Origin of the sequence: Nocardioides furvisabuli (genome assembly GCF_021083185.1) — a bacterium.
Classification (GTDB): Bacteria; Actinomycetota; Actinomycetes; order Propionibacteriales; family Nocardioidaceae; genus Nocardioides; species Nocardioides furvisabuli.
Map to the genome: position 1 here is coordinate 113059 of NZ_JAIGQB010000008.1, position 56874 is coordinate 169932.

49 protein-coding genes and 4 tRNA genes (2 of these 53 cut by a window edge) are annotated in these 56874 nt (G+C 71.5%); 24 read left to right on the forward strand and 29 right to left on the reverse strand.

From position 1 onward, the window contains the following. The 3 genes in view from K4G59_RS15520 to K4G59_RS15530 are tightly spaced (at most 2 nt apart) and all read right to left on the reverse strand, a layout consistent with a single transcriptional unit that may run on beyond the window. Window positions 1-1004, reverse strand: partial view of an MmpA family trehalose lipid delivery protein gene (locus K4G59_RS15520; RefSeq protein WP_231251972.1) — the 5' portion only. It extends 757 nt beyond the left edge of the window; the window shows 1004 of its 1761 coding nt (coding positions 1-1004); it begins with the start codon at window positions 1002-1004; its stop codon lies off the left edge, out of view. Window positions 1005-1006: 2 nt separating this feature from the next. Then, window positions 1007-2869: a hypothetical protein gene (locus K4G59_RS15525; RefSeq protein WP_231251973.1), complete on the reverse strand. Its 1863-nt coding sequence runs from the start codon at window positions 2867-2869 to the stop codon at window positions 1007-1009. Then, on the reverse strand, window positions 2866-6882 hold the full coding sequence (locus K4G59_RS15530) for an alpha-(1->3)-arabinofuranosyltransferase domain-containing protein (protein WP_231252044.1): 4017 nt from the start codon (window positions 6880-6882) through the stop codon (window positions 2866-2868). The genes K4G59_RS15525 and K4G59_RS15530 overlap by 4 nt, the downstream gene beginning before the upstream one ends. A 140-nt stretch (window positions 6883-7022) precedes the next feature. On the opposite strand from K4G59_RS15530, the gene K4G59_RS15535 reads away from it, so the two are divergent. After that, window positions 7023-8873 carry a hypothetical protein gene (locus K4G59_RS15535; protein ID WP_231251974.1) on the forward strand — a complete coding sequence of 617 codons (1851 nt, stop codon included), beginning with the start codon at window positions 7023-7025 and terminating at the stop codon, window positions 8871-8873. 65 nt (window positions 8874-8938) lie between these two features. Then, window positions 8939-10183, forward strand: coding sequence for a lipopolysaccharide biosynthesis protein (locus tag K4G59_RS15540; protein ID WP_231251975.1), 1245 nt, complete (start codon window positions 8939-8941; stop codon window positions 10181-10183). Between the two features lie 120 nt (window positions 10184-10303). Here K4G59_RS15540 and K4G59_RS15545 read toward each other — a convergent pair whose 3' ends face one another. Next, on the reverse strand, window positions 10304-10447 hold the full coding sequence (locus K4G59_RS15545) for a hypothetical protein (protein WP_231251976.1): 144 nt from the start codon (window positions 10445-10447) through the stop codon (window positions 10304-10306). Further along, window positions 10447-13149, reverse strand: a complete 2703-nt coding sequence (gene polA / locus K4G59_RS15550) for a DNA polymerase I (protein ID WP_231251977.1) — start codon at window positions 13147-13149, stop codon at window positions 10447-10449. The genes K4G59_RS15545 and polA overlap by 1 nt, the downstream gene beginning before the upstream one ends. 42 nt (window positions 13150-13191) lie before the next feature. On the opposite strand from polA, the gene K4G59_RS15555 reads away from it, so the two are divergent. Next, window positions 13192-13632: a hotdog fold thioesterase gene (locus tag K4G59_RS15555; RefSeq protein WP_231251978.1), complete on the forward strand. Its 441-nt coding sequence runs from the start codon at window positions 13192-13194 to the stop codon at window positions 13630-13632. 13 nt (window positions 13633-13645) lie between these two features. Here K4G59_RS15555 and K4G59_RS15560 read toward each other — a convergent pair whose 3' ends face one another. After that, window positions 13646-14221 carry a GNAT family N-acetyltransferase gene (locus K4G59_RS15560; protein WP_231251979.1) on the reverse strand — a complete coding sequence of 192 codons (576 nt, stop codon included), beginning with the start codon at window positions 14219-14221 and terminating at the stop codon, window positions 13646-13648. Window positions 14222-14521: 300 nt separating this feature from the next. Between K4G59_RS15560 and K4G59_RS15565 the strand changes: the two genes are divergently transcribed. Next, window positions 14522-15823 carry an ABC transporter substrate-binding protein gene (locus K4G59_RS15565; RefSeq protein WP_231251980.1) on the forward strand — a complete coding sequence of 434 codons (1302 nt, stop codon included), beginning with the start codon at window positions 14522-14524 and terminating at the stop codon, window positions 15821-15823. A gap of 150 nt (window positions 15824-15973) precedes the next feature. Here K4G59_RS15565 and K4G59_RS15570 read toward each other — a convergent pair whose 3' ends face one another. From K4G59_RS15570 to K4G59_RS15590, 5 genes are all read right to left on the reverse strand, one after another. Continuing rightward, window positions 15974-16756, reverse strand: a complete 783-nt coding sequence (locus K4G59_RS15570) for an ABC transporter ATP-binding protein (RefSeq protein WP_231251981.1) — start codon at window positions 16754-16756, stop codon at window positions 15974-15976. Beyond that, window positions 16753-17712, reverse strand: coding sequence for an ABC transporter ATP-binding protein (locus tag K4G59_RS15575; protein WP_231251982.1), 960 nt, complete (start codon window positions 17710-17712; stop codon window positions 16753-16755). Before K4G59_RS15575 ends, K4G59_RS15570 begins: the two co-directional genes overlap by 4 nt. Further along, entirely contained in the window at window positions 17702-18988 is a 1287-nt protein-coding gene (locus K4G59_RS15580) for a branched-chain amino acid ABC transporter permease (protein ID WP_231251983.1), read from the reverse strand. Before K4G59_RS15580 ends, K4G59_RS15575 begins: the two co-directional genes overlap by 11 nt. A gap of 61 nt (window positions 18989-19049) precedes the next feature. Beyond that, a complete protein-coding gene (locus tag K4G59_RS15585; RefSeq protein ID WP_231251984.1) occupies window positions 19050-20408 on the reverse strand; it encodes a branched-chain amino acid ABC transporter permease in 1359 nt (452 codons plus the stop codon). 150 nt (window positions 20409-20558) lie between these two features. After that, window positions 20559-21185 carry an ANTAR domain-containing response regulator gene (locus tag K4G59_RS15590; protein ID WP_308189408.1) on the reverse strand — a complete coding sequence of 209 codons (627 nt, stop codon included), beginning with the start codon at window positions 21183-21185 and terminating at the stop codon, window positions 20559-20561. 36 nt (window positions 21186-21221) lie between these two features. Between K4G59_RS15590 and K4G59_RS15595 the strand changes: the two genes are divergently transcribed. Then, window positions 21222-21304, forward strand: a tRNA-Leu gene (locus K4G59_RS15595). 312 nt (window positions 21305-21616) lie between these two features. Here the strand turns inward: K4G59_RS15595 and pyk are convergent. From pyk to K4G59_RS15655, 12 genes are all read right to left on the reverse strand, one after another. Next, window positions 21617-23062 carry a pyruvate kinase gene (pyk, locus tag K4G59_RS15600; RefSeq protein ID WP_231251985.1) on the reverse strand — a complete coding sequence of 482 codons (1446 nt, stop codon included), beginning with the start codon at window positions 23060-23062 and terminating at the stop codon, window positions 21617-21619. Window positions 23063-23218: 156 nt separating this feature from the next. Further along, the gene (locus K4G59_RS15605; protein WP_231251986.1) at window positions 23219-24688 is read right to left on the reverse strand and encodes a glutamate synthase subunit beta; all 1470 of its coding nucleotides are present in this window, start codon (window positions 24686-24688) and stop codon (window positions 23219-23221) included. 44 nt (window positions 24689-24732) lie between these two features. Continuing rightward, on the reverse strand, window positions 24733-29205 hold the full coding sequence (gltB, locus tag K4G59_RS15610) for a glutamate synthase large subunit (protein ID WP_231252046.1): 4473 nt from the start codon (window positions 29203-29205) through the stop codon (window positions 24733-24735). A gap of 227 nt (window positions 29206-29432) precedes the next feature. Then, a complete protein-coding gene (lgt, locus tag K4G59_RS15615; protein WP_231251987.1) occupies window positions 29433-30350 on the reverse strand; it encodes a prolipoprotein diacylglyceryl transferase in 918 nt (305 codons plus the stop codon). An 8-nt stretch (window positions 30351-30358) separates the two neighbouring features. Further along, window positions 30359-30976 (reverse strand): SCO family protein, encoded by a 618-nt coding sequence (locus K4G59_RS15620; protein WP_231251988.1) that lies wholly within the window; start codon window positions 30974-30976, stop codon window positions 30359-30361. Further along, the gene (gene trpA / locus K4G59_RS15625) at window positions 30963-31781 is read right to left on the reverse strand and encodes a tryptophan synthase subunit alpha (protein ID WP_231251989.1); all 819 of its coding nucleotides are present in this window, start codon (window positions 31779-31781) and stop codon (window positions 30963-30965) included. Before trpA ends, K4G59_RS15620 begins: the two co-directional genes overlap by 14 nt. Continuing rightward, the gene (trpB, locus tag K4G59_RS15630) at window positions 31781-33061 is read right to left on the reverse strand and encodes a tryptophan synthase subunit beta (RefSeq protein WP_207085174.1); all 1281 of its coding nucleotides are present in this window, start codon (window positions 33059-33061) and stop codon (window positions 31781-31783) included. Before trpB ends, trpA begins: the two co-directional genes overlap by 1 nt. Further along, a complete protein-coding gene (gene trpC / locus K4G59_RS15635; protein WP_231251990.1) occupies window positions 33058-33855 on the reverse strand; it encodes an indole-3-glycerol phosphate synthase TrpC in 798 nt (265 codons plus the stop codon). Before trpC ends, trpB begins: the two co-directional genes overlap by 4 nt. 78 nt (window positions 33856-33933) lie before the next feature. Then, the gene (locus K4G59_RS15640; RefSeq protein WP_231251991.1) at window positions 33934-34134 is read right to left on the reverse strand and encodes an HGxxPAAW family protein; all 201 of its coding nucleotides are present in this window, start codon (window positions 34132-34134) and stop codon (window positions 33934-33936) included. Between the two features lie 42 nt (window positions 34135-34176). After that, window positions 34177-34782, reverse strand: a complete 606-nt coding sequence (locus K4G59_RS15645) for a Trp biosynthesis-associated membrane protein (RefSeq protein ID WP_231251992.1) — start codon at window positions 34780-34782, stop codon at window positions 34177-34179. Further along, a complete protein-coding gene (gene hisI / locus K4G59_RS15650; RefSeq protein WP_231251993.1) occupies window positions 34775-35137 on the reverse strand; it encodes a phosphoribosyl-AMP cyclohydrolase in 363 nt (120 codons plus the stop codon). The genes K4G59_RS15645 and hisI overlap by 8 nt, the downstream gene beginning before the upstream one ends. Next, a complete protein-coding gene (locus tag K4G59_RS15655; RefSeq protein ID WP_231251994.1) occupies window positions 35134-35961 on the reverse strand; it encodes an aminotransferase class IV in 828 nt (275 codons plus the stop codon). Before K4G59_RS15655 ends, hisI begins: the two co-directional genes overlap by 4 nt. A gap of 138 nt (window positions 35962-36099) precedes the next feature. Between K4G59_RS15655 and K4G59_RS15660 the strand changes: the two genes are divergently transcribed. The 4 genes from K4G59_RS15660 to K4G59_RS15675 all read left to right on the forward strand — a co-directional run bounded on the left by K4G59_RS15660 (window position 36100) and on the right by K4G59_RS15675 (window position 37174). Further along, a tRNA-Gly gene (locus K4G59_RS15660) sits at window positions 36100-36172 on the forward strand. Window positions 36173-36207: 35 nt separating this feature from the next. After that, window positions 36208-36278: transfer RNA gene (locus tag K4G59_RS15665), tRNA-Cys, on the forward strand. Between the two features lie 20 nt (window positions 36279-36298). Further along, window positions 36299-36373 (forward strand) — tRNA-Val (locus K4G59_RS15670). Between the two features lie 81 nt (window positions 36374-36454). Next, a complete protein-coding gene (locus K4G59_RS15675; protein WP_231251995.1) occupies window positions 36455-37174 on the forward strand; it encodes a Pr6Pr family membrane protein in 720 nt (239 codons plus the stop codon). Here K4G59_RS15675 and K4G59_RS15680 read toward each other — a convergent pair. Genes K4G59_RS15680 through K4G59_RS15690 form a run of 3 tightly spaced genes read right to left on the reverse strand, consistent with a single transcriptional unit; the run spans window position 37162 to window position 39852 of the window. Continuing rightward, entirely contained in the window at window positions 37162-37785 is a 624-nt protein-coding gene (locus K4G59_RS15680; RefSeq protein ID WP_231251996.1) for a hypothetical protein, read from the reverse strand. The genes K4G59_RS15675 and K4G59_RS15680 overlap by 13 nt on opposite strands. 10 nt (window positions 37786-37795) lie before the next feature. After that, entirely contained in the window at window positions 37796-38884 is a 1089-nt protein-coding gene (locus tag K4G59_RS15685) for a potassium channel family protein (RefSeq protein ID WP_231251997.1), read from the reverse strand. A 2-nt stretch (window positions 38885-38886) separates the two neighbouring features. Beyond that, window positions 38887-39852 (reverse strand): YihY/virulence factor BrkB family protein, encoded by a 966-nt coding sequence (locus K4G59_RS15690; protein WP_231251998.1) that lies wholly within the window; start codon window positions 39850-39852, stop codon window positions 38887-38889. Window positions 39853-39956: 104 nt separating this feature from the next. On the opposite strand from K4G59_RS15690, the gene K4G59_RS15695 reads away from it, so the two are divergent. From K4G59_RS15695 to K4G59_RS15705, 3 genes are all read left to right on the forward strand, one after another. Next, window positions 39957-41630 (forward strand): acyl-CoA dehydrogenase family protein, encoded by a 1674-nt coding sequence (locus tag K4G59_RS15695; RefSeq protein WP_231251999.1) that lies wholly within the window; start codon window positions 39957-39959, stop codon window positions 41628-41630. A gap of 83 nt (window positions 41631-41713) precedes the next feature. Next, entirely contained in the window at window positions 41714-42013 is a 300-nt protein-coding gene (locus tag K4G59_RS15700; protein WP_231252000.1) for a hypothetical protein, read from the forward strand. Window positions 42014-42136: 123 nt separating this feature from the next. Next, a complete protein-coding gene (locus tag K4G59_RS15705; RefSeq protein ID WP_231252001.1) occupies window positions 42137-42478 on the forward strand; it encodes a hypothetical protein in 342 nt (113 codons plus the stop codon). Here K4G59_RS15705 and pgm read toward each other — a convergent pair. Beyond that, window positions 42459-44102, reverse strand: a complete 1644-nt coding sequence (pgm, locus tag K4G59_RS15710) for a phosphoglucomutase (alpha-D-glucose-1,6-bisphosphate-dependent) (RefSeq protein ID WP_231252002.1) — start codon at window positions 44100-44102, stop codon at window positions 42459-42461. The genes K4G59_RS15705 and pgm overlap by 20 nt on opposite strands. 128 nt (window positions 44103-44230) lie before the next feature. Between pgm and K4G59_RS15715 the strand changes: the two genes are divergently transcribed. From K4G59_RS15715 to K4G59_RS15725, 3 genes are read left to right on the forward strand one after another with little or no spacing between them, the layout of a single operon-like run. Then, entirely contained in the window at window positions 44231-44593 is a 363-nt protein-coding gene (locus K4G59_RS15715; RefSeq protein ID WP_231252003.1) for a YciI family protein, read from the forward strand. Next, window positions 44590-44946, forward strand: a complete 357-nt coding sequence (locus K4G59_RS15720; RefSeq protein ID WP_231252004.1) for a YciI family protein — start codon at window positions 44590-44592, stop codon at window positions 44944-44946. Before K4G59_RS15715 ends, K4G59_RS15720 begins: the two co-directional genes overlap by 4 nt. A 26-nt stretch (window positions 44947-44972) precedes the next feature. Beyond that, window positions 44973-46187, forward strand: coding sequence for an RNA polymerase sigma factor (locus K4G59_RS15725; protein WP_231252005.1), 1215 nt, complete (start codon window positions 44973-44975; stop codon window positions 46185-46187). Here K4G59_RS15725 and glgC read toward each other — a convergent pair. Further along, entirely contained in the window at window positions 46184-47431 is a 1248-nt protein-coding gene (glgC, locus tag K4G59_RS15730) for a glucose-1-phosphate adenylyltransferase (protein WP_231252048.1), read from the reverse strand. The two genes, K4G59_RS15725 and glgC, sit on opposite strands and share 4 nt — an antisense overlap. 67 nt (window positions 47432-47498) lie before the next feature. Here glgC and glgA point away from each other — a divergent pair, with 67 nt between their 5' ends. The 3 genes from glgA (at window position 47499) to K4G59_RS15745 (ending at window position 50067) form a co-directional block, all read left to right on the forward strand. Then, window positions 47499-48686 carry a glycogen synthase gene (gene glgA, locus K4G59_RS15735; protein ID WP_231252006.1) on the forward strand — a complete coding sequence of 396 codons (1188 nt, stop codon included), beginning with the start codon at window positions 47499-47501 and terminating at the stop codon, window positions 48684-48686. A gap of 142 nt (window positions 48687-48828) precedes the next feature. Next, the gene (locus tag K4G59_RS15740; RefSeq protein ID WP_231252007.1) at window positions 48829-49716 is read left to right on the forward strand and encodes a PDDEXK family nuclease; all 888 of its coding nucleotides are present in this window, start codon (window positions 48829-48831) and stop codon (window positions 49714-49716) included. A gap of 75 nt (window positions 49717-49791) precedes the next feature. Next, complete coding sequence (locus K4G59_RS15745) at window positions 49792-50067, forward strand: helix-turn-helix domain-containing protein (RefSeq protein ID WP_231252008.1); 276 nt, start codon at window positions 49792-49794, stop codon at window positions 50065-50067. On the opposite strand, the gene K4G59_RS15750 is transcribed toward K4G59_RS15745, so the two are convergent. After that, window positions 50060-51496, reverse strand: a complete 1437-nt coding sequence (locus K4G59_RS15750; protein ID WP_231252009.1) for a glycine hydroxymethyltransferase — start codon at window positions 51494-51496, stop codon at window positions 50060-50062. The genes K4G59_RS15745 and K4G59_RS15750 overlap by 8 nt on opposite strands. 102 nt (window positions 51497-51598) lie before the next feature. On the opposite strand from K4G59_RS15750, the gene K4G59_RS15755 reads away from it, so the two are divergent. The 6 genes from K4G59_RS15755 to K4G59_RS15775 all read left to right on the forward strand — a co-directional run. After that, complete coding sequence (locus tag K4G59_RS15755) at window positions 51599-53746, forward strand: arylsulfotransferase family protein (RefSeq protein WP_231252010.1); 2148 nt, start codon at window positions 51599-51601, stop codon at window positions 53744-53746. Window positions 53747-53878: 132 nt separating this feature from the next. Beyond that, the gene (locus K4G59_RS20685) at window positions 53879-53968 is read left to right on the forward strand and encodes a putative leader peptide (protein ID WP_372461825.1); all 90 of its coding nucleotides are present in this window, start codon (window positions 53879-53881) and stop codon (window positions 53966-53968) included. A gap of 74 nt (window positions 53969-54042) precedes the next feature. Next, entirely contained in the window at window positions 54043-55755 is a 1713-nt protein-coding gene (locus tag K4G59_RS15760) for a nitrite/sulfite reductase (protein ID WP_231252011.1), read from the forward strand. After that, on the forward strand, window positions 55755-55910 hold the full coding sequence (locus tag K4G59_RS15765) for a hypothetical protein (RefSeq protein WP_231252012.1): 156 nt from the start codon (window positions 55755-55757) through the stop codon (window positions 55908-55910). Before K4G59_RS15760 ends, K4G59_RS15765 begins: the two co-directional genes overlap by 1 nt. After that, the gene (locus K4G59_RS15770; RefSeq protein WP_231252013.1) at window positions 55907-56650 is read left to right on the forward strand and encodes a phosphoadenylyl-sulfate reductase; all 744 of its coding nucleotides are present in this window, start codon (window positions 55907-55909) and stop codon (window positions 56648-56650) included. The genes K4G59_RS15765 and K4G59_RS15770 overlap by 4 nt, the downstream gene beginning before the upstream one ends. 106 nt (window positions 56651-56756) lie before the next feature. Next, on the forward strand, window positions 56757-56874 hold the 5' portion of the coding sequence (locus K4G59_RS15775) for a sirohydrochlorin chelatase (protein WP_207085151.1). Its footprint extends 626 nt past the window's final position; only the first 118 of its 744 coding nucleotides appear in the window; it begins with the start codon at window positions 56757-56759; the stop codon falls past the right edge of the window.

Below are 56874 nucleotides of genomic sequence, written 5' to 3' on the forward strand. Positions count from 1 at the left end.
GGCACCACGCGGGAGATGTCGGCGAGGCCGTCCGGCGCCCAGGCGGGCACGACCGCGAGCGCGACGGCGAGCCCGCCGGTCGCGAGCAGGGACCGCTTGAGACCCCTGTCGACGCGGGCACGGAGCAGGGCGAGCACCGCCACGACACTGAGGAGGAGCGCCGCCGCCACGACGAGCGCGGACGTCCGCTCGGCCGGCACCACGCTCTCCTTCCAGATGCCCCCGAGGGACAGCACGCTCGGCAGCACGCCCAGCGACGACTCGGCACGGGCACCGAACGACGCGAACCCGGCCGCACCGCCCAGGTCGACCCGGTCACCGAGCGTGAGCCCCGGCACCAGCCACGGGGCGTTGGCCACGCCGACGCTCGCCACCACGACCAGGACCGCACGCCACCGGGTGACCACGACGGCCAGGGCGACCAGGGCGGCCGTGAGCCCGCTCGAGGGGCTGCACACGGCGCTGAGCACGAGGGTCACCAGCAGCATCGGCCAGCGCGTCGCGTCGTCCCGCACCCGCCACGCGGCCAGGACCACCCACGGCAGCAGGGCGTAGCCGACGACGGTCGCCCACTGCCCGATCGAGAGCCGCTCGACGACCCACGGGTTCCACAGGTACGCCGCCACGGCGGCGACCGCGGCCCAGGAGGACCCGCCCACCACGCGGCGGACCAGGCGTCCGATGCCGGTTCCGGCCACCACGAACGACGACAGCAGGAGGATCTTCTGCAGCCACCCTCCCGGGACCACCTTCGTGGCGAGGGACACGAGCGCGTCCATCGGCACGGCCCGCGGCACGCTTCCGTCCAGACCGAGCCATGCGTCCTTCCACGGCTGGTGCGGCACGAAGACCATGTCGCCGCGCAGCACCGAGCCCGAAGCGAGCAGCGCCGGCCCGAGCACCACGAGGGCGATCACGACGCTCACGCCGGCGGTGAGCAGGTCGGGCGCGGCCGCGGCCACCCGCGTACGAGGGTGCGGCCGTGCGCCGTCCGACCCGTGCACGGTCAGGAGCCCTCCGCCACGCCTGCGACCAGACCGGCGATGCAGACCGTGCCGACCGGGTCCTCGCCGCCGGCGTCGCCGGAGCCGTCGGGCGGGCCGACCTGCTCGAACGTGAAGGTGCGCGAGACCAGCTGGTCCGGGACGACGACCCACACATCGTTCGGGCCGTCGAACGCGCGGAAGCGTGCCTCGTGGTCGCCGACGGTCACCGACATGTCGGTGGGGGTGTCGGTGAAGTAGCTGATGCGCGCCACGAAGCGTCCGGCGATCGCAGCCTGCAGCCTGACCTTGCGCGGCTCGTCCGACACCGCGTAGCCGCAGCCGGGGTCGGGGCCGGGCTTCATGGGCTGGGGCAGCAGGAGCGTCACCGGTTCGAGGCGACCCGTGCCGCTGAGGGTGCGCAGCTGGGGGGCGGGCTGGTCGAAGACCGGGGTCTCGGGCAGCGGCGCGAAGACGCTCGACGCCAGGGCCTCCTCACCCAGCAACGGGAGCAGGATCTCGGGCGGCACGAGCTCGTCGACGATGACCTGGGAGGGGTCCCGAGCGAGGTCCGCGCGCACGTTGGACCAGTACTCCCGGTCGAGGGGGTTCTGGAAGTGGGGGACCAGCACCGCGGTGCCGAAGCTGCTGGCCACCAGGACGAGCCCGGTGACCGCCAGCGCGGGCGCTGCACCGCCGGCACGTCGCAGCACGCTCCTTCCCGCCGGGGCGGAGGTGCCGTCGGCGCCGGGCCCGCGGTTGCGCAGCGCCAGCGCGACAGCGAGCACGGCGGGCAGCAGCAGGTCGGAGGCGTAGCGCGGGTCGTAGCCGAGGATGCGACCGAAGCCGACGCGGCCGGCGAGCACCAGCGCGAGGTCGAGCGCGAGGTAGACGAGCAGGAGCAGGAGGGCCCAGCGCGCGTCCGCGCCGCCCCGGCGCAGGAGCGCGACCGCGACTGCGAGGACGAGGAGCCCGCTCAGCACGCTGACCCACACCGGGGGCACCACCGCCCCGCCCCGGACCTCCGCCATCCATGGTCCGCCGACCAGACCGGGCAGGGCGTTCTCGAAGACGTAGGCGATCGAGAGCTCGACGTACTTGCGCGCCGACCCGGTGCCTGCGCTCACGGTCGTGATCTCGACGTGCAGCCACAGGTAGGCGACCATCCCGACGGCGTACGCCGCCCACAGCACCCAGAAGCGGCGCAGGGCCTCCGGGATGCGTCGCCAGCCGTCGGCCGGGGACAGCGCGAGCGCCAGCCCGACCAGGAGCGGGGCGATGAGCACCGACCGCTCGTGCCACGCCAGGCCGAAGAAGCAGGCAGCGAGGCACAACGGGATGTTGATCCAGGACCGGCCGCGGCCGAGGCGTTCGCGCACGAGGGCCAGGGCCGCGACGAGTGCGCTGAGCAGGTGCGGCCAGAGGCTCATCGACGCGCTCCACCAGAGCGTCGTCGCCAGCGTGAGGGGGGCCCACATCAGCAGGGCGAGGAGCGGCACCCGTGCCCACCGGTCCGGCAGGAGGTGGCTCAGCAGGTGCCAGGCGATGATGCCGCAGGTGAGCTGGAGCAGCAGGATCAGGAACGCCACCGACTGCCAGTCGAACGGGAGGTGGTGCCCGACCAGCCAGTGGGTAGCGTGCTGCAGCGGCATCACGTGTCCCGCCACGGGCTCCATGAGATAGCTCCACGACCACGTGGTCTGCGCGAGCGCCCGCGACGTCAGGTAGTAGTCGTCCTGGTTGAAGTAGGAGCCCTCGAGCAGCACCCCGCGCCAGCCGGCCGTCACGACCAGCACGAGCGCTGCCGCCAACCCCTGCGGCCCGAGCCAGGGGCTGCGTCGCCGGCGAGCAGCCGCGGCGGTCGTCGGTCCCGTGGTGCTGCTCATCGCCCACCTTCCGTCCGGAGCGGCCACCGCAGGCACAGGGCCAGGCCCGTGCCGACGGCCGCCACCGCGAGTGCGTCCGCGACCGAGGTCGGAACCGGTTGCGGCCACGCGTCGAGCGCTCCCGATGCCACGACGAGGGCCAGCACCGTGCCACGCAGCCGCGCCAGGTCGCGCGCGGACCACAGCGACCCGACGACGTAGGCAGCGACCGCGACCCACCCCAGCGCCACGGCCACCAGCACCCCGCTGACCAGGCGCGTGCGGGCCGAGGCCCGTCCCGTCGCAGGCAGGTCGCGCCACGGCGCCACCTCTCCCCTGCGTCGTGCGCGGGCACCGAGCACCAGCAGCACGAGCGCGGCGAGCAGGAGGGAGCCGGCCGCGACCAGACCGCCGACGAGGAGGAGGGTGTAGGCGCCCTGCGGCGCGAACTCGACGGTGAGCACACCCCCGGCGCCGGCCGGGACGATCCAGCCCTGCTGCCAGCCGTCGACCCGCACCGCCGGCACCCGGCGTCCGTCCAGGCGAGCGACCCATCCGTCGTTGAAGTTCGAGGGCATCGAGAGCACCGACTCGGGTCCCTCGGCGACCTGCGCGGTGAGGCCGGTGCTGTCGGCGGCGTCGTCGTCGACCACGACGGCGCGCTGCTCGACGCCGCCCTGCCGTGCAGTGCGGCCGGCGAGGGCCACCACGTCGAACTCCGCGGTCGGGGTGGTGCGGAAGGTGCGGGTGCCGGGCGAGACGTAGGTGACCCGACCGGGGCCGTCGGGATCCCACCGGCGGCAGGTCGTGAACTTCATCGGCGCCCCGCTGAGCACGTCGCCGAGCGTGCCCTCCACCTTCGTCGGAAGCTTGTTGCCCGACACCGTCACCGTGGGACCGAGGCCACACTGCGAGCCGGTGGGCAGGTCGGGGTCGAAGGGGCGTACGACGCCGCCGCCGTCGAGGTCGATCTCGGGCACGGACACCAGGCCCTCGACCTCGTCCTTGACGAAGGACACCTCGAGGTAGTCGGCGTAGATGGGGCGGCGCAGCCGGGTCGTCTCCCCCGTCACCGTCAGTCGCTCGACGCGACCGCCGCCGCGGACCACGATCCGGTTGTATCCCGGAGCGACCTGGCCCCCGTCCGGGAGCCGCACCGCGGTGATGCGGCGCGGCACGCCCCACTGGAAGAGGAGGGTCGGCTGCCGGTCGCGCGGGGACGGGACCCAGTGGGTGTCGAGCCGCCCGTCGTAGGCGAAGCGACTGGCGACCAACGGGTCGTCGCCGAGGATCGAGGTGGCCCCGACCGTCTGCTCCGACAGGAAGGGCTCGAGCAGCAGCGCGGCCGACCGCGACGCGCGGGCCACGGCAAGGCCCTGGAAGGTGAAGCTGGCACCCTGGGGCACCTCGACCCGCCGACGCATGCCGTCGGGCTCCTCCCCCGCACGGACCCGCGCCAGGTCGCACTCGGGCAGCGTCCCTGTCGCCCGGCAGGCGCGGGTCCCGGGCTCGGCGGTGAGGAGCAGGTCGTCACCGCGGTGGAGCGGCTCCGGCAGCGCGAGCGTCCGCGGGAGGGAGGCGCCATCGAGGGTGACCTCGGCGATGGCCACCTGGTTGCGCTCGGGGACGGTCGCGACGGCCACCACGCGGACCTCCACCCAGTCCACGGGCTCGCCGCCGAGCGTCGCCTCGACCATTGCGCCGGCGGGGTTGGTGTCGACGTCGACGCTCTCGCGCGACGTACGCACCCGCAGGGTCCGCACCGGCGCCATCGACCGGTCGTCGACGACCGGCAGCACGCCGACGCGACGCAGAGCCCGTGGCTCGGCGAAGCTCACCCTCAACCACTGCTCCCGCGCTCTGCCGCTGAGCGAGGAGACCCATCGCGTGCGGTTGTTGCCGTCGAAGGCGGCCTGCGGCCCGGCCTGGGGCACGACGGCCCCGTAGGCGTCGGCGTACCCCTGGGAGCTCGAGGCGCGGACGGAGCCACCCTTGCCGTACGTCGCCACGACCTGCTCGCTGCCGGGGGTGACGGGGTAGTCCGGCACCGAGCGGTCCAAGCGGTAGAGCTCGCCGTCCTCCAGCACGGTGGAGAGCGACTCCTCGACCCGCCCGAAGGCGCGCTCGCGCCGCTGGTTGGTGTCGGTGACGATCGTGGCGCTCTCGTCCGACCAGCCCACGTCGCCCTGCATCACGGTCGCGCGCTCAGGGTCGAGGAGCCCGGCTCCCTGGAGCGGCAGCCAGGCCTCGGGCGAGCCGGCGACGGTGGCCACGTCGCTGCGGACGGTGGACCTGATCCGCGGCAACCGGTCGGGCACCGCGAAGATCTCGATCTCCGGGCCGGCCTCGGCAGGACCACCGAAGGTCGCCACGCTCCGCAGACCGGCGGAGTCGAGGGAGACACCCGCCCCGGCCGGAGGGGGCGAGGACGTGAACCCGCGGTTGAGGTCGCGACGCACCAGCACGTGCCCGATGCCGGCGCGCGCGAGCTGCTCGGAGAGGTTCGTGTCGGCCTGGCCCTGCGAGACCAGCCGGTCGATGGCCGTCAGCACCCGGATCGACTGTCCGGGGATGATCGGGATCTGGCTGCGGGTGGCCCAGCGCACCTCGTCGCCGAGGGCGTGCATCGGCTCGTCATAGGTCCAGCCCCACGACTGGAATGCGAAGCCGGAGCCCGGCACGACGAGGGTGGTGGTGCCGTCCTGACGCTCGGCGAGGTAGTCGTACGCCCCGGTCCACGCCGAGGGGACCTCCTTCCAGCCCGGGGAGCGCGAGTCGTTGAGCAGGAACGGCTGGCCCAGGACGAGCACGAGTGCTCCCGCGAGCACCGGGACGACCGTCGCCCAGCGGTCCGACGCCGTCGTGGCGCGGAGCCGGGTGATCACGACCGCGACGGCATGGCCGAAGCCCATCGCGACGGCGAAGCGCACCGTGGGGTCGACCTTGTGCACGTTGCGGAAGACCTGCAGCGGGCCCTCGAGAGCGTCGAGGAAGAAGCCCGACAAGGGGCTCCCCTCCCACCCGCCGTGAGCGATGGTCAGGGCCGCGAGCCCGACGGCGGCGCCGGTCACCAGCGGTGCACGCATGACGTTGGGGAGGTGGAGGAGGCCCAGGAGGCCCACGCCGGTCACCACCGCTGCGACGAGCACCAGGAGCGGGTCGAACATCAGGGCGTGCGCCGCCGGCCACCAGCCCTGGCCGCCGGTCGAGATGAAGGCCACCCAGTGCGAGTCACCACGCAGCGCCTCGGACCAGCCGATCGCGCCGGTGGTGTTGCTGGCGCTCTCGACGTACTCGTAGAAGGGCGGGCTGTAGCGCCCGAGCGCGAGCAGCGGGAGGAGCCACCACGTGCAGGCCAGCGTCACCAGCCCGCACCACCACCCCAGGAACGAGCGTGGGACCAGGCGGCGCCACGCGACCCAGCAGGCGAGGAGCAGCGGCATCGGCAGCGAGCCGATCACCTCGACCGCGTTGACGCCTCCCATGCAGACCACGGCGGCGGCGCTCAGCACCGCGGCCCGGACGTGCCCGATCCGACCGCGGGCGACCAGCAGGACGGGCAGGACGACCCACGGGAGAACCGCGCCCGGGAGGCTCTCCGCGCTGATCACCCCGACGGTCCCCAGCATGCGCGGGCTCATCGCGAAGACGAGCCCGGCGAGCGTCGCGGGGTGCCAGGACAGACCCAGCACCCGAGCGCAGCGGCGCGCACCCTCGAACGCGACGATCAGCACCAGCGCGGTCCACAGGCGCTGGCCGACCCAGGCCGGAAGGCCCGACCACTCCACCAGCACGAAGAAGGCGCCCTGGGGGAAGAGGTAGCCGTAGGCCTGGTTCAGCAGCTCGCCGAAGTTCGTGGTGTCGTGCCACAGCGTGAAGGCGCCGGCCAGGAAGGACGCGGGCCGCTCGGCGAGCTCGATGCGGGTGTCCAGCGTCGTGCGCCCGAACTCCTGGATCATCGAGAAGAAGAGGATGAGCGCGTAGACCGCCCAGTCCGCGATCCGGGGGCGGGTCGAGACGGGCTCCTCGACCATCGTCGCCACGGCCCCCCACTTCCCTCACAGACGAAACCGGGTGGATGTTAACCCCTCGTGGAGCGCCGGGTGGTGTCGGTGCATACAGTTCGGCGGTGGCGCGCCCCAGCACCCGCGCCGATCGACACGATGGAGTTGCCGTGACATCACGTGGCATGGTTGCCCGCCCGCCGCTTGCCGAGGCGCCCATCAGCGGCTTCCGGGTCGGCCTCCTGGTGCTCGTCCTGGTGACAGCGGCCTGGAGGTGGTGGACCGGCTGGCACTGGTCGTGGTTCGCCGACGACTGGTTCTACCTCGAGCAGACCCAGGAGATGGGCTTCGTCGAGTACGTCTTCCAGGGATACAACAGCCACCTGATGCCCGGGCAGTTCCTCCTCACCTGGGCACTGACCGCAGTCGCGCCCCTCGACTACGGATGGGCGGCGCTCGTCCTCACGTTCTTCGCCGTTGCGTCGCTCCTCGCGTGGGCGGCGGCGTTGCGGGAGATGTTCGGGGAGCGCCTTCGCCTGCTCTTCCCACTCGCCTTCCTGTCACTGTCTCCCCTGCTGCTCCTGCCCAGCATCTGGTGGGCATCGGCTCTCCAGATCCTGCCCCTGCAGCTGTGCATGGGGCTGTGCGTGCTGTTCGTGTCGCGCTACCTCCTGAGAGGGCGCCGCCGGAGTGACATGATCTGGCTGTTGGTCAGCTACGGCGCAGGACTGTTCTTCTGGCAGAAGGCGCTGCTCGTCATGATCCCGCTGGCGCTCGTGGCCTGGGTGATGTCGCCAGGGCAGGGGCGAACCCGGCTCGTGTCGACGGTCAGGGTTCTCGCCCTGCCGACCGCCGTGAGCGCGGCGTACACCGCTGTCTACCTGGCCACGCGCCGGGTCGGCGAGCTGGCGATCCCGCGCACGGAGTTCGGGGCGCGGACGGCCGCCGACTGGCAGAGGTTCTTCACCGCATCCGCCCAGGACGTCGGTGTCCCGACTCTCTTCGGGGGCCCGTTCCAGCGGCTGAGCGACGCGTGGGACCTCTACGACCCGGCTCCCCCGATGCTCACCGCCGCGCTGACCGGACTGCTCCTATTGCTGGTCGTCGCAGCTCTCGCGATCAGGAGGCACAGCGCGCCGGCACTTGCCTGCGTCCTCGCGTACACGACCGTCAACTGGGGACTCCTCGTCACGTCGGCACGGTTCCTCCACCAAGGGACAGAGGGCATGGGTCGCTACTCCGCCGACATCCTGCCGGTGGCCGCACTCGTCATCGCCCTCCTGACGACACGCACCGTCGTCGAGCCCCCGGGAGGGGCCACCCGCCGTCCGGCGCCCGCGTCCGGTGCTGTCCCACGCCTCGGCGGGGCGGGGCTGGCGATCTTGGCTATCGTGGTCACGGTGGCGATGGTCGGGGTCAACGTCACTGCGTGGCGGACCGCGCGCGAGAGCTCTCCCCGTCCGTGGGTGGACGCCGTCGTCGCGGACAGCACCCGGGCCGGAGGTGCGGCCGTGGTGAACACGCTGTCGCCCGAGCACGTCCTGCACCCAGTCATCTTCATGAAGTACGCAGAGCTGCGGCGGATGCTCGCCCCGCTCGACCTGCCGCTGCGCTTCGACGCGCCTTCAGATCTCCTCGTGATGCCCGATGGCACGGGGCGGCTCAAGGTGGCCGAGGTGGCCAACCTCGCGGCAGCGAACGTCCCTCCCACCAACAGCAGGTGCGGGTTCCTGGTGGACCCGGGCCAGCGCACCGAGATCCCCCTCACCACCGACCTCTACCCCTGGGGATGGGGGGTCCGGATGGACTACTTCGCCGACGAGGCCACCCGGGCGACGGTCACCACCGACCACGAGGCCGTCGAGCTCTCCCTCGACGCCGGGCTGAACGCCGTCCACTTCCAGGTCACCGACAGCGTGACCTCGTTCGAGGTGACCGTGGACCCGGACGGTGGACCGGTCTGCGTGACCCGGGTCTTCGTCGGCACGTTCTCGGCAACGGACGCATCACCGTGGGGCTAGACCGGGAGACCTCCTCGTGGAGCTGAGCACGGCCGCGTCGGCGGGAGCGTCCTAGGGTGGCGGCCATGTCCGAGCCTTCGAGCGCACGCCGGGCGCTGTCGGGCGGGGGCCGGGTCGCGGTCGCCACCAGCGCGATGAACGTCGCGACCTACGGCTTCACCATCGTGGCTGCCCGCGCGGTGGGACCCAGCGAGTACGGCGCCTTCGCCGCCTGCCTGAGCCTGCTCATCGTCGTGCAGGTCGGCGCCCTCGGCCTCCAGGCCACGGCCGCGCGCCGCATCGCGGTGGACCGTGGCAACGTCGCCGCCATCGAGCGGGCCATCCTGGCCCTCGCCGGCAAGGTCTCCCTCGCGGTCGGGCTGCTGCTCCTGCTGCTGGTCCCCGCGATCGATGCGCTGCTCAACCTCGACAGCCTCGTCACCGCCGCGGTGGTCGCGGTCGCCGCCGTCCCGCTGACGTTGGCAGGCGGCCAGGCCGGCATCCTGCAGGGCGAGCGTCGCTGGGGCGCGCTTGCGGTGTTCTACCTCGCACAGGGTCTGCCGCGCCTGCTCGTCGGCACGTCGCTCGTGCTGTGGCGCCCGAGCGCGACCAGCGCACTGCTGGGCGTCGCGATCGGCTTCCTGTTCCCGCTGGTCGTGGGGTGGTGGGTCCTGCGCGACCGGCGTACGCCGGACGTCGTCCCGCCCGAGCACTCGGGACACTCGATGCTGGTCGAGAGCGCCCACAACGCGCAGGTGCTCTTTGCCTACTTCGCCCTCTCCAGCGTCGACATCGTCATCGCCCGCCAGGTGCTCGACGACCACGACGCCGGCCTCTACGCCGCCGGGTTGATCATGGCCAAGGTGATGCTGTTCCTGCCGCAGTTCGTGGTGGTGGTCGCCTTCCCGGACATGGCGTCGACCGAGAGCCGGCAGCGCGCGCTGGTGCGCAGCCTGCTGGCGATCGGCGTCCTCGGCTGCCTCGCCGTCGTGGCGGCCAAGGTGCTGTCCCCCGTCGCGATGTTCTTCGTCGGCGGCGCCGACTTCGGCGAGGTGGAGGACCTGCTCTGGGTCTTCGCCGCACTCGGCACGGTGCTGGCCATGCTCCAGCTGCAGGTGTACGCCGTCCTGGCGCGACAGGCGCGGAGATCGGTCCTCCTGGTCTGGGCAGCTCTGGTCGTGCTGGTCGTCCTCGGCCTGCGGGTCGAGTCGGTCGCCGCCCTGGTCACCGTGGTGGTGGCCGTCGACGCCGTCCTGCTGACGGTGTTGACGCTCGCCAGCCTCCGGCTGGCGAGCCGGGCCGCGCCTGCGGCCACCCGCGCACCGGGCTGAGGCAGTGCCCCTAGGTCGTGGTCCCGGGCGCGAGGTCCAGGCTGAGCGGCGCCAAGCCCTCCACCGGCCGGAATCCCATCCTGCGGTACAGGCCGAGCGCGGCGACGTTGTCCGGCTCGGTCACGAGGGACAGCCGGGTCGCGCCTGCGGCGAGCGCATCCCCGTCGACTCGCCGTAGTGGCGCCGGTAGAGGTCGAACAGGCGGGCGGCGACCGCGAGGCTCGTGTCGGTGTCGCAGGACGTGACCCACAGCCCTGCGTCCATCAGTGCGCGGCGTCGTGCCAGCTGCGGCCGGTGCCGATCGAGACGTCGAGCGGCACAGCGAGGTCCGCGGCGCCGCCCATCTCGGCCCGCACGAGCGCGGCGAGGTCGTCACCCTCGCCCGGGGCGACCTCGAAGACGAGCTCGTCGTGCACCTGGAGCAGCATGCGCGAGCGCAGGCCCTGCTCGGCCAGCGCCTGCTCCACCCCGAGCATCGCGACCTTCACCAGGTCGGCGGCCGAGCCCTGGATCGGGGCGTTGAGGGCCATCCGCTCGGCGGTCTCGCGACGCTGACGGTTGTCGGTAGTGAGGTCGGGCAGGTAGCGGCGGCGTCCGAGGATCGTCTCGGTGAAGCCGGAGCGACGGGCCTCGTCGACGATGCCGCCGAGGTAGTCGCGCACTCCGCCGAAGGTCTCGAAGTACTCGTCCATCAGCCCGCGGGCCTCGGAGGTGTCGATCCGCAGCTGCTGGGACAGGCCGAAGGCGGACAGGCCGTAGGCGAGCCCGTAGTTCATCGCCTTGATCTTGGCCCGCTGCTCGACGCTCACGGCAGCTGCGTCGACGTCGAAGACGCGCGCGGCGGTGATCGAGTGGAAGTCCTGCCCGGACCGGAAGGCCTCGATGAGCAGCTCGTCCTCGGAGAGGTGGGCCATGATGCGCATCTCGACCTGGCTGTAGTCGGCCGTCATCAGGGACTCGAAGCCCTCACCGACGACGAAGCCCTCACGGATCCGACGGCCCGCCTCGGTGCGGATCGGGATGTTCTGGAGGTTCGGGTCGGTGCTGGAGAGGCGCCCGGTGGCCGCGATGATCTGGTTGTAGGTGGTGTGGATGCGCCCGTCGGAGGCAACGGTCTTGAGCAGCCCCTCGACCGTCTGGCGCAGCCGGATCACGTCGCGGTGGCGCAGCAGGTGCTGCAGGAACGGGTGCTCGGTCTTCTCGAACAGCTGCTGCAGGGCGTCGGCGTCGGTCGTCCAGCCGGTCTTGGTGCGCTTGGTCTTCGGCATGTCGAGCTCGTCGAAGAGAACCACCTGCAGCTGCTTGGGCGAGCCGAGGTTGATCTCCTTGCCGATGACGTCATAGGCGTCGGTCGCCGCGGCCCGCACCTGCTCGCCGAACTCGGCCTCGAGGCCCTCGAGGTAGTCGGTGTCCACCGCGATGCCGACCTGCTCCATCCGCACGAGCGTGCCGATCAGCGGCAGCTCGACCTCGCTGAGCAGGCGGGTGCCGCCGTGCTCCTCCACGGCGCCGTCGAGCGCGTCGGCGAGGTCGAGGACTGCGCGCGCGGTGAGCATGGCGGTGTCGCTCGCCGTGGTGTCGTCCATGGCGTCGAAGCTGAGCTGGTCAGCGTCGACGGCGTCCTGGCGCAGCTCGCGCTTGAGGTAGCGCAGGGTCAGGTCTGCCAGGTCGTAGGAGCGCTGGTCGGGCTGGACGAGGTAGGCGGCCAGGGCGGTGTCGACGTCCAGCCCTGCGAGGGTCCACCCGCGGGCAGCCAGGGCCAGGCTCGGACCGTTGGCGTCGTGCAGCGCCTTGGGACGCGACGGGTCGGCGAGCCACGCCGCCACCGCGGCGTCGTCCTCGGGCCCGATGTCGGCCACGTCGACCCAGGCGGCGTCGCCCGTGCTCGTGGCCACGGCGACCGAGAGCACCTCGCCGGTGCCGGCGCGCCAGGTGCCGTGGACCGACACCCCGACGCGCTCCCCCGCCGGCGCGTGCTCGTCCAGCCACGCGGCTGCCTCCCCGGCGCCGAGGCGGCGTCCCTCCAGCTCGAAGCCGGCCTCGGCCTCCGTCGCGTCGTCGGGCTCGGGGTCGATGGTGTCGAGCAGCCGGGTGCGCAGCTCGCCGCGGAACTCCAGCTCGTCGAGGAGCTCGAGTCCTCCGGTGCGGTCCCAGGGGCGGCGTACGAGCTCGCCGGGGCGGACGGGCAGGCTCAGGTCGCGGACCAGTGCGTTGAGCTGGCGGTTGCGGATCACGTCGCCGAGGTGCGCGCGCAGCGCCTCGCCCTTCTTGCCCGTCACCTCGTCGGCGCGGGCGATGACGTTGTCGAGGCCGTCGAACTGGTTGATCCACTTCGCCGCGTAGCCCTGGCCGACGCCGGGGACGCCGGGAAGGTTGTCGGAGGTCTCGCCGACGATGGCCGCGAGCTCGGGGTAGCGGTGCGGCGGGACGCCGTACTTGTCCTCGACGTAGGCCGGGGTGAGCCGCGCCAGGTCGCTCACGCCGCGCATGGGGTAGAGCACGGTGGAGGACTCGGTGACGAGCTGGATGGAGTCGCGGTCGCCGGTGAGGATCAGCACCTCCATGCCCTCGGCGAGCGCCTCGGTCACGAGCGTGGCGATGATGTCGTCGGCCTCGTAGCCCTCGAGGTCGAGGTGGGCGATCGAGAGCGCGTCGAGCACCCGCCGGATCAGCGGCAGCTGGCTGCTGAACTCGTCGGGGGTCTTGTTGCGCTTGGCCTTGTACTCGCTGTACTGCTCGAGGCGGAACGTCTGGCGCGAGCGGTCGAAGGCCACTGCGACGTGCGTGGGGGCCTCGTCGCGAAGCACGTTGACCAGCATCGAGGTGAACCCGTAGACGGCGTTGGTGTGCTGCCCCGTGGCCGTCGCGAAGTTCTCCACCGGCAGCGCGAAGAAGGCCCGGTAGGCCAGGGAGTGGCCGTCCAGCAACAGGAGGCGTGGGCGCGTCGTCTCGCTCGTCTCAGGCACCCGCCGACTCTATCCGTCGTCACCGACAGCAGAATGGCCGCCATGACGACTCCAGAGACACTGGCCGGGTTGAGCGTCGAGGAGCTGATCGCCTACATGCCCGAGGGCAATGGTCGGCTCAACGAGAAGATGGGCATCGAGCTCGTCGAGGTGTCCGCGGAGCGGGTCGTCGCGACGATGCCGGTCGAGGGCAACACCCAGCCCTTCGGCCTGCTGCACGGCGGCGCGTCCGTGGTCCTCGCCGAGACGATGGGCTCGATCGGATCGGCGATCCACGCCTACCCCGAGAAGGTCGCGGTGGGGGTCGACATCAACGCCACCCACCACCGCGCCGCCACCTCGGGGATCGTCACAGGCGTCGCGACGGCGGTGCACCTGGGACGCACGTCGACGTCCTACGAGATCGTCATCACCGACGAGCGTGGCAAGCGCGTGTGCACCTCGCGCATCACCTGCGCACTCGTGCCGGCTCCCCCACGCTGAGACGGGACCGGGCTCAGCCGGGGACGCGCTCGCGCCGGATGCGGCGCGCGGCCAGCACCCGGTCGATCCGCTGCCTGCTGCTCGCGGCGTGGGTCACCTGCCGCGACTGCGGGAGCCGCGAGCGCACGGCGCTGGTCGTCGCGGCGCGCAGCATCGCCTGAGGCGCGAAGGACAGGCGCGCCATGAACCGGTTGGCGTCACGTGCCTCGGCCGCTGCGGCGGTCTGGATGTGGGCGATGCCGTGCTGCTCGGCGAAGCGGCAGGCCGCCTCCATCAGGGCGCTGCCCACGCCCTTGCGCCGGAAGCGCGGGAAGACGTGCGGCGACACCGCGAGGACGGCCGGCTCCAGGTTGAGCGGGGTGAAGGTCGTGGCCTCGAGGTAGACAGCACCGGCGACCTCGCCGTCGACCTCGGCCACGGCCACGGCCACGGCCTGCGTCTCGCACGCCTCGGCGGACGCGATGACGCGCGCGACATCCGCCAGCTGCTCGTCCAGACCACCCTTGCGCAGGATGTCGCCCCACAGCTCGCGCAGGGACGCCACGTCAGAGGGCTGTGCCTTGCGCACGGTCACCGGCGTCCGACTCATCGACCCACCACTTCCTGGAGCACGTTCGGTGCGGCCCCCACCGGCCTGTCCCGGCACCACACCCGGGCGACCTTATCGCCCGGGCGCCCTTCCACGCTACGCCGCGGTGGGCCCTGTGCCGAAGGCCGGCCCACTCCTCCGGCGACCTGAACGGGCCGGGTGGGAATGTCTTCCCCGAGGTAACGAAACGGCTACGAACCGCGGAGTTGCGCAAACATGCTCGCCCATGCGTGTCGTCCGCACTACCGTTCCGTCAAAGCCCCATGGCTCCGACCGGAGCCGGCAAGAACCGGAGGACGCATGAAGCGCACCACCAATCGTCGTACCCGTGTCGCAGCCGCGGCTGTCGCCAGCCTGTTCGTCTTCGCTGCGTGCGGATCCGACGGCGACGACACCGAGACCCCCGACGCCGGTGGCGAGACCTCGGAGACCGAGTCCGCCGCACCCAAGGGGGACGGCACGCTGACCTTCGGGTCGCTGCTCCCCGAGACCGGCAGCCTCGCCTTCCTCGGCCCGCCCGAGTTCGCAGGCGTCGACCTCGCCGTCCAGGAGATCAACGAGGCCGGCGGCGTGCTGGGCCAGGACGTCGTGCACGTGCGTGGCGACTCCGGTGACGCCGACTCCGGCATCGCCCCCGCCGAGACCGACCAGCTGATCGCCGAAGGGGCCGACGTGATCGTCGGAGCCGCCTCGTCCGGCGTCTCCCTCACGGTCATCGACGCCATCCAGGCCGCTGGACGCGTGATGTTCTCCCCCGCCAACACCTCGACCGCCTTCGACGAGGGCGACTACGCCGAGCCGGACCTCTACTTCCGCACGGCCCCCTCCGACATCCTCCAGGGTGCGGTCATGGCCAACCTGCTGATCCAGGACGGCAAGTCCAACGTCGCCATCCTGTCGCGACAGGACGCCTACGGCGAGACCCTCGTGGACCAGATCACGCAGAACCTCGAGGGCGCCGGCAGCTCCGTCGCCGCGACGGTCTTCTACGGCGAGAACGCCCAGTCGTTCGACTCCCAGGTCGACGAGATCGCCGCCGCTGGTGGCGACGCGCTCGTGCTGGTCGGCTTCGAGGAGACCGCCACGATCATCCCGCAGCTCATCACCGCCGGTGCCGGTCCGCAGGACATCGACACCTACTTCGTCGACGGCAACACCGCCGACTACAGCCCGGCCGGGTCCACCCCGCTCCCGAGGGGCACGCTCGAGGGCACCAAGGGCACCATCCCCGGCGCCGACAGCGGCGGTGAGTTCCAGGACCGCCTCCTCGAGATCGACCCCGACCTCGACTCGTTCGCCTACGCAGCCGAGTCCTACGACACGGTCATCATCTCCGCGCTGGCTGCTGTCGCGGCCGAGAGCGACAACGCCGAGGCCCTGGCTCTCGAGATCCCGGGCGTGACCAAGGACGGCGAGAAGTGCACGGACTTCGCCACCTGTGTCGAGCTCCTCGAGGCCGGTGAGGACATCGACTACGACGGCGCCTCCGGCCCCATCGAGCTCGGTGAGACGGGCAGCCCGACGGCCGCCTCGATCGGCATCTACGAGTACGACGCCAAGAACCAGATCGCTCCCGTCGAGTACATCGAGGGCCAGATCTGATCCGGTCGGATCGCATCAGCACCTGAACGAACCTCCGGCCCGAGACCTCACGGTCTCGGGCCGGAGGCCATTCTTGCGGGTGCTGGCGAGGCGCAGGAACACGAAGGGCCCGGGATCGAGGATCCCGGGCCCTTCGTCGTTGCAGCTGGTCTAGCTCGCGGCGGCACCCAGCGTGCCGAGGTAGAGCTGGATGACCTTCGGGTCGCTGCCCAGGGACCTGCCCGTGCCGGTGTAGGCGTTGCGCCCGTGGTCGAGCACGTAGCCGCGGTCGCAGATCTGCAGACACCGGCGAGCGTTCTGCTCGACCATGATCACCGAGACCCCGGCGCGGTTGATGTTGCGCGTCTGCACGAAGACCTCGTCCTGCAGCACGGGTGAGAGCCCCGCCGAGGGCTCGTCGAGGAGGAGCACCGAGGGCGCCATCATCAGGGCGCGTCCCATCGCGACCATCTGTCGCTCACCACCGGACAACGATCCGGCACGCTGCTTGCGGCGGTCGCCCAGCCTCGGGAAGATGTCGGTGACGAAGTCGAAGCGCTCAGCGAACTTCTTCGGCGCCTGGTAGCACCCCATCTCGAGGTTCTCCTCGATGGTCAGGCTGGGGAACACGTTGTTCGACTGGGGAACGAAGCCGATACCGGCCGTCACCAGCTGGTCGGCCCGCATGTTGGTGATGTCGCGACCTTCGAGGGTGACCGACCCGGTGCGCACCTTGACCAGCCCGAACAACGCCTTGAGCAGCGTGGACTTGCCGGCGCCGTTGGGGCCGATGATGCCGACGAGCTCGCCCCGGTTGCAGTAGAGGTCTGCGCCGTTCAGGATGTCCACCCCGGGCAGGTAGCCGCCACGCAGGGCATCGGCACGCAGGACGGCGTCCCCCGCAGCGGCGAGATGGGCCTCGCGCTCCTTGGCTGCGTTGTCGGTGTCGTTCACGGCACGTCCTTCCTGTGCTTGTCTGCCTTCCTCGGAGTCTCGTGGGCCAGCTCGGCCTCGGCCTCCGAATCGATCTCGTGCTCGTCGAGCTCGGTCAGGTCGGTGTCGTGGTGGGCGCCGAGGTAGGCGTCGATCACGGCCGGGTTGCTCATCACCTCGGAGGGCGTGCCCTCGGCCACGATCTGGCCCTGGGCCATCACGATCACCCAGTCCGAGATGTCGCGGACCATGTCCATGTCGTGCTCGACGAAGAGCACCGTTCGGCCCTCGTCGCGCAGGGACTTCACGTGGCCCAGCAGCGACTGCTTGAGAGCGGGGTTCACCCCGGCCATCGGCTCGTCGAGCATGATCAGCTCCGGGTCGACCATCAGCGCCCGCGCCATCTCCAGCAGCTTGCGCTGCCCGCCGGACAACGACCCGGCGAAGTCCTCCCGCTTGGCGTCGAGCTTGAACCGCGCCAGCAGGTCGTCGGCGCGTCGGGTGTTGGCCTCCTCCTGGCTGCGCCACAGGAACGGCAGCGCGGCCGACCAGAACTTCTCGCCCCGCTGCCCGGTGGCACCGAGGCGCATGTTCTCGATCACCGTGAGCTTGGCGAGCACCTTGGTCAGCTGGAACGTGCGGACCATGCCCAGCCGGGCGACCTTGTAGGGGGCGACCCGCTGCAGGGAGGTGCCGTTGAAGCTCCATTCCCCCGAGTCGGGCATGTCGAACCCGGTCAGCAGGTTGAACAGGGTGGTCTTGCCCGCACCGTTGGGTCCGATCAAGGCGGTGATGACGCCGCGCTGGATCTCGATGTGCTCCACGTCGACGGCCGCGAGGCCGCCGAAGGTGCGTCGGATGCCGTCGCCCTTGACGATGGGGTCCGGCTTCGGCACACCGGGCCTGGCCTCGAGCCCACTCAGGTCGGGACGCGGCGCGGCGGCGGAGGGCCGGTTCGGCTCGGTGTCAGCGCTCATCGATCGCGATTTCCCTTCGGTCGCCGAAGATCCCCTGTGGTCGGAAGATCATCAGCAGCATGAGGCCGAGCCCGGTGGCGATGAAGCGGACAAGGCTGGACTGGGTGTTGTCCATGATCCACGTCGGCACGAGCGGGTCGATGCCGGAGGTCGCCTGGCCGAGGAACGACCCCAGACCGGAGATCAGGAACCAGAAGATCATCGCCCCGACGACCGGCCCGAAGACACGCGCCGCACCACCGATCAACAGGGCGGTGTAGGCGAAGAACGTCACGTTGGTGGAGTAGTCGGTCGGGACGACCGAGGCCTGCTTGAGGGCGAGGAACAGCCCCGCGAGGCCGCCGAACATGCCTCCGAGGACGAGCGCCTGCATCTTGTAGGCGAACACGTTCTTGCCGAGCGATCGGACGGCGTCCTCGTCCTCGCGGATCGAACGCAGCACGCGGCCCCACGGGCTGCGCATCAGCGCCCAGACGATGAGCAGGCAGATCGCGACCATGCTCCATCCCACGAGCACCGACCAGGTGTCGCGGGCACTGAACGCGACGAAGCCGAGGTCGAGGCGGGAGTCGAAGGGGTTGAGCTGCTGGTAGGTGCTGGCGTAGCCGGTGAGCCCGTTGGAGCCGCCGAGCGTGTCGGACATCTCGACCGAGCCGAAGGTCAGGCGCAGGATCTCGGCCGTGGCGATCGTCGCGATGGCCAGGTAGTCGGCCCGGAGCCGCAGCGTCGGAACGCCCAGCAGGATCGCCAGCACGATCGGGGCGAGCAGCGAGATCCCCACCGCAGCCCAGAACGAGATGTCGAAGGTCACCACGCTCACCGCCAGGCCGTAGGCGCCGACCGCCATGAAACCTGCCTGGCCGAAGTTGAGCAGCCCGGTGTAGCCGAAGTGGACGTTGAGACCGATCGCGGCGAGCGCGAAGACGATCGCGTTGGGGCCCAGGGCCTGGTTCAGTGCCGTCTTGAAGACCCGGGCGATGTCGACGGGAAGCGTGTCGGTGAACAGCCCCAGGACCAGCCAGGTCAGGAGCAGGACGGTGCCGAGGACGCCCAGCACGCGGCCGAGGTTGGCGAGGTTGCGACCCTCGTAGTCGTCGGGGTCCGCCTCGATCGCCGCAAGTGCCTGCCGGCCCTTCCAGAAGGCGAACGGGGAGGCGATGCCGGCGGTGAGCGTCAGGCCGGCCACACCGAGGACCGCGGACGCGATGGCCGCAGGGTGGGTCCGCTTCGGGCGCAGCGTGGGTGCGGCGCTCGGCTCACGGGTCGTGGCGCTCATGGGCGGGTGCTCCGTTCGCAAGGAGTCGGCAGGACGGGGGTTCGGGGGTCGCTCACGTCCGTCACCCGATCCGCTCGCGACGCCCGAGGATGCCCTGCGGTCGCAGGAGCAGGACCAGGATCAGCACGACGAGGGCACCGACCTCCTTGATCGACGACGGCACCCCGAACAGGGGACCGACCTCGACCATGACCCCGATGATCATCGACCCGAAGAGAGCGCCCCAGATGGTGCCGAGGCCGCCGAGGGTCACGGCGGCGAACACCAGTAGGAGCAGCTTGAACCCCATCAGGAAGTTGACCTGGCTGTTGATGGCGAGCAGCACGCCGGCGAGGCCGGTGAGGGCCGTGCCCAGGATCCAGACGGCACCGATCACGCTGTCGACCTTCATGCCGGACGACGCCGACAGGGCCGGGTTGTCGGAGACGGCGCGCATGGCCTTGCCGAGCCGGGTCTTCATCAGCAGCACGCAGGCCACGGTGATGGTGACCAGGGCGATGAGGATGATCGCCAGCTCCTTGTCGGCCAGGCTGATGAAGCCGTAGTCACGCCGTCCCTGGCTGACGTACTGGCTCAGCGACTGGCGCGAGCTGCCGATGGAGTACTGGAAGGAGTTGCGGAGCAGGAGCCCGAGCCCGATCGAGACGATCATCATCGCGATCAGACCGGTGCCACGTCTGCGCAGAGGTCGCCACAGCCCGCGTTCCTGTGCCCACCCGAACAACGCGGACACCGCGACGGCCAGCACGCCGGACAGGATCACCGGCAGGCCGAAGCCGCGGTTGGCGACGTAGGTCATCACCGCCCCGAAGGTGATGAGCTCGCCGTGCGCGAAGTTGGTGAGACCGGTGGTGCCGAAGATCAGCGAGAGGCCCAGTGCGGCGAGCGCCACGATCAGGCCGAACTTGACCCCCGAGGTGAGGGCGGTCACCAGGCGGTCGACGAAAGGCACAGCGACGACCTCCTCGACCCCGATCGGGAAGAGCCCGGGGTTCGGGCCGTCGAACCGCACCTGGATGGTGATGGAGGCGTCGTCGGGATCGCTGAGCTCGGTCCCCTCGGGCAGGGTGTCCTGATCGAGCACGACCTCGTAGGCCCCGCGCTCGGGGGTCTCGATGATCACCCGGCCCTCGTCGTTGGTCACGGCCGATCCGACCTCGGTGCCGTCCTCGGCCGTCACCGTCAAGGTGACGCCGACGATGGGCGCGTCGTCGTTGCCGGAGTCGAGGAGGACCACTGTGATGTAGGGGCCGTCGGGCGGCTCGACCGGCTCGGCGTCCTCGCCGGTCTCGTCGGCGGGCTCCTCGGTCGACGACGTGGTCGACGTGGGCTCGGTGGGCTCGGTGGTGCCGTCCGCCAGCGCAGCCAGCGGAGACAGCACCATCATCACGAAGGCCAGGCCAGCGGCGAACAAGGCCAACAGTCGCAGTCGCAACGCTCTACTCCCGTCAAGCGAGTGTCCAGTGACCCTCGTCGGACCGGAGCATAACCACCTCGGAGTCTCCTGCGTCACAAGTGGCGGACACGCTTGGTAACAGTTCAGTCTCTCTCGGCCCCCACGCGCCCGGGCTCAGGAAGTGCCGGCGCCGGTCTCCGGGCCGTGCTCCACCACTCCGTCGGCCACCTGCTTCATCGACAGGCGCAGGTCCATGGCGGTCTTCTGGATCCAGCGGAAGGCGTCGGGCTCGCTGAGGCCGAGCTTCTCCTGGAGCACGCCCTTGGCGCGGTCGACCGACTTGCGGGTGGCGAGGGACTCCTGGAGGTCGGCGACCTCCTGCTCGAGCACGCTGATCTCGGCGTAGCGACTCACCGCCATCTCGATGGCGGGCACGAGGTCCCCCCGCTGGAACGGCTTGACGAGGTACGCCATCGCGCCGGCGTCGCGTGCCCGCGCCACCAGGTCGCGCTGGGAGAAGGCCGTGAGGATCACGACGGGAGCGATGCGCTCGCTCGCGATGACCTCCGCTGCCGCGATGCCGTCGAGGACGGGCATCTTGACGTCGAGGATCACGAGGTCGGGGTGCAGCTCGCGGGCCAGCTCGATGGCCCTCTGGCCGTCGCCCGCCTGCCCGACGACCTCGTAGCCCTCCTCACCGAGCATCTCGGCGAGGTCCATGCGGATGAGGGCCTCGTCCTCGGCGATCACCACACGGCGTACGTCCTCGGACGGGGGGCGGCTGTCAACGGGCTGCGTCACGGCCGCAAGGCTAGTCGGATAGGGTTTCGCCACCTAGCCGGGTTGGCGGAATGGCAGACGCTATGAGCTCAAACCTCATTGTCCGAAAGGGCGTGCGGGTTCGAATCCCGCACCCGGCACCCACGTGGTCCGTCCGGAGCGAGCGCGACGGTCGTCGGTGGTCGCGTCCAGCATGGTCACGTGCCCCACGTCCGTCTGCAGTCCGTCGTCGACTCGGCCCTGGCGTGCCGTGATCAACGATGCGAGCTACGTCGCGCTCGACGCTCACCTCCTCGAGCTCATGGCGACCGTCAAACCCACTGGCAAGCCCCACACGCGCCGGGTTCCCGGCGCAGTCGTGGCATGGCGCCGGTCGGGCCCACGAGTCGTCTCCGTCTCGAGGCGCGAGGCGGTCGCGCGCCTCGACGAGCTGATCGGTCCGAAGGCCTGACTCAGCGCCGGCGATAGGCCGGGGCCACCTCGTTGATCGCGTCGCCCATCCGGTGGATGCGCATCGCGTTGGTGGAGCCGGGGATTCCGGGCGGGCTGCCGGCGATGAGGACGACCAGGTCGCCCTCCTCGACCCGACCGATGGCGAGCAGCGCCTCGTCGACCTGGCGCACCATCTCGTCGGTGTGCTCGACCTCGGCGCCCTTGAAGGTCTCGATGCCCCAGGTCAGCGACAGCTGGGACCGCACGCGGTCGGTTGTGGTGAAGGCCAGGACGGGGATGTGGCCGCGGTAGCGAGCCAGGCGCCGGGCGGAGTCACCGCTCGCGGTGAACGCGACGAGGTACTTGGCTCCGATGCTCTCCGCGACCTCGGCGGCGGCCTTCGCGATGACGCCACCGCGGGTGCGTGGCGACCAGGTCACCTCCGCCATGTGGGAAAGGCCGTGGCTCTCGGTGGAGGAGATGATGCGCGCCATCGTGCTGACCGCCTCGATCGGGTACTCCCCCACCGACGTCTCGCCCGAGAGCATCACGGCGTCGGCGCCGTCGAGGACCGCGTTGGCGACGTCGGACGCCTCGGCGCGCGTCGGCGCGGGAGCGGAGATCATCGACTCGAGCATCTGGGTGGCGACGATGGCGGGCTTCGCGTTGCGGCGGGCCTTGTCGACCAGCAGCTTCTGGTGGACCGGGACGTCCTCGAGCGGGCACTCCACGCCGAGGTCGCCGCGCGCGACCATGATGCCGTCGAAGGCGTCGATGATGGCGTCGATGTTCTCCAGTGCCTGCGGCTTCTCGATCTTGGCGATGATCGGGACGAAGATGTCCTCCTCCTCCATCACCGTGCGCACAGCGGCGGCGTCGTCGCCGGACCGCACGAAGCTCAGTGCGATGAAGTCGACGCCGAGGTGCAGCGCCCAGCGCAGGTCCTCGGTGTCCTTCTCCGACAGCGCGGGCACGGAGACGGCCACGCCCGGGAGGTTGATCCCCTTGTTGTTGGAGACCTTGCCCGCCACCATCACCTCGGTGACCACGTCGGTGTCGTCGACGGACACGACCTTGAGGCGCACCTTGCCGTCGTCGATGAGCAGCGGGTCGCCCGGCTCGACGTCGCCCGGCAGGCCCTTGTAGGTCGTGCCGCACTGGTGCACGTCCCCCACGACGTCGCGCGTGGTGATGGTGAAGGTCGCGCCCTTCTTGAGCTTGACCGGCCCGTCGCCGAAGGTCTCGAGCCGGATCTTGGGCCCCTGCAGGTCGGCGAAGACGCCGATCGCGTGACCGGTGTCGTCGGAGGCCTGCCGGACCAGGCGGTAGACCGCCTCGTGGTCGGCGTACGCGCCGTGGCTCATGTTGAGCCGGGCGACGTCCATCCCGGCCTCGACGAGGGCTCGGATCCCTTCGGGGGTGTTGACCGCGGGACCGAGGGTACAGACGATCTTTGCTCTACGCACGTACGTCAGCCTAGCGGACCTTGGAACGATCCAAAGGGTCCCGCGCGTGAAATCAGATGTAACGCCGGGTTGGTACTTGTAGGCACCCCTGCAGAGTATGGGTAGAACAAGCACCAACCCGGCGTTACATGAGCTGGCCGAGGCGGGCAGCGGGGTTCAGACGACCAACGGGCGTTCGTGCGGCTTGATCGGCGCGGGCAACGTCGTGGAGCCGGTGAGGTAGGCGTCGACCGACGCGGCGGCCGAGCGGCCCTCGGCGATGGCCCACACGATGAGCGACTGGCCACGGCCCACGTCGCCGGCGACGAAGACGCCGGGGACCGAGGAGGCGTACGACTCGTCGCGGCGGACGTTGCCGCGCTCGTCGAGGTCCACCTCGAGCTGCTCGACCAGGCCCGCCTTCTCGGGGCCGACGAAGCCCATCGCGAGCAGCACCAGCTGCGCCGGGATCTCGCGCTCGGTGCCCTGGACGGGCTGGAACGCCGCGTCGACCTCGACCAGGCGCAGCCCGGCGACGTTGCCGTCGGCGTCGCCCACGAACTCCTGCGTGGAGACGGCATAGACGCGCTCGCCGCCCTCCTCGTGGGCCGAGGACACCTTGAAGGTCATGGGGTACGTCGGCCACGGCTGGCCGGTGGGCCGGTCCTCGCCGGGTCGCGGCATGATCTCCAGCTGCGTGATGGAGCGTGCGCCCTGCCGGATCGAGGTGCCGAGGCAGTCGGCGCCGGTGTCGCCGCCGCCGATGATGACGACGTCCTTGTCGGTGGCCAGGATCTGCTCCGAGCCGTCGAGCGTCGCAGCCTCCCCCAGCGCGACGCGGTTGGCCTGGGGCAGGAACTCCATGGCCTGGTGGATGCCACCGAGCTCGCGCCCGGTGGTCGGCAGGTCACGGGCGTTGGTGGCGCCCATGGCGAGCACGACCGCGTCGTAGCGCGCGAGCAGCTGCGGGCCGGTGAGGTCCCCGCCGACGTCGACGCCGGCACGGAACACGGTGCCCTCGCGACGCATCTGGTCCAGGCGCCGGTCGAGGTGCTTCTTCTCCATCTTGAACTCGGGGATGCCGTAGCGCAGCAGGCCGCCGATCTTGTCGGCCCGCTCGTAGACCGCGACCGTGTGGCCGGCGCGGGTGAGCTGCTGGGCCGCGGCGAGGCCCGCCGGGCCGGAGCCGATGACGGCGACGGTCTTGCCCGAGAGCCACTCCGGCGGCTGGGGACGGACGTAGCCCGAGCCCCAGGCGCGGTCGATGATCGAGACCTCGACGTTCTTGATCGTCACCGGGTCCTGGTTGATCCCCAGGACGCAGGCGGTTTCGCACGGCGCCGGGCACAGCCGCCCGGTGAACTCCGGGAAGTTGTTCGTCGCGTGGAGCCGGTCCATCGCGCCGTCCCAGTCGTCGCGCCAGACCAGGTCGTTCCACTCCGGGATGATGTTGCCCAGCGGGCAGCCCTGGTGGCAGAACGGGATGCCGCAGTCCATGCACCGCCCCGCCTGGGTGGTGATGATCGGCAGGAGCGCGCGGCCGACCCCGTCGGGGTAGACCTCGTTCCAGTCGTGCACGCGCTCGGTGACGTCACGGCGCGAGGCGACCTCGCGGCCGTGCTTGAGGAAACCCTTGGGATCAGCCATCGTGCGTCACCTTCTTCCGGTCGGACCTGTCGTGGTGGGGACGCTCAGCCATGGAGCACCTCCATGATGCGCGCATTGGCCTGGTCCTCGTCGAGGCCGTCGGCCAGCGCTTCCTCGCGCGCGTCGAGGACGCGCTTGAAGTCGCGCGGCATGATCTCGGTGAAGCGCGCCAGCGCCGCGTCCCAGTCGGCCAGCAGCTCGGCGGCGACGGCGGAGCCGGTCTCCTCCGCGTGCTGCTCGACCAGGACCCTCAGCTCCTCGACCGCCCTGCCGGTGACCGGTGAGAGGTCGACCAGCTCGGGGTTCACCCTGGCCTCGTCGAGGTCGAGGACGAAGGCGTAGCCGCCGGACATGCCGGCAGCGATGTTGCGCCCGGTCGGACCGAGGACCACGACGACGCCGCCGGTCATGTACTCGCAGGCGTGGTCCCCCACGCCCTCGACGACCGCGCTGGCACCGGAGTTGCGGACGCAGAACCGCTCGCCCGCGCGGCCGCTGAGGAAGATCTGGCCCGACGTGGCGCCGTAGCCGATGGTGTTGCCGGCGATGATCTGCTCGCCGGCCTCGAAGGTCGCGGACCGGTCGGGGCGTACGACGATGCGCCCGCCCGAGAGGCCCTTGCCGACGTAGTCGTTGGCGTCGCCCTCGAGCCGCAGCGTGACGCCGCGTGGCACGAACGCGCCGAAGGACTGGCCGGCCGAGCCGGTGAGGGTGATGTCGATCGTGCCCTCGGGCAGTCCCTCCCCGCGGTAGCGCTTGGTCACCTCGTGGCCGAGCATGGTGCCGACGGTGCGGTTGACGTTGCGGATCGCGACCTGGGCGCGCACCGGCTCACCGGACTCCAGCGCCGGGGCGGCGATGGCGATGAGCTCGTTGTCGAGCGCCTTGTCGAGGCCGTGGTCCTGGCTGCGCGTGTGGCGCAGGTCCTGGTCCTCGAACTGGCCGAACTCACCGTGGCGCGAGGCCTGGTGGAGGATCGGCGTCAGGTCGAGCCCGGCAGCCTTCCAGTGGTCGACCGCACGGCCGACGTCGAGCGTGCCGACCTGGCCGACGGCCTCGTCGAGGGTGCGGAAGCCGAGCTCGGCGAGCAGCTCACGTACCTCCTGGGCGATGAACTCGAAGAAGTTCACGACGTAGTCGGCCTGACCGCTGAAGCGCTCGCGCAGGACCGGGTTCTGCGTCGCCACGCCCACCGGACAGGTGTCGAGGTGGCACACGCGCATCATGATGCAACCGCTGACGACCAGCGGTGCGGTCGCGAATCCGAACTCCTCGGCGCCGAGCAGCGCGGCGATCATGACGTCGCGGCCGGTCTTGAGCTGGCCGTCGGCCTGCACCACGATCCGGTCGCGCAGTCCGTTGAGCAGCAGCGTCTGCTGGGTCTCGGCGAGGCCGAGCTCCCACGGACCACCCGCGTGCTTGAGCGAGGTGAGCGGGGATGCGCCGGTGCCACCGTCGTGGCCGGAGACGAGCACCACGTCGGCGTGGGCCTTGGACACACCCGCTGCGACCGTGCCGATGCCGACCTCCGACACGAGCTTCACGTGCACGCGCGCCGACGGGTTGGCGTTCTTGAGGTCGTGGATCAGCTGCGCCAGGTCCTCGATCGAGTAGATGTCGTGGTGCGGCGGCGGGCTGATCAGGCCCACACCCGGCGTGGAGTGCCGGGTCTTGGCGACCCAGGGGTAGACCTTGTGGCCGGGCAGCTGGCCGCCCTCGCCGGGCTTGGCGCCCTGCGCCATCTTGATCTGGATGTCGTCGGCGTTGGTGAGGTACTCGGACGTGACGCCGAAACGGCCCGAGGCGACCTGCTTGATCGACGAGCGACGCTCGGGGTCGTAGAGCCGGTCGGGGTCCTCGCCGCCCTCACCGGTGTTGGACTTGCCGCCCAGCCGGTTCATCGCGATCGCGAGGGTCTCGTGCGCCTCCTTGCTGATCGAGCCGTAGGACATCGCACCGGTGGAGAAGCGCTTCACGATCTCCGAGACCGGCTCCACCTCCTCGACGTCGATCGGCTCGCGGACGCCGTCCTTGAAGGTGAAGAGCCCGCGCAGGGTCATCAGGCGCTGCGACTGCTCGTTCACCCGGTCGGTGTACTGCTTGAAGACGTCGTAGCTGCCGGTGCGCGTGGAGTGCTGGAGGCGGAAGACGGTCTCGGGGTCGAAGAGGTGCGGCTCGCCCTCGCGACGCCATTGGTACTCGCCGCCGATGCTCAGCTCGCGGTGCGCCGGCGCGATGCCGCCGCGGGGGTACGCCATCGCGTGGCGACGCGAGACCTCCTCGGCGATCGTCTCGAGCTCGATGCCCCCGAGCTTGGACGTCGTACCGGTGAAGTAGCGGTCGATGACGGTCTGCGACAGGCCGACCGCCTCGAAGATCTTGGCCCCGGTGTAGGACGCGACCGTGGAGACGCCCATCTTCGACATCACCTTCAGCACGCCCTTGCCGAGCGCCTTGATGAGGTTGGCGACGGCCTTCTCGGGGTCGACCTTGACGTAGTAGGCCTCGCGGGCGAGGTCCTCGACCGACTCCATGGCGAGGTAGGGGTTGACCGCCGCCGCGCCGTAGCCGACGAGCAGCGCCACGTGGTGCACCTCGCGGACGTCGCCGGCCTCGACCAGCAGCCCGACCTGGGTGCGGGTCTTCTCGCGCACCAGGTGGTGGTGCACCGCGCCGGTGAGCAGCAGTGACGGGATGGGCGCCAGGTCCGCGGTGGAGTGGCGGTCCGAGAGCACGATGATCCGCGCGCCGTCGGCGATGGCGGCGGAGACCTCCGCGCACAGCTCGTCGAGGCGGGCGGCGAGCGCCTCCCCTCCCCCGGCGACGTCGTAGAGGCCGCGCACGATGTGCACCTGGAAGCCGGGCATGTCGCCGTCGCGGTTGATGTGGCGGATCTTGGCCAGGTCGTCGTTGGAGAAGACGGGGAACGGCAGCACGATCTGGCGGCACGACGCAGGCGTCGGCTCCAGCAGGTTGGCCTCGGGCCCGATCGACCCGCTCAGCGAGGTGACGAGCTCCTCGCGGATCGCGTCGAGCGGCGGGTTGGTGACCTGCGCGAACAGCTGCGAGAAGTAATCGAAGAGCAGCCGCGGCTTGTCGCTGAGGGCGGCGATGGGCGTGTCGGTGCCCATCGAGCCGAGCGCCTCGCCACCGGTGTTGGCCATCGGGCTCAGCAGGACGCGCAGCTCCTCCTCGGTGTAGCCGAAGATCTGCTGGCGCCGCGTCACCGAGGCGTGCGTGTGCACGATGTGCTCGAGGTCGTCGAGGTCGTCGAGGTGCACGAGCCCTGCGTGCAACCACTCGTCGTAGGGCTGCTCGGTGGCGAGCTGGCCCTTGATCTCCTCGTCCTCGATGATGCGGTGCTCGTCGGTGTCGACGAGGAACATCTTGCCCGGCTGGAGCCGGCCCTTGCGGACGATGGTGGCGGGGTCGAGGTCGAGCACGCCGACCTCGGACGCGAGCACCACGAGGCCGTCGTCGGTGACCCAGTAGCGCGAGGGACGCAGGCCGTTGCGGTCGAGCACGGCGCCGACCTGCGTGCCGTCGGTGAACACCACGCACGCGGGGCCGTCCCACGGCTCCATCAGCATCGAGTGGAACTCGTAGAACGCCCGACGCTGGGCGTCCATCTCGCGATGGTTCTCCCAGGCCTCGGGGATCATCATCAGCACCGCGTGGGGCAGCGAGCGACCGGCGAGGTGGAGCAGCTCGAGCACCTCGTCGAACGACGCCGAGTCCGAGGCGCCGGGCGTGCAGATCGGGAAGAGCCGCTCGAGGTCGCCGGGGATCAGGTCGCTCTCCAGGAGCGCCTCACGGGCGCGCATCCAGTTGCGATTGCCCATGACGGTGTTGATCTCGCCGTTGTGGGCGATGAAGCGGAACGGGTGGGCCAACGGCCAGCTCGGGAAGGTGTTGGTGGAGAAGCGGGAGTGCACCACGGCCATCGCCGAGGCGACCCGCTCGTCGGTCAGGTCGGGGAAGACCCGGTCGAGCTGGTCGGTGGTGAGCATGCCCTTGTAGGCGAGCGTGCGCGAGGACAGCGACGGGAAGTAGACGTCGGTCTCGGACTCGGCGCGCTTGCGCAGGCAGAAGGCCAGGCGCTCGAGGGCCATGCCCGTCACGCGCGCGCCCTTGCCGGCCACGAAGAGCTGGATGAAGCGCGGCATCACGCTGCGCGCGGTCGCGCCGAGGGTGGAGTCGTCGACGGGCACCTCGCGCCAGCCGAGGACCGCGAGGCCCTCCTCGTCGGCGATCTCCTCGATGCGGCGACGGGTGGCGGCGACCGCCTTGTCGTCACCGGGCAGGAACGCGGTGCCGACGGCGTACGCCCTCGCGGGCGGGAGCTCGAAACCGGCCACCTCGCGCAGGAACGCGTCCGGCACCTGCAGCAGGATCCCGGCACCGTCGCCGGAGTTGACCTCGGCGCCGGCGGCACCGCGGTGGTCGAGGTTGCGCAGGGCGGTGAGGGCCTTGGCCACGATGTCGTGACTGGCCTCACCGGTCAGGGTCGCCACCATGGCGACACCACAGGCGTCCTTCTCGTGCCGCGGGTCGTAGAGACCCTGCGGGGAAGGGAAGTTCGGCGGGAACGCGTGCTTCACAGACACTGGTTCTCCCGTCGTCGTCCCGGCGCGCCAGTGCGTGCAGCTGGCAGGTCACGGGGGGTGGGCGTTTCCGCTGGGGACGACGTTGGCCCGAGCAAGACGGAACCTATCACCGGCCCACGGCGCCGGCGCACGGTGTTTCAGGCCGTGGGACCGGACGTGGAGCGCTCGTCGGCGTCCTCCGCGGACGGGTCCGGGTCCGGCTCGCGGGTGCGCACGACCTCCTCGCGGCCCGGGTGACGCCGGGCCGAGACGGCGAGGTAGATCGCCGCGAGGACGAAGAGCACGATCGAGGTCCACACGTTGAGCCGCAGGCCGAGGACGTCGTTCATCTGCACGTCGTCGATGCGCAGGTTCTCGATCCACCCGCGCCCAGCGGTGTAGAGCATCACGTAGAGCGCGGCGACGCGCCCGTGGCCGAGCCGGTAGCGGCGGTCGAGCCAGATCAGGACCGCGAAGGCACCGAGGTTCCACAGGCACTCGTAGAGGAACGCCGGGTGGAACGTCGCGACGTCGAGGTACTGCGACGGACGGTTGGCCACGTCGATCTCCAGGCCCCACGGCAGGTCGGTCGGACGGCCGTACAGCTCCTGGTTGAACCAGTTGCCCCAGCGTCCCAGCGCCTGGGCGACCAGGACGCCCGGGGCCAGTGCGTCGAGCAGCGGCAGGAGCTTGATCCCGCGCAGCCTCGCTCCGATCCAGATGCCCACGATGCCCAGCGCGATCGCGCCCCAGATGCCGAGTCCGCCCCGCCAGACGTAGAGCGCGGTGACCGGGTTCCGGCCCTCCCCGAAGTAGAGCTCCCAGTCGGTGATGACGTGGTAGAGCCGGCCGCCGACCAGGCCGAACGGGATCGCCCAGATCGCGAGGTCGCTCACGTCGCCGGCCTTGCCGCCGCGGGCGACCCAGCGGCGCTCGCCGAGCCAGATGGCGAAGACGATGCCGAGGATGATGCTCAGCGCGTAGCCGCGGATCGGCACCGGCCCGAGGTGCCACACGCCCTGCGACGGGCTGGGGATGGACATCAGGACCACCATCGGGGACGGCAGGGGCAGCATGGTGGCACTCATCCTTCGTCGAGCAGCAGGGCGACGTCGCCGGCGAGCTCGGCCTGGGAGACGTCCTGGTCCCACATCATGGTGGACTCGTCATCGGCGTCGATGGCCAGGACCCGCGTGCCGTGGGTGACCTCGTAACCGCCGCTCGGCAGCTTCTCACCCTGGTCGACCGCGACAGCCATGCTGCGCGCCACGCCGATGATGTCGTCGAGCGGGCCGGTCACGCCGACGATGCTGTCGTCGAAGGCGCTGACGTAGTCCTCGACGACCTCGCCGGTGTCACGGGCCGGGTCGGTGGTCACGAAGACCACGTCGAGGCGCTCCTTCTGCTCGTCGTCGAGCCGGGCGAGCGTGCCCGCCAGCGTCGCCATCACCTGGCCGCAGATGTCGGGGCAGCTGGTGTAGCCGAAGAAGACCAGCGTGAGGTCCTTGTCGGTGTCCTCGGTCAGGCTGTACGCCGCTCCGCTGGTGTCGACCAGCGCGGTCGGGTCGACCTCGAAGGGCGGGTCCAGCACCGTGCCGGAGAGCTCGCCGCTCGCCGCGCCCGGTCCCGCTCCGACCTCGCTGCCGCAGGCGGCCAGCAGCCCGAGCAGCGCGAGTCCCGCGAGGGCCCTACCTCGCGCCACGGCGTACGCCCTCGGCGAGATCGGTGGTGAGCGCACGCAGCGCCTCGAGCCCCGCGTCCTGGTCGCCGGCGTGGTCGAGCAGGCAGCGCACGAACGCCGAGCCGACGATGACGCCGTCGGCGTAGGCGGCGACGTCGGCTGCCTGGTCGCCGTTGCTGACGCCGATGCCGACCGCGACAGGGATGTCGCCGTTGGCGCGCACCCTCTCCACGAGCGGCCCCGCGAGGTCCGAGCTCGCGTCACGGGCACCGGTGACGCCCATGACGGCCGCGGCGTAGACGAAGCCGCGGCTCTCGGCGGCCGTCATCGCGACGCGGTCGTCGGTGGAGCTGGGGGCGACCAGGAACACCTTGTCGAGGTCGTGCGCGTCGGCCGCGTCGATCCACGCCGACCCGTGGTCCGGCGTGATGTCGGGCGTGATCATCCCGGCACCCCCGGACTTCGCCAGGTCGCTCGCCCACCGCTCCACGCCGTAGCGCTCGATCGGGTTCCAGTAGGTCATGACGAGGGTCGGCACGCCGGTCTCGGCGACGGCCTCGACCACGCGCAGGACGTCGGCGGTGCGGACGCCGCCCTCGAGCGCCTGCTGAGCGGCGGCCTGGATGGTGGGCCCGTCCATCACCGGGTCGCTGTAGGGCAGGCCGATCTCGATCACGTCGCACCCGGCCTCGACCATCGCGCGCAGTGCAGTGATCGAGCCCTCGACGGTCGGGAAGCCTGCGGGCAGGTAGCCGACGAGGGCCGAGCGGCCCTCGGCACGGGCCTTGTCGAACGCCTGGGTGGTCGAGGCGGTGGTCGAGGTCATCAGGCCTCCTCCCCCGGCGCCGTCGCGATGACCGGCTCGGCCTCGCCGTCGGCGTCGCCGAGCCCGAACCACTCGATGGCCGTGCCCATGTCCTTATCGCCGCGACCGCTCAGGTTGATGATCACCGTCGCGTCAGGGCCCTTCTCCTCGCCCAGGCGGCGGGCCACGTCGAGCGCGCCGTAGACCGCGTGCGCGGTCTCGATCGCCGGGATGATGCCCTCGGTGCGGCTCAGCAGCGCCATGGCCTCCATGGCCTGGGCGTCCGTGACGGGCGTGTACGTCGCCCGCCCCAGGGCCGCGAGCCACGAGTGCTGCGGACCCACGCCGGGGTAGTCGAGCCCGGCGGAGATGGAGTGCGACTCCACGGTCTGGCCGTCCTCGTCCTGGAGGACGTAGGTGCGCGCGCCGTGCAGGACGCCGGCCTCGCCTGCGTGGATGGTGGCCGCGTGGCGACCGGTCTCGACGCCGTCTCCTCCGGGCTCGAAGCCGTGGATCTCGACGCCCTCGTCCTCGAGGAACGCCGTGAACAGCCCGATCGCGTTGGAGCCGCCGCCGACGCACGCCGCGACCGCGTCCGGGAGGACGCCGTACTGGTCGAGGCACTGCTGGCGCGCCTCGTCGCCGATGCCGCGGCAGAAGTCACGGACCATGCTGGGGAACGGGTGCGGACCTGCCGCAGTGCCGAACAGGTAGGCCGTGTGGTCGACGCTGGCGACCCAGTCCCGCATGGCCTCGTTGATGGCGTCCTTCAGCGTCGCGCTGCCGGACTCGACGGGGACGACCTTGGCACCGAGCAGCTGCATGCGGGCGACGTTGAGCGCCTGGCGGCGGGTGTCGACAGCGCCCATGTAGACCGTGCAGTCGAGGTCGAAGTAGGCCGCGGCAGTCGCACTCGCGACACCGTGCTGGCCGGCCCCGGTCTCGGCGATGACGCGGGTCTTGCCCATCCGCTTGGTCAGCAGCGCCTGGCCCATCACGTTGCGGATCTTGTGGGCACCGGTGTGGTTGAGGTCCTCGCGCTTGAGCAGCACCCGGGCGCCGACGGTCCGCGAGAGCCGCTCCGCGTGGTAGAGCCGGCTCGGGGTGCCGGCGTAGTCGCGCAGCACCCGCTCGAACTCGCCCACGAAGGCCGGGTCGGCCATCGCGTCCTGCCAGGCGTCGGTCAGCTCGTCCAGCGCGGCGACGAGGGCCTCGGGCATGAAGCGCCCGCCCCACGTCTGGCCGAAGTAGCCGCGCTCGTCGGCGTCGTACTGCACGGGCTGGGTCGTCTGCTGACTCACGGTGCCGTCACTCCTGTCATCGCACGTACGGCGGCCTCGGGGTCGCCGTCCTTGACCAGTGCCTCGCCGACCAGCACCACGCCTGCTCCCTCGGAGACGAAGCGCTGGACGTCGGCGACGCCGGTGATGCCGCTCTCGGCGACCTTGACCACGTCGGCGTGGATCTGGGGCGCGAGGCGCCCGAAGACGTCCGCGTCGACCTCGAGGGTCTTGAGGTTGCGGCTGTTGACGCCGATCAGCTCGGCGTCGAGCGCCAGGGCCCGCTCGGTCTCGGCCTCGTCGTGCACCTCGACCAGCACGGTGAGGCCGAGCTCGCCGGCCTCGTCGTGGAGGCGGCGCAGCGTGTCGTCGTCGAGGGCCGCGACGATCAGCAGGGCCAGGTCGGCGCCGGCGGCCCGCGCCTCGACGAGCTGGTAGGTCTCGACGATGAAGTCCTTGCGCAGGATCGGGGTGTCGACCGCGGCGCGGACCGCCCGCAGGTCGGCCAGGCTGCCGCCGAAGCGACGCTCCTCGGTGAGCACCGAGATCGCCGCCGCACCACCACGGGCGTACGCCGACGCGAGCACCGCCGGGTCGGGGATGTCGGCGAGGTCGCCCTTGCTCGGGCTGCGCCGCTTGACCTCGGCGATGACGCTCGAGCCGCGGGCGCGGAAGTGCGGCATGGGGTCACGCGGAGCCGGGGCGTCGGCGAGGTGCGCGAGGAGCTCGGACAGCGGGAGGTCGGCCTCGCGGCGCGCGAGGTCCTCACGGACGCCCGCGACGATGTCGTCGAGCACGGAACCGGTCGCAGGCATGCAACAACCCTCTCACCCGGGGCCAGCCCGGGAGGGGCCGGTGCCCAGGGGTCGGACCGGGCGCGGCCCGGCCCGGGATCAGTGCTCGGAGCTGTGGAAGCCGAGCTTGGACAGCACGAGGAAGAGCGGGAACGCGAGCGTCGCGACGACGAGACCGATCCAGAGCAGCGTCATCTGGGTCGGGACCTGGAGCAGGGCGACGCTGCCCACCACGAAGCCGAGCATCGCGACCGACACCGCGGTCCAAGCAGCGGGGGTGTTGCCGTGGCCAGCAGCCATGGGGAGTGCTCCTTCGTCGGATCTACGCTTGCGTGCCGAAGTCTAGGTGGTGGGGTCACGGCCCTCGTCGAGGGCCTTCCAGATGTCGATGTTCTCCTGCGGCCCGGCGTCGTGGGCATCCGTCGCGCCGGCGCCGGTGGGGGCGTCGTAGCGGGTGCCCATCTCGGGCCAGCGGGGCACGAGGACGACCGCGGCGGCACTCGCCGCGACGCTCAGCAGCGCCCCGACGGCAGCGGCGGCGTACCAGCCCGTGAGGTCGGTGGCGACGGTGTCGGTGCCCGACGCGCGGAGCAGTGCGTCGGCGAGCTTGTCGGGCAGGCTCCAGAAGGCCTCCACGACCGTCGCCACCAGGCCCACGGCCGCGACGAGCCCGAGCGCCGCCACCGCCCGCCGGACGCGACCGCGGGTGACGAGCAGGACGCCCCAGCACGCCAGCAGCACGAGTGCGAGCGCAGCGGCGAGCGGCGACTCCTGGACGCTGTCGAGGGAGAGCGCGGACGCCATCGCCGAGTCGGCGGCCGTGTCCACCGCGCCGGAGCGGCCGGCGACCCACGGCTTGCTGCCCGCCACGGCGGAGAGCCCGGCGGCCGCCACACCGACGAGGACGACTGGGCCGAACCCACCGCGCCCCTGAGTCCGCTCAGCCATCGAACCGGTGCACCAGGTCGGCGTCGAAGCACGTCCGGTCGCCGGTGTGGCAGGCACCGTCGACCTGGTCGACGACGAAGAGGAGGGTGTCGCCGTCGCAGTCGAGGCGCACCTCCTTCACCTCCTGGGTGTGGCCGGAGGTCTCGCCCTTGACCCAGTACTCGCGCCGCGACCGGGACCAGTACGTCGCGCGCCCGGTCGCGAGGGTGCGGGCCAGCGCCTCGTCGTCGACCCACGCCAGCATCAGCACCTCGCCGGACCCGTGCTGCTGCACGACGACGGGGACGAGCCCCTCTGCGGTGTGACGCAGGCGGGACGAGATGGCGGGGTCGAGGGACGGAACAGGGAGGTTCACGGGTCCATCGTCTCAGCCTCGCGGCTGCGCCACGTCTCCGCACAGGCCCGCGTGACCGGCCCCGGGGCCGGCAGGTCGCGGTCGTCCCACCGGGCGATGGCCTGCACGTCCCGGGTCGTGGAGGCCAGGAACGCCTCGCTGCAGCGCTCGAGGACCTCGGCCAAGGGCTCGTCGACCTCCCGCGCGCCGCACCACTCCACCACCAGGGCGCGCGTGACCCCGGCCAGGCAGCCTGATGCCAGGCTCGGCGTGCGGAGCTCGCCGTCGACGACGTAGAAGACGTTGCTGCCCGTGCCCTCGCAGAGGTGACCCGCGGTGTTGGCGAGGACGGCCTCCGTGCCGCCACGCTCCGTGGCGTGCGCGAGCGCGATGACGTTCTCGGCGTACGACGTGGTCTTGAGGCCGGCGGTGGCTCCGTGCTCGTTGCGTGTCCACGGCACGGTGACGACACGGGTGCTCGCAGGCGCGGGCTCGAGGGCGCTGTAGGCGACCACCAGCGTCGGCGGGCCGCCGCCGCGCCCGGACCCCATCGGGTGCGGGCCCGCGGTGAAGGTGATCCGAAGGCGACCCATCGGGTCGCCGGCCGCGCCCTCCACGACCGCCTGCACCCCGCGGCGTACGGCGTCGAGGTCGGGGGCGGGCAGTCCGAGCCCCGCGGCCGAACGCTCGAGCCGGGTCAGGTGGCGGGTCAGCGCGAACGGGACGCCGTGCAGGGTCTTCACCGCCTCGAAGACACCGTCCCCGACGGTGAACCCGTGGTCGGTGACCGTCACGGCCCCCGCGGTCGGATCGGCCATCAGGTCGCCGTTCAGCCATACGCGCATGGCGCCACTCTAGGGCCGCCCCACGCACCTCACGAGCCACTCGAACACGCGAGACGGGGGACCCGATTTTGGCCCCGCGCAACCCGTGTACTACTGTTCTACTCGCACTCAGGCCGGGAAACCGGCAGGAGCACGCAGGCGGACATAGCTCAGTTGGTAGAGCGCAACCTTGCCAAGGTTGAGGTCGCGAGTTCGAGTCTCGTTGTCCGCTCGGAAGGTCTCCCCCGTTCATTTCGGAACCTCCACGGTGGGTTGGCCGAGAGGCGAGGCAACGGACTGCAAATCCGTCTACACGGGTTCAAATCCCGTACCCACCTCGCATCACACAAGTTCACACGGGCGATTGGCGCAGCGGTAGCGCGCTTCCTTGACACGGAAGAGGTCACTGGTTCAAACCCAGTATCGCCCACCAGCATCACCGAAGGCCCCGGAGAGATCCGGGGCCTTCCGGCATTTCGGCCGGATGCAGCCGGGTGACGGGCATACTCCCCGGGTGACCAGCACCGGGACCTCCCACGACCGCACCTTCCACCCGACGCGGACCGCGCGCCGGGCGTACGCGGTCAATGCCGGCATCGCCTGGCTGGGCGTGGTGCTGACAGTCGTGCTGTCGGCGCTCGGGTGGTACCGCGAGGCCCCGGTCGAGGCCGGTCTCTACGGCGACACCCGCGACGGTCTCGGCGGCGCGCTCGCGCGGGTGATGGACACCTTCAGCTACTTCACGATCTGGTCCAACGTCGTCGTGGCGGCCTCGACGACGATGCTGCTGCGACGTCCGGTGCGCGACACGCTCGTGCAGCGGGTGCTGCGGCTCGACGCGCTGCTGATGATCACCGTCACCGCGATCGTCTACCAGGTGCTGCTCGCGCCGACGATCGACGTGGAGGGGTGGTCGCTGCTGACCGACCCGATCCTGCACGTCGTCACCCCGCTGGTCACGGTCGTCGTCTGGGCGGTGTGGGGACCGCGCGGCTGGATCAGCGCGCGGCTGGTGCCGCTGGCCCTCGTCGTTCCGCTCGCGTGGATCGGTTGGATGATGCTGCGCGGCGCCGTCGTGGGTGCCTATCCCTACGGCTTCGCCAACGTCACCGAGCTCGGCTACGCCTCGGTGTCGCTGACGCTCGTCGCGATCCTGGTCTTCGGCCTGGTGGTCGCGGCGGCGTACTGGGGCGTGGACGCGCTGCTGCGCAGGCGCTCGGCTCAGAACTCGTAGCCGAACTCCCGGATCGTGCGGGCGAAGCGCTCCGCCACGATCTCGGCGTCCCCGGGACCGTAGAGCTCGCGGTAGTGCGGGCCGCTCCCCTGCTTGGCGTGCGGGAGGTCGAGCTCGAAGCCCAGTCGCGCCGAGATGTCGGCCACCGCGGCCGGCAGCTCCTCGTAGCGGTAGACCTCGTCGACGACGACCTGCCCGCCGAGGCGGTAGAGCCGCTCGTTGAGGGCGAGCCGCTCCATGCGGCGAGGCGTGCGCACGAACTCGGCGAACGTCTTGGTGAAGGTCGGCTTGCGGGCGCTGTAGCGGTAGGACGAGGCGACCACGTCGAAGGGGTTCCGCTCGACGGCGAAGGTGAAGTAGGCGTCCCACGTCTCGCGACCGATCACCTCGATGACGCGGCGAGCCCCCATGTGGGCGTACGAGCTGGGGTCGGTGTCGTCGTTCTGCGGGCCCACTCCCCCGGCGGCGGCGCGCAGCACCTCGTCGTCCGGGCTGATCCGGGTGACGACGTCCTCGGGTCCGCAGTGGCGCGACAGGGCGATCTCGAGGCTGGTGCCGGCGGTCTTGCGGGTCTTGACGAAGACGAAGCGGTGGCGGTGGGAGGCGATCACGCGCGAGGACCTAGTCGTCCTCGTCGGCCAGCGTCTCGCCGTGCGTGCCGGGACGGGGCGCCCACGGCAGCTCCTTGGCCGGACGCACGACGATCAGCCGGTCGCCGCGCGCGAGCAACGACACCACGGGGTCGAAGTAGCGGTAGACCTTCTCGTCGCGGACCACGGCGATCACCTGGTCGGGCAGCGACTGCGGCTGCTTGCCCACCTCGTTGACGAGCAGGTCCCGCTCGGCGACCTCGAGGCCCTCGCCGTAGGTCATCAGGTCCTCCATCACCGAGCCCAGCTCCGGCGACATGGAGGAGAGCCCGAGGAGGCGGCCGACCGCGTCGGAGGAGGTGATGACGGAGTTGGCGCCCGACTGGCGCATCAGCGGGACGTTCTCGTGCTCGCGAACCGCTGCCACGATCCACGCGTCAGGGTTGAGCTGGCGCACCGTGAGGGTGACGAGCACGTTGGAGTCGTCGCGGTCGGTGGTGATGATGACGTGGGTGGCCCTCTCGGCGCCGGCCTGGCGCAGCACCCCGCGACGGGTGGCGTCACCGGAGATGACCACGAGCCGGTCGCGGTTGCCGTCGGCGACCGCCACCGGGCTGGGGTCCACCACGACGATCGCGTCGCGGTCGTAGCCGTTGTTGAGGAGGGTCTCGATCGCGCTGCGGCCCTTGGTGCCGTAGCCGACGACGACGACGTGCTGGTCCATCTTCTTCCTCCACCGGGAGACCCGGAGCATCTCGCGTCCCTGGGAGGCGAGGACCTCCAGGGTGGTGCCGATCAGCAGGACCAGGAACGCGATGCGGGCCGGGGTGATGACCAGTGCGTTGACCAGGCGCGCCTGTGGCGACACCGGGGCGATGTCGCCGTAACCGGTCGTGCTGAGCGTGACGGTCGTGTAGTAGAACGCGTCGAGCAGGCTGATCTCGTTCTTCGGGTCGTTGCCGTCCCGGTAGCCCTCGCGGTCGAGGTAGACGAGCAGCACGGTGCCCACCAGGATCGACAGGGCGATCAGGACGCGACGTCCCAGCTCCCACCACGGCGACCTGATCTGCTCGGGCAGCGACACCCGGCCGACGCTGGGCTGGTGGCTCGACGTCGACACGGTCAGGAGTCTCGCACGCCCATGCGCCCGCGCAGGCGCTGGACCAGCTCGAGTCGCGCGCGCATCGTGTTCTTCTGGGGGAAGACGGTGTCGAAGGCGGCGTTGACCGCCGCACCGATGAGCACCGCCAGGGCGAGGAGGTAGAGCCAGAGCAGCACCGCGATGGGGGCGGCGAGGGGCCCGTAGATCGAGCGCGACTCGGCCGCGGTGACCGTCAACGTCCAGCGCAGGACGTACGACCCCGCGATCCAGCAGAACAGCGCGAAGGCGGCGCCGGGGAGGTTGAAGCTCCAGTTGGTCCGCACCGGCACCGACACGTGGTAGAGCGTGGCGAGGAAGCAGATGCAGACCACGAGCACCACGGGCCAGTAGAGGCTGTTGAGGAAGTCGAGCCGCTGCGGCAGCACCCGGTCGACCAGCGAGGGGCCGGCGACCACGAGCGGGAGGCTGAGCGCCCCGGTGACCATCGCCAGGACGTAGAGCACGAAGGACAGCGCACGGGTCGCGACGATCCCGCGGTGCCCCCCGAGGCCGTGCATGATCGTGATGGTGTCGACGAAGACGTTGAGCGCGCGCGAGCCCGACCACAGCGCGAGGATGAAGCCGATCGAGATCACGTCGTAGCGCCCGCCGTCGAGGACCGTGTCGATCGTCGGACGGATGATCGTGTTGACCGCCTTCTCCGTCAGCGCCTGCCGCGAGACCTCCAGCACCGCGTTGCGCACGTCATCGATCTGGGTGGCGGAGAACTGCTCGCTGACGAAGCCCACGGCGCCGGCGAGGGCGAAGATCAGCGGCGGCACCGACAGCACCGCGAAGAACGCCGCCTCGGCGGCCAGACCGGTCACCCGGTGCCGCAGGCACGAGCCGACCGTCGTCACGACGATGCGCCACAGCTGGACGCGCCACCGCCGCACGAGCACCTCGGCGCGGCGCGGGGCGGGGCTGTCCTCGCGCGCCTCGGCCATGGACGTCACGCTAGCGAGTGGAGGGGGCCGACCGCCGAATCCGGGCGGCGGGTTGTCCCGCGGCCGTGGGCGGCGTCACGCCCGCAGCGCCTACGGTGGCACCCATGACCGACCTCGTCGAGACCGACCACCACGACGACCTCCTCGACCTCCGGGCTGCGACCAACCAGGTGCCGCCGCTCGTCGGGCACCACGTCGTCACCTCCGACCTCGCGCTCACCGAGGCCGTCACCCGCCTGGGGTCGGCGGCCGTCGTCGACGACCTCGCCGCCCTGGGTGCGGAGGCGGGGTCCGAGGAGGCGCGTGAGCACGGGATGCTCGCCAACCGCCACCACCCGGAGCTGGTGCCGTACGACCGCTTCGGCACACGCATCGACGAGGTGGCCTTCCATCCCTCGTGGCACTGGCTGATGGAGCGGGCCGTGGGCCACGGCCTCCAGGCCGCGCCGTGGGAGCGGCAGGAGGCCGGCGACGTGCACGCGCACCTGCGCAGGGCGGCGGGCTTCTTCGCCTGGTCGCAGACCGAGCCCGGGCACGGCTGCCCGATCTCGATGACGTACGCCGCCGTGCCGGCGCTGCGGGCCGACGACGCGATCGCGAAGGAGTGGACGCCGCTGCTCGCCGCACGCGCCTACGACCCGGGCGTGCGGGCGCCCTCGGACAAGGCCGGTGCGCTCGCCGGGATGGGGATGACCGAGAAGCAGGGCGGCTCCGACGTGCGGGCCAACCGCACGCAGGCCCTTCCGACCGCCGACGACGGCTGGTACGCCCTGCGCGGGCACAAGTGGTTCACCTCCGCGCCCATGAACGACGTCTTCCTCGTCCTGGCGCAGGCGCCGGGCGGGCTGACCTGCTTCGTCGTGCCGCGCGTGCTGCCCGACGGCAGCCGCAACCGGATCGACGTGGTGCGCCTCAAGGACAAGCTGGGCAACCGGTCCAACGCCTCCAGCGAGCTCGAGCTCGACGGCACGCTCGCCCAGCGCCTCGGCGAGGAGGGGCGCGGCGTGCGCACCATCATCGAGATGGTCGCCGCGACCCGCCTCGACTGCGTGCTGGGCTCGGCCTCGCTGATGCGGCGCGCGCTCGCCGAGGCGTCGTGGCACGTCGGCCACCGCTCCGCGTTCGGTGGGCTGCTGGTCGACAAGCCCCTCATGCAGAACGTGGTGGCCGACCTGGCCGTGGAGTCCGAGGCCGCCACCGCACTGGCGATGCGACTCGCCTCGGCGGTCGACCGGCCCGGCGACGCCCACGAGGTCGCGCTGCGCCGCATCGCCCTGCCGCTGGCGAAGTTCTGGGTCTGCAAGCGCACCCCGGCGATGGTGGCCGAGGCGATGGAGTGCCTCGGCGGCAACGGCTACGTCGAGGAGTCCGGGCTGCCGCTCCTCTTCCGCGAGTCGCCGCTCAACTCCATCTGGGAGGGCTCGGGCAACGTCAACGCGCTCGACGTCCTGCGCGCCCTCGGCCGCGAGCCCGAGGTGCTGCACGCGTGGATCGCCGAGGTCGGTGCCGCCCGGGGCGGTGACAGCCGGCTCGACCGGGCGGTCGACGACACCCTGGCGATGCTCGGGGACACCGCCGGTCTCGAGGCAGGGGCCCGGCGCCTGGCCGGGCAGATGGCGGCGTGCCTGCAGGGCTCGCTGCTGGTGCGCTTCTCCCCGCCGGAGGTCGCCGACGCCTTCTGCGGCAGCCGCTTCGGCACGTCGTACGGCGGCACGTTCGGCGTGCTGACCAGCGGGTCGCTGCGCGCCGTGGTCGAGCGGGCGACCCCGCGCACCTGAGCGCGTCACGGTCTTTGTGACGATCGCCCGCGGGGACGGCCGGCGCGCACTACCGTTGCCCCGTTCACCAAGGGGGGAAACTCGTGTCCAGCCAGTCCAGCACGCTCTTCACCGTCGGCACCCTGCTCCGGCACGCCCAGGACTCCGGCGCGCCCGTGCGCGTGCTGGTGCAGGGCACGTGGCTCGACGGCCGCATCGTCGGCGCGGACAGCCTCGGCGTGATCCTCGACGACGGCAACGCCCAGCAGGTGCTGGTGCGCCTGGACTCCATCGTGGCCGTGGCCTTCTCCCGCGCCGACATCGACGACGACCGGGACGAGGACGCGCGCGCCCACGGACGACGGCGGCGCGACCCGATCGAGGCCGGTCCCGTCGGCGGTTGAGCCCAACCCCGCACGTCGCATCAAGGTTCACCGAAGGGCTCTCGCACGCTGCCGCATTCGCGCCGCGCCGCCCCCGCCGCGGCCCTACCGTCGGCACATCGACGGCCGTGGGAGGCGATGCGCATGACGAAGATCAGCAGCACGATGCTCAGCGTGGGGACGCTGCTGCGCCGCGCCGAGGACACGGGAGCGGCGGTGCGGGTGCTCGTCCAGGGCACCTGGCTCGACGGTCGGGTGCTCGGGTGCGACGGCCTCGGCGCGGTCCTCGACGACGGCGACGGCCACCAGTCGCTCGTGCGCCTCGACTCCGTGGTGGCGGTGACGTTCTCGCGCGTGCAGATGGAGGAGCCCGACACCGCGCGCGCCCACGGCGGCGGCGCGAGCGGGCCGATCGAGGCCGGCCCGGTCACCGTGCCCCCGCAGTCGCGGGGCGAGCACACCCCCCTCAGCCCAGCGCCGTACTGACGACCTCCCGCGCCTCCGCCTGCACCTGCGCGAGGTGCTCGGGGCCGCGGAACGACTCGGCGTAGATCTTGTAGACGTCCTCGGTGCCGCTGGGGCGTGCGGCGAACCACGCGGACCCGGTGGTCACCTTGAGGCCGCCGATCGTCGCGCCGTTGCCGGGCGCCTCGGTGAGCTTGCCCGTGATCGACTCCCCCGCCAGCGTCGTGGCGGACACGTCGTCGGGCGAGAGCGCGCCCAGCTTGGCCTTCTCCTCGCGGCTCGCCGGGGCGTCGATGCGGGCGTAGGCCGGGTCGCCGTGGCGCGCCACCAGGTCGGCGTAGTGCTCGCTCGGGGTTCGCCCGGTGGCCCCCAGGATCTCGCTGGCCAGCAGCGCGAGCAGCAGCCCGTCCTTGTCGGTGGTCCAGGTCGATCCGTCGCGGCGCAGGAAGGACGCGCCGGCGGACTCCTCGCCACCGAAGCCGAACGAGCCGTCCATCAGGCCCGGCACGAACCACTTGAAGCCCACCGGCACCTCCACGAGCGGCTTGCCGATCGACTCCGCGACCCGGTCGATCATCGAGCTCGAGACCAGCGTCTTGCCGATGCGCGCGGTGTCCGGCCAGCCCGGCCGGGCGCCGCCGAAGAGGTAGCCGATGGCGACGGCGAGGAAGTGGTTGGGGTTCATCAGGCCCGCGTCGGGGGTCACGATGCCGTGGCGGTCGGCGTCGGCGTCGTTGCCGGTGGCGATGGCGTACTCGTCCTTGCGCTGCACCAGCGACGCCATCGCGTGCGGCGAGGAGCAGTCCATCCGGATCTTGCCGTCCCAGTCGAGCGTCATGAAGCGCCACGTCGGGTCGACCAGCGGGTTGACGACCGACAGGTCGAGGCGGTGGCGCTCGGCGATCTCGCCCCAGTAGGCCACGCTCGCCCCGCCCAGCGGGTCGGCGCCGATCCGCACGCCGGCGTCGCGGACCACGTCGAGGTCGAGCACGTTCGGCAGGTCGTCGACGTAGGTGCCGAGGAAGTCGTAGGAGCCGACCGCCGCCCGCGCCTTCGCGAACGCCACCCGCCGCACGCCCTCGATGTTGCCGCGGATCAGCTCGTTGGCCCGCGCCGCGATCACGCTCGTGGCGTCGGAGTCGGCCGGGCCGCCGTGGGGCGGGTTGTACTTGAAGCCACCGTCCTGCGGCGGGTTGTGCGAGGGGGTGACCACGATGCCGTCGGCCAGGCCCGCCCCCGTCGTACGCCCCTGGTTGGCGCGGATGATCGCGTGGCTCACCGCCGGGGTCGGGGTGAAGCCGTCCCGGTCGTCGACCAGCACGGTGACGTCGTTGGCGACGAGCACCTCCAGCGCGGTCGCCCACGCCGGCTCGGACAGCGCATGGGTGTCGCGGCCGATGAAGAGCGGGCCGTCGTAGCCCTGCTCCTCGCGGTAGTCGCAGATCGCCTGGGTCGTCGCCGCGATGTGGACCTCGTTGAAGGACGTGTCCAGCGACGTCCCGCGGTGCCCGCTCGTGCCGAAGGCGACCTGCTGGGTCACGTCGTCGGGGTCGGGCTCGAGGTCGAAGTACGCCGTGACGAGGTGGGAGACGTCGACCAGGTCCTCGGTGCGAGCGAGCTGTCCGGCGCGTTCATGGGTGGCCATGGCCCCATCTTGGTGGGTCCGGCAACTCCCGTCGAGAAAGGCGCACGGCGGTTGTCGATTCCGGGCGGGTCGGTCCGTCACAGTGGTGGGACCGCACCCGGCGGGCCCGTGGGAGTCAGGAGACCGAGATGACCGAGTACGTCGTGTTGATCGTCGGTGACGCCGATCGCTGGTGGACCACCATGACCGAGCAGGAACGCAGGGACGGCTACGCCGAGTACGGGCGCTTCGCCCAGCAGCTCGGCGAGCGCGGCCACCGCATCGTCGGCGGGGCCGAGCTGCAGCCCAGCGCCACGATCCGCACCGTCCAGCCCGGCGGCGCGACCGTCACCGACGGGCCGTTCGCGGAGACCGCGGAGCAGGTCGGCGGCTACTTCCACATCGAGACCGACGACCTCGACGACCTGCTCGAGTGCTGCAGGATCATCGCCGCGCTGGGCGACGCCGTGCAGGTGGTCCCGACGGTCGTGCCCGAGACGAGGCCGTCATGAAGTACCTCGTGCTGCTGATCGGCGACGGGGCGGAGAAGCCCTGGCCCGAGCAGTCGGAGTCGGAGCAGGAGGCAGCAATGGCGAAGTTCGGCGCGTTCGACGCCGCCTGCGCGGCCCGCGACGGTGTCGAGCTGCTGGCGGGCGAGGCGCTCAGCGGCCCGCAGGACGCGACCGTCATGCGGACCACGAGTGGACAGGTGCAGCTGACCGACGGCCCCTACGCGGAGGTCATCGAGGCGATGGGCGGCTTCTACCTCCTCGAGGCACCCGACCTCGACGTCGTGGTCGACCTGCTGCGCCTGCTCCCGCCCTACGACATCCAGATCCATCCCACCGTGGACGTGACGCCCTGAGCCCGTCGGACCCGGCGCTCGAGCAGGTGGTGCGCGAGGAGTGGGGCCGCCTGGTCGCCCTGCTCCTCGCGCAGTTCCGTCGCCTCGACCTGGTGGAGGACGCCCTCGGGGACGCCGTCGAGGCGGCCAGCCGCACCTGGCCGACCGACGGCGTGCCCACGAACCCGGCCGGCTGGCTGATGACCGCGGCGAAGCGTCGGGTCGTCGACCGGCTGCGCACCGAGGCGGTCGCCGCGCGCAAGCAGCCGCTGCTGCTCACCGACGCCGAACGCCACCAGGAAGGAGCGCGCACCATGGCCGACGGCGGCAGTCTCCTGGAGGACGACGTCCTGCGGCTGGTGCTGATGTGCGCCCACCCGGCCCTCGCCCCCGAGTCCGCCACCGCGCTCAGCCTGCGACTGGTCCTCGGCGTGCCCACCGCCGACATCGCGCGGCTCTTCCTCGTGCCGGAGCCCACGATGGCGGCCCGGATCACCCGCGCCAAGAAGCGCATCGTCGGGGCCGGCATCCCCTTCGCCGTCCCCGACGCCTCGGCACTCCCCGACCGCCTGGACACGGTCGCGCAGACCGCCTACCTCGCCTTCACCGCCGGCTACTCCCCCGGGACCGGACCGGACCTGCTCCGCGCCGAGCTCTCCGGAGAGGCGATCCGGCTGGTGCGGGTCGTGCTCTCCCTGCGGCCCGACGAGCCCAGCCTGGTCGCGCTGCTGGCGCTGATGCTCCTGCAGCACTCGCGCCGCGACGCGCGCGTCAGCGACGGCCGGCTCGTGCTGCTCGCCGACCAGGACCGCACCCGCTGGCACCACGACGAGGTCGCCGAGGCGGTGCGGCTCCTCGCCGCACCCCGCCTGGCCGGCCCGGTGACACCCCTCGCGGCGGCGTACGCCCTGCAGGGCCGGATCGCGGCCGAGCACGCCACCGCCGCGAGCGCCGCAGACACGCGCTGGGACCGGATCATCGGCCTCTACGACCTGCTGCTGCAGGTGTCGCCGGCACCGTCGGCCCGTCTCGCGCGGGCCGTCGCCGTGGCCGAGCACCTCGGCCCGGCCGCGGGGCTCGACGCGCTCGAGGGCGTGGAAATCCCCGACAGCCACCGCCCGGCGTCGGTGCGCGCCCAGCTGCTCGCGCGTGCGGGCGACGCCGACGCCGCGCGCGCGGCGTACGACCAGGCGATCGCGGCATGCCGCAACGACGTCGAGCGCGCCTTCCTGCTCAGCCGCCGCGACGAGCTCGACGGCTAGTCCTGCGGCACCTTCTGCTGCTTGGCGAGCACCGTGAGTCCCTCGTCCACGACGAACCCGCGGGCGCGGTCCTCCTCGTGGTCGACGCCGATCCGCGCACCTGGCGGGACGACCACGCCCTTGTCGATGATCGCGTTGCGCACGACGGCACCCTCACCGACCTGCACCCCGTCCATCAGCACGGAGTCCGAGACCTCTGCGCCGTCCTTGACCCACACCGCCGGCGAGAGCACCGACTGGTTGACCGAGCCGCCACTGACGACGACGCCGGGCGAGAGGATCGAGTTGAAGGTCGACACACCCGCACCGCTGGCGCCCTCGACGAGCTTCGCCGGAGGGTGCGGTCCGTAGCTGGTGTAGATCGGCCACGCGTTGTTGTAGAGGTTGAAGACCGGCAGCGGCGAGACCAGGTCCTTGTGGGCGTCGTAGTAGGACCGCATCGTCCCGACGTCGCGCCAGTAGCCGCGGTCACGGTCGGTCGAGCCCGGGACCTCGTTGTCCTTGTAGTCGTAGACCGCGGACTCCGCCTTGTCGACGAACCACGGCACGATGTCGCCGCCCATGTCGTGCTTGGACTCGCCGCGGTCGGCATCGCGCGTGACGGCGTCGACCAGGGCGTCGGCGGTGAAGACGTAGTTGCCCATGCTCGCGAGCACCTCGTCGGGCGAGTCGGGCAGGCCCACGGGGTCGGTGGGCTTCTCGAGGAAGGCGCGGATCTTCTGCGGGTTCGCGGGGTCCACGTCGATGACGCCGAACTGGTCGGCCAGGCTGATCGGCTGGCGGATCGCCGCGACCGTGCAGCCGGCACCCGACTCGACGTGGTCGGCCACCATCTGCGAGAAGTCCATGCGGTAGACGTGGTCGGCGCCGACGACCACGACGATGTCCGGCCGCTCGTCGGTGAGCAGGTTCAGCGACTGGAAGATCGCGTCCGCGCTGCCGAGGTACCACCGCTTGCCGACGCGCTGCTGGGCCGGCACCGGGGTGACGTAGTTGCCGAGCAGGTTCGACATCCGCCAGGTCGTGGTGACGTGGCGGTCGAGGCTGTGCGACTTGTACTGCGTCAGCACGACGACCTTGAGGTAGCCGGAGTTGACGACGTTGGACAGCGCGAAGTCGATGAGGCGGTAGATCCCCCCGAACGGCACCGCCGGTTTGGCGCGGTCGGCCGTCAGGGGCATCAGTCTCTTCCCCTCGCCGCCGGCGAGGACGACTGCGAGGACCTTCTTGCGCGAGGGCGTGATGGCCATGCGATGAAACTATCCCCCAGCGGGGGCGCGGTCGACCACCCGCGGGCACTAGGTTCGGTTCATGCGCATCGACGTCCTCAGCAAGGAGTACCCCCCGGAGGTCTACGGAGGTGCCGGGGTGCACGTCGCGGAGCTCGTCCGGGCGTTGCGTGTCCAGCCCGACGTCGACGCCCGGGTGCGCTGCTTCGGGGCGCCGCGCTCGGAGCCCGGCACGACTGCGTACGCCGAGCCGTCGTCGCTCGCCGACGCCAACGCCGCCATCCGCACACTGGGCGTCGACCTCGCGATGGTCGACGACTGTGCCGGCGCCGACCTGGTCCACTCCCACACGTGGTACGCGAACATGGCCGGGCACCTCGCCGGCCTGATGCACGGCATCCCCCACGTCGTCAGCGCCCACTCGCTGGAGCCGATGCGGCCGTGGAAGGCCGAGCAGCTCGGCGGCGGCTACGCCCTGTCGAGCTGGGCGGAGCGCACGGCGTACGAAGGTGCCGCCGGCATCGTCGCGGTGAGCGCTGCCATGCGTGACGACGTGCTGCGCAGCTATCCGCTGGTCGACCCCGCGCGGGTGCACGTGGTGCACAACGGCATCGACACCACCGAGTGGTCGCCGGTCGCGAATCCCGACCGCGTGCGCGAGCTCGGCGTCGACCCCGACCGGCCCAGCGTGATCTTCGTCGGCCGGATCACCCGGCAGAAGGGCCTGCCGCTCTTCCTGCGCGCGGCCGCCGCGCTGCCGCCCGAGGTGCAGCTCGTCCTGTGCGCCGGTGCGCCGGACACCCCGGAGATCGAGGCCGAGGTGCGCGGCCTCGTCGAGGACCTCGCCTCCACCCGCTCCGGCGTGGTCTGGATCGCGGAGATGCTGCCGCGCCCCGACGTCGTCGCGCTGCTGAGTGCCGCGACCGTCTTCGCCTGCCCGTCGATCTACGAGCCGCTCGGCATCGTGAACCTCGAGGCGATGGCCTGCGAGACCGCCGTCGTCGCGACCGCCACCGGCGGCATCCCCGAGGTCGTCGTCCACGGCGAGACCGGCTGGCTGGTGCCGATCGAGCAGGCCACCGACGGCACCGGCACGCCGCTGGACCCCGAGCGCTACGTCGCCGACCTCGCAGCCGCGCTGACCGACGCCGTGTCGGACCCCGACCGGGCACGCGCCCACGGCGAGGCCGGTCGTCGACGCGCGCAGGAGTCCTTCAGCTGGGACGCCATCGCCGGCCGGACGCTGGAGCTCTACCGCTCGCTGACCTGACCGCCGCAGACACGCAGGCATTGATCAGCGGTCAGTCCTGCGGTCGCGCTCGCACGACGGCCGGGCGTCGTCCTATGTCGGCGTGTCCCCGGCCTGTGGAGAGACGACACCGCGCACCGGCAGTTCTCGCCATGATCGGTGGATGGACGTGGGCGAGGTGATGGAACGGCACGGCGGCATGTCCACGCGCGCCGCACTCGTCCGCGCGACCTCCCGGGCCGAGGTGGACCGGGCCCTCGCCGACGGGTCGGTGGTGCGTGCCGGCCAGGGCCGCTACGTCCTGCCCGACGTCGACGCGGCCGCACGCACGGCGCACGCGATGAACGGCGTCCTGTGCCTGACGAGCGCCGCCCTCCACCACGGTTGGGCGGTCAAGACAGCTCCGGACACACCGCACGTGCTCGTCCCGCGGAAGCGCAACGTGCCCGAGCACCTTCGCCGCGAGGTCGTGCTGCACAGACGCGACCTCGGACCGGACGACGTCTCGGGCGGGGCCACGAGCCGCGAGCTGACCCTGGAGCAGTGCCTGCGGCTCCTCCCGTACGACGAGGCGCTCGCGATCGCGGACTCCGCGCTGCGCCACGGTGAGCACGCCACCCTCGCCCGCGCTGCAGCGCTCGTCCGGGGTCGCGGGCAGCGCCAGGCCGCACGGGTGGCGCGCGAGGCACGCGCCGAGTCGGCGAACCCGTTCGAGTCGGTCACCCGCGCGATCTGCCACGGCGTACCCGGACTCCACGTCGAGCCGCAGGTCACGATCTGCGATGCGTTCGTGTGGGCGCGCCCCGACCTGGTCGACCGTGCGCTCGAGGTGGTCGTGGAGTGCGAGTCGTACGAGTGGCACGGCGACCGCGCGGGGTTCCGCAAGGACGTGCGCCGCTACACGCTGCTCACCGCATCCGGCTGGATGGTGCTCCGGTTCACCTGGGAGGACGTCATGCTCCGTCCGGACTGGGTGCACGCGGTGCTCGCGCGCACCGTTGCCGCTCGCGCGCGGGCATTGGTCGACCGCAGCCTCCCTGTCGCTGCGTGAGGCGTACGGGCAGGACGACCATCGCCCGCGTGTCTGCGCGTCTGCGCGTCTGCGACCGAGCCGTACGACGACGGCGTGCCCCGGACCGCAACGGTCCGGGGCGCGCCAGCGACGGTCAGCGGCCGACGGGCACCGTTGGACTCCCTGCGCGCGGTGGTCGAGGCGCTGCGCCAGCGACCTAACGGCCTCTCCGCCACCGAGGCCGCGACGGCCGTCGGCGTCTCACGCGTGACCGCCCGTCGCTACCTCGAGCACCTCGCCGACGAGGGCCGGGTCACCCGGTCGCCGCGCTACGGCGGCGCCGGGCGCCCGGAGGTCGGCCACGTCTGGGCCGGAGCGGCGATCAGCTGAGGACGAGCCCGGGGTAGAGCGGGTGCTTGTCGAGCATCTCGGCCGACTGCTTCGTGACGCGGTCCGCGACTCCGTCGCCCAGGACGTACGACGCCTTGCTGGGACCGCCGGCCTTGGTCGTGCCGGCCTCGGTGTTGCTGAGCACGTCGACGATCAGCTCGGCGACGGTGTCGAACTCCTCGTGGCCGAAGCCGCGGGTGGTGAGGGCGGGGGTGCCGAGACGGACGCCGGAGGTGTACCACGCGCCGTTGGGGTCGGCCGGGACCGAGTTGCGGTTGGTGACGACGCCGGCGTCGAGGAGCGCCGACTCGGCCTGGCGGCCGGTGAGGCCGAAGGACGACACGTCGAGCAGCACGAGGTGGTTGTCGGTGCCGCCCGTGACGAGGTTCGCGCCACGGGTCAGGAAGCCCTCGGCCAGCGACTTGGCGTTGTCGGCGACCTTCTGCGCGTAGGTCTGGAAGGACGGCTGGCGGGCCTCGGCGAAGGCCACGGCCTTGGCGGCCATCACGTGCGAGAGCGGACCGCCGAGGACCATCGGGCAGCCGCGGTCGACGTCGGCGGCGAACTCCTCCTGCGCCAGCACCATGCCGCCGCGGGGTCCGCGCAACGACTTGTGGGTCGTGGTGGTGGTGAGGTGGGCGTAGGGAACCGGGTCCTCCTCGCCGGTGAAGACCTTGCCGGCCACCAGTCCGGCGAAGTGGGCCATGTCAACCATGAGCACGGCGCCGACCTCGTCGGCGATCTCGCGCATCTTCGCGAAGTTCACCCGGCGGGGATAGGCGGAGTAGCCGGCGACGAGCACCAGCGGCTTGAACTCGCGCGCCTTGGCCGCGACGGCGCCGTAGTCGAGCAGCCCCGTCTCCGGGTCGGTGCCGTACTGCTGCTGGTGGAACATCTTGCCGCTGATGTTGGGGCGGAAGCCGTGGGTGAGGTGGCCGCCGGCGTCGAGCGACATGCCGAGCAGGCGCTGGTTGCCGAACTCGTGGCGCAGGGTCTCCCAGTCCGCCTCCGACAGCTCGTTGACGTTCTTGGCCTGCATCCTGGCCAGGTAGGGGCTCTCGACCTTGTTGGCCAGGATCGACCAGAACGCCACCAGGTTCGCGTCGATGCCGGAGTGCGGCTGGACGTAGGCGTAGGGCGCGCCGAACAGCTCGCGGGCGTGCTCGGCGGCGAGGGTCTCGACTGTGTCGACGTTCTGGCAGCCGGCGTAGAAGCGGTGGCCGACGGTGCCCTCGGCGTACTTGTCGCTGAACCAGGTGCCCATGGTCATCAGCACCGCCGGCGAGGCGTAGTTCTCCGAGGCGATCAGCTTCAGCGAGCTGCGCTGGTCGGCCAGCTCCTGGCGGGTGGCCTCGGCGATCCGCGGCTCGACCGCCGCGATGACCTCGAGGGCCTGGGAGTACGCACTGCTGATCAGGGAGTCCGTCATGACCCCAGCCTAGAGCGGCCGGGGTCGGTCGCGAACAGGGGAGCGTTTGCGTGAACACGCGCCCCTGCGACGACATACCCTCCGGGGGACGAAGGGGTCATCATGCGCACTCATCTCGGGGCCTTGCTCTGTGCGACGGTCCTGGCGACCGCCGCCCTGCACCTCGTGCCCGGCACGCCCGCTCCGGCCCAGGCGGCAGACGCCCCGTCGCTGACCGTCTCCGACGGCGCGCGGATGTATCCCGACTACAGCCCCACGACGAGCAGGTACGCCGTTCACGCGTCGCGCGACGGGTCCGTTCGCGTCGAGGTCACCGGCGCCACGCAGGTGTGGTTCGACGGCGTCCCCGACGCCAACGGCGCCGCGACCTTCACCGACGTCGTCCCGGGTGAGGAGATCTCGGTCTTCGTCGGGACCGCGTCGGGGCGGCGCACCCACGCGCTCCACGTGCTGCCGCCGGCCTTCCCCACCCTCGAGGCTGACGCCACAGGGGGCCCGGTGGAGCCTGGCCACCTCGCCCTCACCCTCGACAGCTTCGTCGGGAGTGCGGCCCCGCGATTCGAGGCCGTCGTCGACCGCCACGGCGTACCGGTCCACGTGCGAGCGCACTCCGAGCGTTCGATCGACCTCAAGCTCGCGGCCAACGGGCGCTTCACCGTCCACCGGGACACCACCACCCCGGGCCGCACCGGCCGTGCGCTCGTCGAGCTCGACGACCGCTTCCAAGAGGTGCGTCGCCACGAGACGTCGGGCCTCGTCGACACCGACGACCACGACTCGCTCCTGCTCCCGGACGGTTCGCGGTGGCTGCTCGCCTACGAGCCCGACGCCTCCACCGGGCTGATCGACTCGGTCATCCAGCACCTCGCGCCTGACGGCACGCTGCGCTGGCAGTGGACGAGCGCGCCGTACGCCGACGAGACGGCCGTACCGGGCAACCCCGACTACTCGCACATCAACTCCATCGACGTGCAGCCGAACGGCGACGTGCTGGCCTCCTTCCGCAACCTCAGCTCGGTCTTCCTGATCCGGCCCGGGGCCGACGACGAGGTCGTGTGGAAGCTCGGTGGGCGCGACAGCGACTTCGCCTTCCCCACGCTGCCCGACGGGACCGCCGACGTCGGCCCGTGCGCCCAGCACTCCGCGAGCATCCTGCCCAACGGCAACGTGCTGCTCTTCGACAACGGCTCCTCGACGTTCTTCGGACAACCGCTCTGCGTCGACCAGCAGGACCCGCAGCGCGGCTCGGTCGAGCGGCCGACGTCCCGCGTCGTCGAGCTCGAGCTCGCGCTCTCCACCGGCACGGCCACGCCGGTGCGGACCTACGGCGAGACCACACGGTTCGCGTGGTTCATGGGGTCGGCGGCCCGGATGCCCGCAGGCAACGTGCTCATCGGCTGGTCCTCCGCCACGGAGTCGATCGCCTCCGAGACCGATGCACAGGGCGCGACCGTCTGGCGGCTGCGCGACACCCGAGAGCCCGTCAACGGCAGCACCCCGAGCCCCTACATCACCTACCGGGCCGCCCTCGTGCCCGCGCGCGACGGTTTCGACCCGGAGGTCGTGCTGGACGGGCCGGCGGACGGCGTCGTCGTGCCCCAGGGGTCCGATGTCCCGGTCGCGTTCTCCTGCACCGATCGCGGCGGCTCCACGCTCCAGGCCTGCGACGGTCCGGCCGGACGCCGCCTCGACACCAGCGCTCCCGGCTCCCGCAGGTGGTCGGTGACCGCCAGCGACGGCTCCGGGCGTACGACGACCCGCTCGAGGACGTACACCGTCCTCGCCGCCCCGGCGGCTGCGGCCGACCCGCCGGTCACTGCTCCCCCGGCGCCCGCGCGCGCGGATCTCTCGATCCGGGTCCCGCGCACCCGCTGGGTCGGCGTCGGCGCGCTGCTGCCCGAGGCCCAGGACCTGCGCCTGTCCGTGCGTCCCGGGTGGACCGCCTCGGCGACCGTCCGCCTCACCAACACCGGAGACAGCCGGGGCCGCTTCGTGCTCCGGGCGCCGGCCTCGCTGGCGCGAGGGGCGCTCGAGGCGTCGTACGTCCACCGAGGCACCGTCCGCACGCGGGCGCTGGACCGTGACGGGTGGCGCACCCCGGCGCTGGCGCCGGGCGAGTCCCTCCGGCTGGCGGTGCGCGTGGCGGCGCGCCCCACGGCACGTCCCGGTCGGAGCGCGCTGCGCGTCACCGCGGCGTCAGCGGCGGGTCGCGACCGGGTCCGCGTGGTCCTCCGGGTTCGCGCGCGCTGATGTGACCTGGGACGCACTCCTGCTCCCGCCGCCCCCGAGACGGCCTGCGCCCGTCTCACTATTTGGAGCGTCGTCTCAGGGAACGAGATTTCGTCTTGTGGAATGGGTGTCCACTCCCTGAGACTTCTTGACATGGTCTCCGCTTCCACCCACACGCACCTCGTGGTCCGACGTCACGTCGACCTCATGCGCGTGGGCAGCGCGACCTGTTGGCATCGCTGACGCCGCCGATCTTCACCCCCTCCGCGCTCACCGTCGCGCGCGGCACCCCCTCAGCGAACAGGACCTTCCTGACCATGCCCGACCTCCGGTTCAAGCCCCAGGCCGCCCAGAGCACCGAGATCCCGCGCCCCAAGCGCGCCGAGGGTCAGTGGGCGCTCGGCTACACCGAGCCGCTCAACACGAACGAGCAGTCCAAGAAGGACGACGACCCGCTCAACGTCCGTGACCGGATCCTCTTCACCTACTCGCGCCGCGGCTTCGACTCCATCGACCCGGCCGACCTGCGCGGTCGCTTCCGCTGGATGGGGCTCTACACCCAGCGCGCGCCCGGCTTCGACGGTGGCAAGACCGCGCAGCTCGAGGAGGAGGAGCTCGACGACCGCTTCTTCATGATGCGCGTGCGCACCGACGGCCAGGTCCTCGACGCCGCCGCCCTGCGGGCGCTCGGCGAGGTGTCGACGGCGTACGGCCGCAACACCGCGGACATCACCGACCGCAACAACATCCAGTACCACTGGATCGAGATCGAGAGCGTCCCCGCGATCTGGGAGCGCCTCGAGTCCGTCGGCCTCACCACTCTCGAGGCGTGCGGCGACAGCCCGCGCCCCTTCCTCGGCTCGCCGGTCGCCGGCATCGCCAAGGACGAGATCATCGACGGCACCGCAGCGCTCGACGAGATCAAGCGCCGGGTGCTGGGCAACCCGGAGTTCTCCAACCTGCCGCGCAAGTTCAAGACCGCGCTGACCGGCCACCCCAGCCACGACGTGGCCCCCGAGGTCAACGACGTGTCCTTCGTCGGCACCGTCCACCCCGAGCACGGCCCCGGCTTCGACCTGTGGGTCGGCGGCGGGCTGTCGACCAACCCGATGCTCGCGCACAAGCTCGGCGTGTGGATCCCCCTCGACGAGGTCGCCGACGCCTGGGAGGGCGTCGCCGGGATCTTCCGCGACTACGGCTACCGCCGCCTGCGCTCCAAGGCGCGCCTGAAGTTCCTGCTCGCCGACTGGGGCAAGGACAAGTTCCGCGAGGTGCTCGAGAACGAGTACCTCCACCGCGCGCTCATCGACAACCCGTCCCCCGAGGCGCCCGTCGCCCAGGGTGACCACATCGGCATCCACGAGCAGAAGGACGGGCGCTTCTACGTCGGCGCCGCACCGGTCGTGGGGCGCATCGACGGCTCCACACTGACCGCGTTGGGCGACCTGGTGGAGCAGTACGGCGCTGCCGGGGCGCGGCTCACGGCCTACCAGAAGCTCGTGGTGATCGGCGTCGCCGCCGAGGACACCGAAGCCTTCGCCGACGACCTCGAGAAGATCGGACTCACCGCGCGGCCGAGCAACTGGCGCCGCTCGACCATGGCCTGCACCGGCATCGAGTTCTGCAAGCTCGCCATCGTCGACACCAAGGAGCGTGCGCGCCGCCTGGTGACCGAGCTGGAGAAGCGCTTCCCCGACCTCGACACCCAGATCTCGGTCAACGTCAACGGCTGCCCTAACGCCTGCGCGCGCACCCAGGTCGCCGACATCGGCCTCAAGGGCCAGCTCGTGATGGACGCCGACGGCCAGCAGGTCGAGGGCTTCCAGGTCCACCTCGGCGGCGCCCTCGGGCTCAACCCGGCGATGGGCCGCAAGCTGCGCGCCCACAAGGTCACCAGCGCCGGCCTCGACGACTACGTCACGGCCGTCGTGTCGGCGTACCTCTCCGACCGCACCGACGGCGAGCGGTTCGCCGCATGGGTCGCGCGTGCCGACGACACCCTGCTGCGCGGGGAGCCGGTGACCGTCTGATGAGCGAGCGCGCGCAGCCCTTCCACTGCCCCTACTGCGGGGACGAGAACCTGTTCCCCCAGGAGGGGGCAGGTGCCTGGGAGTGCCGCTCGTGCCTGCGCGCCTTCACCGTCAAGATGACCGGGATGATCCGGCCGGGTGGAGGTGCGGTGTGAGCCTGTCCACCCGCGCCGCCCGCGACTTCAAGGGCACCCACACCGAGGGGCGTACGCCGGAGGAGCTGCGCGAGCTCGTCTCCCACGTCGGCGCCGAGCTCGAGCTGGCCCCGGCCGAGGTGATCATCGAGTGGGCCGTCGCCACCTTCGGCGACCGGTTCGCGATCACCTCCTCGATGGGCGACGCCGTGCTGGCCCACCTGGCCTCCAAGGTCGCGCCCGGCATCGACGTCGTCTTCCTCGACACCGGCTACCACTTCGTCGAGACCATCGGCACCCGCGACGCCGTCGAGGCGACCCTGCCGGTGAACCTGCGCACCGTCAGCACGTCGCTGAGCGTCGCCGAGCAGGACGCGCAGTACGGCAAGGACCTCTACAAGACCGACCCCGACCTGTGCTGCGCGCTGCGCAAGGTGAAGCCGCTCGCCGACACGCTCGCCGAGTACGACGCCTGGGCCACCGGCCTGCGACGCGCCGAGACCCACAACCGCGTCATCGCCCCGGTCGTGGGCTGGGACGCGCGCAAGGGCAAGGTCAAGGTGTCGCCCCTGGCGCGCTGGAGCGACGAGCAGGTCGAGACCTACATCGCCGCCAACGGCGTGCTGGTCAACCCGCTCGTGCACGACGGCTACCCCAGCATCGGCTGCTGGCCCTGCACCCGCCGGGTCGCGCCGGGCGACGACCCGCGCAGCGGGCGATGGGCCGGCACCACGAAGACCGAGTGCGGGATCCACGCATGAGACCACCCCACGACGCTCTCCCCCACCGGTGCGACAACGCCGTCGCACCGCTGCACCACACCCTGTTGCTCCACCGCACCACCACACACGATCGGAGGCACCCCTGATGGCTGCTCCTGCTCTGGTTGCCCTGGCCCACGGAAGCCGGGACCCGCGCTCCGCCGCGACGATCAAGGCGCTCGTCGCCGAGGTCAAGGCACTGCGTCCCGACCTCCGCGTCGAGA

Excerpts from the sequence above, each read along its gene's own strand:
- K4G59_RS15525 (WP_231251973.1), bottom strand. The coding sequence starts at position 2,869 with ATGAGCAGCACCACGGGACCGACGACCGCCGCGGCTGCTCGCCGGCGA.
- K4G59_RS15530 (WP_231252044.1), bottom strand. The coding sequence starts at position 6,882 with ATGGTCGAGGAGCCCGTCTCGACCCGCCCCCGGATCGCGGACTGGGCG.
- K4G59_RS15540 (WP_231251975.1), top strand. The coding sequence starts at position 8,939 with ATGTCCGAGCCTTCGAGCGCACGCCGGGCGCTGTCGGGCGGGGGCCGG.
- K4G59_RS15545 (WP_231251976.1), bottom strand. The coding sequence starts at position 10,447 with ATGGACGCAGGGCTGTGGGTCACGTCCTGCGACACCGACACGAGCCTC.
- K4G59_RS15555 (WP_231251978.1), top strand. The coding sequence starts at position 13,192 with ATGACGACTCCAGAGACACTGGCCGGGTTGAGCGTCGAGGAGCTGATC.
- K4G59_RS15560 (WP_231251979.1), bottom strand. The coding sequence starts at position 14,221 with ATGAGTCGGACGCCGGTGACCGTGCGCAAGGCACAGCCCTCTGACGTG.
- K4G59_RS15565 (WP_231251980.1), top strand. The coding sequence starts at position 14,522 with ATGAAGCGCACCACCAATCGTCGTACCCGTGTCGCAGCCGCGGCTGTC.
- K4G59_RS15575 (WP_231251982.1), bottom strand. The coding sequence starts at position 17,712 with ATGAGCGCTGACACCGAGCCGAACCGGCCCTCCGCCGCCGCGCCGCGT.
- K4G59_RS15580 (WP_231251983.1), bottom strand. The coding sequence starts at position 18,988 with ATGAGCGCCACGACCCGTGAGCCGAGCGCCGCACCCACGCTGCGCCCG.
- K4G59_RS15605 (WP_231251986.1), bottom strand. The coding sequence starts at position 24,688 with ATGGCTGATCCCAAGGGTTTCCTCAAGCACGGCCGCGAGGTCGCCTCG.
- gltB (WP_231252046.1), bottom strand. The coding sequence starts at position 29,205 with ATGGTGGCGACCCTGACCGGTGAGGCCAGTCACGACATCGTGGCCAAG.
- lgt (WP_231251987.1), bottom strand. The coding sequence starts at position 30,350 with ATGCTGCCCCTGCCGTCCCCGATGGTGGTCCTGATGTCCATCCCCAGC.
- trpA (WP_231251989.1), bottom strand. The coding sequence starts at position 31,781 with ATGACCTCGACCACCGCCTCGACCACCCAGGCGTTCGACAAGGCCCGT.
- trpC (WP_231251990.1), bottom strand. The coding sequence starts at position 33,855 with ATGCCTGCGACCGGTTCCGTGCTCGACGACATCGTCGCGGGCGTCCGT.
- K4G59_RS15640 (WP_231251991.1), bottom strand. The coding sequence starts at position 34,134 with ATGGCTGCTGGCCACGGCAACACCCCCGCTGCTTGGACCGCGGTGTCG.
- K4G59_RS15645 (WP_231251992.1), bottom strand. The coding sequence starts at position 34,782 with ATGGCTGAGCGGACTCAGGGGCGCGGTGGGTTCGGCCCAGTCGTCCTC.
- K4G59_RS15655 (WP_231251994.1), bottom strand. The coding sequence starts at position 35,961 with ATGCGCGTATGGCTGAACGGCGACCTGATGGCCGATCCGACCGCGGGG.
- K4G59_RS15690 (WP_231251998.1), bottom strand. The coding sequence starts at position 39,852 with ATGGCCGAGGCGCGCGAGGACAGCCCCGCCCCGCGCCGCGCCGAGGTG.
- K4G59_RS15695 (WP_231251999.1), top strand. The coding sequence starts at position 39,957 with ATGACCGACCTCGTCGAGACCGACCACCACGACGACCTCCTCGACCTC.
- K4G59_RS15705 (WP_231252001.1), top strand. The coding sequence starts at position 42,137 with ATGACGAAGATCAGCAGCACGATGCTCAGCGTGGGGACGCTGCTGCGC.
- pgm (WP_231252002.1), bottom strand. The coding sequence starts at position 44,102 with ATGGCCACCCATGAACGCGCCGGACAGCTCGCTCGCACCGAGGACCTG.
- K4G59_RS15715 (WP_231252003.1), top strand. The coding sequence starts at position 44,231 with ATGACCGAGTACGTCGTGTTGATCGTCGGTGACGCCGATCGCTGGTGG.
- K4G59_RS15720 (WP_231252004.1), top strand. The coding sequence starts at position 44,590 with ATGAAGTACCTCGTGCTGCTGATCGGCGACGGGGCGGAGAAGCCCTGG.
- glgA (WP_231252006.1), top strand. The coding sequence starts at position 47,499 with ATGCGCATCGACGTCCTCAGCAAGGAGTACCCCCCGGAGGTCTACGGA.
- K4G59_RS15740 (WP_231252007.1), top strand. The coding sequence starts at position 48,829 with ATGGACGTGGGCGAGGTGATGGAACGGCACGGCGGCATGTCCACGCGC.
- K4G59_RS15750 (WP_231252009.1), bottom strand. The coding sequence starts at position 51,496 with ATGACGGACTCCCTGATCAGCAGTGCGTACTCCCAGGCCCTCGAGGTC.
- K4G59_RS15755 (WP_231252010.1), top strand. The coding sequence starts at position 51,599 with ATGCGCACTCATCTCGGGGCCTTGCTCTGTGCGACGGTCCTGGCGACC.
- K4G59_RS20685 (WP_372461825.1), top strand. The coding sequence starts at position 53,879 with ATGGTCTCCGCTTCCACCCACACGCACCTCGTGGTCCGACGTCACGTC.
- K4G59_RS15760 (WP_231252011.1), top strand. The coding sequence starts at position 54,043 with ATGCCCGACCTCCGGTTCAAGCCCCAGGCCGCCCAGAGCACCGAGATC.
- K4G59_RS15765 (WP_231252012.1), top strand. The coding sequence starts at position 55,755 with ATGAGCGAGCGCGCGCAGCCCTTCCACTGCCCCTACTGCGGGGACGAG.